The 53421-nt window shown below is 66.8% G+C and carries 45 protein-coding genes and 1 tRNA gene (1 of these 46 running past the window's edge); 13 read left to right on the plus strand and 33 right to left on the minus strand.

All coding sequences use genetic code 11. The features are described 5' to 3' along the window. Positions 1-849: the 5' portion of a cytochrome ubiquinol oxidase subunit I gene (locus tag NQ036_RS01895; RefSeq protein ID WP_257046543.1), read on the minus strand. 726 nt of this gene lie to the left of the window's left edge; the window shows 849 of its 1575 coding nt (coding positions 1-849); it begins with the start codon at positions 847-849; its stop codon lies beyond the left edge, outside the window. A gap of 280 nt (positions 850-1129) precedes the next feature. Here NQ036_RS01895 and NQ036_RS01900 point away from each other — a divergent pair, with 280 nt between their 5' ends. Together NQ036_RS01900 and NQ036_RS01905 are read left to right on the plus strand one after the other, a co-directional pair. Further along, positions 1130-1525, plus strand: a complete 396-nt coding sequence (locus NQ036_RS01900; protein WP_306427798.1) for a BlaI/MecI/CopY family transcriptional regulator — start codon at positions 1130-1132, stop codon at positions 1523-1525. 40 nt (positions 1526-1565) lie between these two features. Beyond that, positions 1566-2378 (plus strand): M56 family metallopeptidase, encoded by an 813-nt coding sequence (locus NQ036_RS01905; protein ID WP_257046545.1) that lies wholly within the window; start codon positions 1566-1568, stop codon positions 2376-2378. A gap of 6 nt (positions 2379-2384) precedes the next feature. On the opposite strand, the gene NQ036_RS01910 is transcribed toward NQ036_RS01905, so the two are convergent. After that, positions 2385-4511, minus strand: a complete 2127-nt coding sequence (locus tag NQ036_RS01910) for a type IIA DNA topoisomerase subunit B (RefSeq protein ID WP_257056882.1) — start codon at positions 4509-4511, stop codon at positions 2385-2387. 70 nt (positions 4512-4581) lie between these two features. Between NQ036_RS01910 and NQ036_RS01915 the strand changes: the two genes are divergently transcribed. Together NQ036_RS01915 and NQ036_RS01920 are read left to right on the plus strand one after the other, a co-directional pair. After that, positions 4582-5430 (plus strand): N-acetylmuramoyl-L-alanine amidase, encoded by an 849-nt coding sequence (locus tag NQ036_RS01915; RefSeq protein WP_257046547.1) that lies wholly within the window; start codon positions 4582-4584, stop codon positions 5428-5430. 70 nt (positions 5431-5500) lie between these two features. Then, entirely contained in the window at positions 5501-6256 is a 756-nt protein-coding gene (locus NQ036_RS01920; RefSeq protein WP_257046548.1) for a VOC family protein, read from the plus strand. 74 nt (positions 6257-6330) lie between these two features. Here the strand turns inward: NQ036_RS01920 and NQ036_RS01925 are convergent, their stop codons facing one another. Further along, the gene (locus NQ036_RS01925; RefSeq protein WP_373456789.1) at positions 6331-7752 is read right to left on the minus strand and encodes an RNA polymerase sigma factor; all 1422 of its coding nucleotides are present in this window, start codon (positions 7750-7752) and stop codon (positions 6331-6333) included. A 206-nt stretch (positions 7753-7958) separates the two neighbouring features. Then, positions 7959-9125: a DUF4192 domain-containing protein gene (locus NQ036_RS01930; RefSeq protein ID WP_257046550.1), complete on the minus strand. Its 1167-nt coding sequence runs from the start codon at positions 9123-9125 to the stop codon at positions 7959-7961. A 132-nt stretch (positions 9126-9257) separates the two neighbouring features. Here NQ036_RS01930 and NQ036_RS01935 point away from each other — a divergent pair, with 132 nt between their 5' ends. Together NQ036_RS01935 and NQ036_RS01940 are read left to right on the plus strand one after the other, a co-directional pair. After that, positions 9258-10049, plus strand: coding sequence for a spermidine synthase (locus tag NQ036_RS01935; protein WP_257046551.1), 792 nt, complete (start codon positions 9258-9260; stop codon positions 10047-10049). An 82-nt stretch (positions 10050-10131) separates the two neighbouring features. Continuing rightward, positions 10132-12369: a UvrD-helicase domain-containing protein gene (locus NQ036_RS01940; RefSeq protein ID WP_257056883.1), complete on the plus strand. Its 2238-nt coding sequence runs from the start codon at positions 10132-10134 to the stop codon at positions 12367-12369. Positions 12370-12453: 84 nt separating this feature from the next. On the opposite strand, the gene nrdR is transcribed toward NQ036_RS01940, so the two are convergent. From nrdR to mraZ, 22 genes are all read right to left on the minus strand, one after another. Further along, entirely contained in the window at positions 12454-12948 is a 495-nt protein-coding gene (gene nrdR, locus NQ036_RS01945; RefSeq protein WP_257046553.1) for a transcriptional regulator NrdR, read from the minus strand. 50 nt (positions 12949-12998) lie between these two features. Further along, positions 12999-14309: a histidinol dehydrogenase gene (hisD, locus tag NQ036_RS01950; protein ID WP_257046554.1), complete on the minus strand. Its 1311-nt coding sequence runs from the start codon at positions 14307-14309 to the stop codon at positions 12999-13001. Between the two features lie 11 nt (positions 14310-14320). After that, entirely contained in the window at positions 14321-17902 is a 3582-nt protein-coding gene (gene dnaE, locus NQ036_RS01955; RefSeq protein ID WP_257046555.1) for a DNA polymerase III subunit alpha, read from the minus strand. Between the two features lie 16 nt (positions 17903-17918). Next, positions 17919-18848, minus strand: coding sequence for an RluA family pseudouridine synthase (locus tag NQ036_RS01960; RefSeq protein WP_257046556.1), 930 nt, complete (start codon positions 18846-18848; stop codon positions 17919-17921). Then, positions 18845-19384: a signal peptidase II gene (locus NQ036_RS01965; protein WP_257046557.1), complete on the minus strand. Its 540-nt coding sequence runs from the start codon at positions 19382-19384 to the stop codon at positions 18845-18847. The genes NQ036_RS01960 and NQ036_RS01965 overlap by 4 nt, the downstream gene beginning before the upstream one ends. A gap of 100 nt (positions 19385-19484) precedes the next feature. After that, positions 19485-20309: a DivIVA domain-containing protein gene (locus NQ036_RS01970; RefSeq protein WP_257046558.1), complete on the minus strand. Its 825-nt coding sequence runs from the start codon at positions 20307-20309 to the stop codon at positions 19485-19487. A gap of 173 nt (positions 20310-20482) precedes the next feature. Beyond that, positions 20483-20791 carry a YggT family protein gene (locus NQ036_RS01975; RefSeq protein WP_257046559.1) on the minus strand — a complete coding sequence of 103 codons (309 nt, stop codon included), beginning with the start codon at positions 20789-20791 and terminating at the stop codon, positions 20483-20485. A gap of 103 nt (positions 20792-20894) precedes the next feature. Beyond that, positions 20895-21389 (minus strand): cell division protein SepF, encoded by a 495-nt coding sequence (locus NQ036_RS01980; protein WP_257046560.1) that lies wholly within the window; start codon positions 21387-21389, stop codon positions 20895-20897. 121 nt (positions 21390-21510) lie between these two features. After that, the gene (gene pgeF / locus NQ036_RS01985) at positions 21511-22269 is read right to left on the minus strand and encodes a peptidoglycan editing factor PgeF (protein ID WP_257046561.1); all 759 of its coding nucleotides are present in this window, start codon (positions 22267-22269) and stop codon (positions 21511-21513) included. A gap of 9 nt (positions 22270-22278) precedes the next feature. After that, positions 22279-23433, minus strand: a complete 1155-nt coding sequence (ftsZ, locus tag NQ036_RS01990; protein ID WP_257046562.1) for a cell division protein FtsZ — start codon at positions 23431-23433, stop codon at positions 22279-22281. A 208-nt stretch (positions 23434-23641) separates the two neighbouring features. After that, positions 23642-24451, minus strand: a complete 810-nt coding sequence (locus NQ036_RS01995; protein ID WP_257046563.1) for a hypothetical protein — start codon at positions 24449-24451, stop codon at positions 23642-23644. 5 nt (positions 24452-24456) lie between these two features. Then, entirely contained in the window at positions 24457-25923 is a 1467-nt protein-coding gene (gene murC / locus NQ036_RS02000; protein WP_257046564.1) for a UDP-N-acetylmuramate--L-alanine ligase, read from the minus strand. Beyond that, positions 25920-27035, minus strand: coding sequence for a glycosyltransferase (locus NQ036_RS02005; protein ID WP_257046565.1), 1116 nt, complete (start codon positions 27033-27035; stop codon positions 25920-25922). The genes murC and NQ036_RS02005 overlap by 4 nt, the downstream gene beginning before the upstream one ends. Positions 27036-27045: 10 nt before the next feature. After that, positions 27046-28326 (minus strand): putative peptidoglycan glycosyltransferase FtsW, encoded by a 1281-nt coding sequence (locus tag NQ036_RS02010; protein WP_257046566.1) that lies wholly within the window; start codon positions 28324-28326, stop codon positions 27046-27048. A 3-nt stretch (positions 28327-28329) separates the two neighbouring features. Beyond that, on the minus strand, positions 28330-29892 hold the full coding sequence (murD, locus tag NQ036_RS02015) for a UDP-N-acetylmuramoyl-L-alanine--D-glutamate ligase (protein WP_257056884.1): 1563 nt from the start codon (positions 29890-29892) through the stop codon (positions 28330-28332). Continuing rightward, positions 29882-30976 carry a phospho-N-acetylmuramoyl-pentapeptide-transferase gene (gene mraY, locus NQ036_RS02020; RefSeq protein WP_257056885.1) on the minus strand — a complete coding sequence of 365 codons (1095 nt, stop codon included), beginning with the start codon at positions 30974-30976 and terminating at the stop codon, positions 29882-29884. The genes murD and mraY overlap by 11 nt, the downstream gene beginning before the upstream one ends. Further along, positions 30973-32421: a UDP-N-acetylmuramoyl-tripeptide--D-alanyl-D-alanine ligase gene (gene murF / locus NQ036_RS02025; RefSeq protein WP_257056889.1), complete on the minus strand. Its 1449-nt coding sequence runs from the start codon at positions 32419-32421 to the stop codon at positions 30973-30975. Before murF ends, mraY begins: the two co-directional genes overlap by 4 nt. Position 32422: 1 nt before the next feature. Beyond that, complete coding sequence (locus tag NQ036_RS02030) at positions 32423-33964, minus strand: UDP-N-acetylmuramoyl-L-alanyl-D-glutamate--2,6-diaminopimelate ligase (protein WP_257056890.1); 1542 nt, start codon at positions 33962-33964, stop codon at positions 32423-32425. A gap of 3 nt (positions 33965-33967) precedes the next feature. Further along, complete coding sequence (locus tag NQ036_RS02035; RefSeq protein WP_257056891.1) at positions 33968-36034, minus strand: penicillin-binding protein 2; 2067 nt, start codon at positions 36032-36034, stop codon at positions 33968-33970. A 30-nt stretch (positions 36035-36064) separates the two neighbouring features. Next, positions 36065-36586, minus strand: coding sequence for a hypothetical protein (locus tag NQ036_RS02040; protein WP_257046572.1), 522 nt, complete (start codon positions 36584-36586; stop codon positions 36065-36067). Next, a complete protein-coding gene (gene rsmH, locus NQ036_RS02045; RefSeq protein ID WP_257046573.1) occupies positions 36583-37566 on the minus strand; it encodes a 16S rRNA (cytosine(1402)-N(4))-methyltransferase RsmH in 984 nt (327 codons plus the stop codon). Before rsmH ends, NQ036_RS02040 begins: the two co-directional genes overlap by 4 nt. Positions 37567-37753: 187 nt before the next feature. Continuing rightward, a complete protein-coding gene (gene mraZ / locus NQ036_RS02050; protein WP_257046574.1) occupies positions 37754-38185 on the minus strand; it encodes a division/cell wall cluster transcriptional repressor MraZ in 432 nt (143 codons plus the stop codon). A 317-nt stretch (positions 38186-38502) separates the two neighbouring features. Between mraZ and NQ036_RS02055 the strand changes: the two genes are divergently transcribed. From NQ036_RS02055 to NQ036_RS02065, 3 genes are read left to right on the plus strand one after another with little or no spacing between them, the layout of a single operon-like run. Further along, the gene (locus tag NQ036_RS02055; RefSeq protein ID WP_257056892.1) at positions 38503-39459 is read left to right on the plus strand and encodes a MoxR family ATPase; all 957 of its coding nucleotides are present in this window, start codon (positions 38503-38505) and stop codon (positions 39457-39459) included. Positions 39460-39466: 7 nt separating this feature from the next. Further along, positions 39467-40612, plus strand: coding sequence for a DUF58 domain-containing protein (locus NQ036_RS02060; RefSeq protein ID WP_257056893.1), 1146 nt, complete (start codon positions 39467-39469; stop codon positions 40610-40612). Then, complete coding sequence (locus NQ036_RS02065; protein ID WP_257056894.1) at positions 40609-42789, plus strand: DUF3488 and transglutaminase-like domain-containing protein; 2181 nt, start codon at positions 40609-40611, stop codon at positions 42787-42789. The genes NQ036_RS02060 and NQ036_RS02065 overlap by 4 nt, the downstream gene beginning before the upstream one ends. Before the next feature lie 149 nt (positions 42790-42938). On the opposite strand, the gene NQ036_RS02070 is transcribed toward NQ036_RS02065, so the two are convergent. After that, a complete protein-coding gene (locus NQ036_RS02070) occupies positions 42939-43337 on the minus strand; it encodes a DUF3040 domain-containing protein (RefSeq protein WP_257046578.1) in 399 nt (132 codons plus the stop codon). 138 nt (positions 43338-43475) lie between these two features. Then, positions 43476-44807 (minus strand): DNA polymerase IV, encoded by a 1332-nt coding sequence (dinB, locus tag NQ036_RS02075; RefSeq protein WP_257056896.1) that lies wholly within the window; start codon positions 44805-44807, stop codon positions 43476-43478. 84 nt (positions 44808-44891) lie between these two features. Between dinB and NQ036_RS02080 the strand changes: the two genes are divergently transcribed. Then, positions 44892-45965, plus strand: coding sequence for a polyprenyl synthetase family protein (locus NQ036_RS02080; protein ID WP_257056898.1), 1074 nt, complete (start codon positions 44892-44894; stop codon positions 45963-45965). Positions 45966-45995: 30 nt separating this feature from the next. Here the strand turns inward: NQ036_RS02080 and NQ036_RS02085 are convergent, their stop codons facing one another. Then, positions 45996-46349, minus strand: coding sequence for an Rv2175c family DNA-binding protein (locus tag NQ036_RS02085; RefSeq protein ID WP_373566574.1), 354 nt, complete (start codon positions 46347-46349; stop codon positions 45996-45998). A gap of 128 nt (positions 46350-46477) precedes the next feature. Here NQ036_RS02085 and NQ036_RS02090 point away from each other — a divergent pair, with 128 nt between their 5' ends. Together NQ036_RS02090 and NQ036_RS02095 are read left to right on the plus strand one after the other, a co-directional pair. Beyond that, entirely contained in the window at positions 46478-47689 is a 1212-nt protein-coding gene (locus NQ036_RS02090) for a LysM peptidoglycan-binding domain-containing protein (protein WP_257056899.1), read from the plus strand. Further along, entirely contained in the window at positions 47686-49842 is a 2157-nt protein-coding gene (locus NQ036_RS02095; protein ID WP_257056901.1) for a PASTA domain-containing protein, read from the plus strand. The genes NQ036_RS02090 and NQ036_RS02095 overlap by 4 nt, the downstream gene beginning before the upstream one ends. A 92-nt stretch (positions 49843-49934) precedes the next feature. Here NQ036_RS02095 and NQ036_RS02100 read toward each other — a convergent pair whose 3' ends face one another. The 4 genes from NQ036_RS02100 to gcvH form a co-directional block, all read right to left on the minus strand. After that, a complete protein-coding gene (locus NQ036_RS02100) occupies positions 49935-51329 on the minus strand; it encodes a class II 3-deoxy-7-phosphoheptulonate synthase (RefSeq protein ID WP_257046655.1) in 1395 nt (464 codons plus the stop codon). 165 nt (positions 51330-51494) lie between these two features. Then, a complete protein-coding gene (locus tag NQ036_RS02105) occupies positions 51495-51974 on the minus strand; it encodes a bifunctional nuclease family protein (RefSeq protein WP_257056902.1) in 480 nt (159 codons plus the stop codon). Positions 51975-52027: 53 nt separating this feature from the next. After that, positions 52028-52492 carry an FHA domain-containing protein gene (locus tag NQ036_RS02110; RefSeq protein ID WP_257046584.1) on the minus strand — a complete coding sequence of 155 codons (465 nt, stop codon included), beginning with the start codon at positions 52490-52492 and terminating at the stop codon, positions 52028-52030. Then, the gene (gene gcvH / locus NQ036_RS02115) at positions 52489-52893 is read right to left on the minus strand and encodes a glycine cleavage system protein GcvH (RefSeq protein WP_257056903.1); all 405 of its coding nucleotides are present in this window, start codon (positions 52891-52893) and stop codon (positions 52489-52491) included. Before gcvH ends, NQ036_RS02110 begins: the two co-directional genes overlap by 4 nt. A gap of 265 nt (positions 52894-53158) precedes the next feature. Between gcvH and NQ036_RS02120 the strand changes: the two genes are divergently transcribed. Then, a tRNA-Pro gene (locus tag NQ036_RS02120) sits at positions 53159-53232 on the plus strand. The last annotated feature ends 189 nt before the right edge of the window (positions 53233-53421 follow it).

Below are 53421 nucleotides of genomic sequence, written 5' to 3' on the forward strand. Positions count from 1 at the left end.
GGCGGCCTCGGCCGAGGCCATCTTCATCGGCTGTTGATGGTACATCAGTTTGCCCTGGATATCACCGGTCAATGCGACCCCGGCGAAGGCGATGATGGCCGCCCAGGCACCGATGCGCAAGGAGGTGATCCAGACCCGGTAGTCCGTCTTGTCCCGGCCGGGAACGTCGGTAGCGGCTCCCACGACCACATGCCCAGAGGCGTCGACGGTGTCGATCCCATCGTGGCGGCGGCGCCACAGGTGGTACCAGGAGATGCCCAGCAGGAAGGCCGCACCCACTGCCACGGCGCCGCACAGGGTGTGGGCGTAGGCCGCCAGCGCCGTGTTGTTGGTCAGCACGGCCCAGACATCGGTCATCTTGGGCCGTCCGTCGACGACCTCGACGCCCACCGGGTGCTGCATCCACGAATTGGCGACGATGATGAAGTAGGCGGAGAGCCAGGAGCCGATGACCGCGGCCCAGAGCACGCCCAGGTGGAGTTTGCGGCCCAGCCGGTTCCACCCGAAGATCCACAGGCCCAGCATGGTCGATTCCAGGAAGAAGGCGACGAGTGCTTCCATCGCCAGTGGCGCACCGAAGACGTCGCCCACATAGCGGGAGTACTCACTCCAGGCCATGCCGAACTGGAATTCCTGCACGATGCCGGTGGCCACGCCCATGATGAAGTTGATCAGGTAGAGCTTGCCCCAGAACTTGGTGGCGCGCAGCCACGCCTCGTTCCCGGTGCGGTGGTACATGGTCTGCAGGATCGCGACGAGCAAGCCCAGACCGAGTGTCAGGGGAACCATCCAGAAGTGGTAGACGGTCGTGATGCCGAACTGCCATCTGCCTACGAGTACAGGGTCCACGATAAGCCGTTCCTTTCGGCGCCGCGACGGTGATGCCCTGACGACGGCAATGCGGCGCACGTATTTCTACACTCCGTAGAATAGTCGCTGCCCCGACGTCGGGCACATCGGGAGCGCTCGCTTCAGGGTAACTTTCCTCACATTGTGCGCGCCAGGACACTTCCACAGCCCCCTGCCGGCACCTCCGAGGTTCTACCGCACGTAGTGAAACTTGACAGGCGTAGCATTGTGCGCTTGGAAACCGGACACCGCCCGACTACAATGGGTAGATGCTTAGCGGATGTCTCCGCGGCACCGTGGGGAAAGGACGGCATCGCAAGTGGCAAGTCTCGGTGAATTGGAACGTAGCGTGATGGACTGTCTATGGGACAGTCCGGCCGGCATGTCAGCGGCGGATCTGCGGTCCGCACTGTCCGATCGTGGTCTCGCGCTTACCACCGTGCACACAGTGCTGACCCGCCTGGAGAAGAAGGGTTTTGTGCAGCGCACCACCAATTCGCGCCCGCACCTGTACTCCTCCACCTCGACGCCCGAAGAGCACATGGCCGACCTGATGAACGAAGTCCTCGAGCAGGCCCCGAACCGCCAGGCGGTCCTCGCCCGCTTCCTGGGTACCGTGTCCCCCTCGGACACCAAGTTCCTCACACAGCTGTTGGCCAACAGCGCGGCTTCCTGAACACCCGCATTCCGCACCGGTCGAAGGCCAGGCACATCCCATGATGACCTTTACCATCATCGGCATCTGCCTGGCCGTTCTGGCCATTGCCCTGGCATGGCCGTTTCCCAGTGCCATGGCGCGCGCCACGCTGGCCCATCGGCCAGCCGTGCTTATGGCCCTCTGGCAGTTGTTGGGGCTCTCCGGTGGCATCTCGCTCATCGCGGCCGTTTCCATGCTCGCCCTGGCCCCCTCGCTGCACACACTGCGCCAGGCCACCTCGGACGGGCTGACCGACAGCCACATCATCGCCTCCCTGTCCTGGTGGCAGTGGCTGCTCCTCCTGCTGGCCCTGGGCATCCTGACCCGACTCCTGTACTGTCTTGCGACCCAGTACGTCAACGGCAGGCGGGCCCGCCGCAAACACGCCGACCTCGTCGGACTGTTGACCAGTCCCTCCACCCGGGACCCCGGAACCCGAGTGTTGCGCTCGGACGTCCCCATGGCGTACTGCGTGCCGGGCGAGGGCACCACGGTCCTGTCCACCGGGCTGATCGAACGGCTCGACGATGCACAACGCCACGCCGTGGTCGCCCACGAGATGTCACATCTGCGCTACCACCACGATCTGTTCGTCATGCCCTTTGCGGCCTGGCACCGCGCCCTGCCCCTGCTGCCCGCCACGGCTACCGCGCTGTCGGCGGTCTCCACTCTCATCGAGTTGATGGCAGACGACAGAGCCAGGGCATTGGTCGGCGACGAGGTCCTGGCCGAAGCGATCGACCTGACCGCGGGAGTCCACCCCGGTGAGACCAGCGATGCCCTGACCCTGATCAGGGTGCGCAGGCTGCGCGCTTCCACCGCCGGGGTCTGAGTCGGATCAGGCGTCGATGCGCTCGGCGTCGAGCACTGCGGCACCGGAGACGATGAACTGCTTGCGCGGTGCGACCTCGGAGCCCATCAGCAGTCCGAAGGTCTTCTCCGCGGCTTCCGCATCGGCCATCGTCACCCGGCGCAGCAGCCGATGCTGGGGCTCCATCGTGGTCTCCGCCAGTTGGTCGGCGTCCATTTCCCCCAGGCCCTTATAGCGCTGCGGTGTCTTATAGGACTTGCCCCGCTTGTCGAGCTTCTTGATCAGCGAATGTAGTTCGGCCTCCGAATACGTGTACTCCACATCGTTGGCCTTGCCCCGGTTGACGATCTCGACCCGGTGCAGCGGAGGTACCGCCGCAAACACCCGTCCGGCTTCGACCAACGGCCGCATATAGCGGAAGAACAGCGTCAGCAGCAGAGTTCGGATGTGCGCGCCGTCGACGTCCGCATCCGTCATGATGATGACCTTGCCGTAGCGTGCCTGCGCAAGTTCGAAGGTGCGCCCCGAACCGGCTCCCACCACCTGGATGAGCGCCGCGCATTCGGCATTGCCGAGCATATCGGCCACGCTGGCCTTCTGGACGTTGAGTATCTTGCCGCGGATCGGGAACAGGGCCTGGTTCTCCGAATTGCGGGCAGCCCTGGCCGTTCCCATGGCGGAATCGCCCTCGACGATGAACAGTTCCGAGGCCTTCACATCGGTGGCCCGGCAATCGTAGAGCTTGGCCGGCAGGGATGAGGATTCCAGGGCCGTCTTCCGGCGTTGGTTCTCCTTGTGGGTGCGCGCGGAGATCCGCGCCTTCATCTCTGCGACCACCTTCTCCAGCAGAGTCCCCGCCTGCTTGCGTTCAGGACCCTTTGTGGAATCCAAGAGCGCACTCAGTTCGCGTTCGACGGTCTTCGCGACGATCTGCCTGACCGCGGCGGTGCCCAGCACCTCCTTGGTCTGGCCCTCGAACTGGGGCTCGGCCAGAGCTACCGTGACGACCGCGGTCAGTCCGGCCAGCACGTCGTCCTTCTCCACCTTGTCCTTGCCGACCTTGAGCTTGCGGGCATTGGCCTCGACGGCTTTCCGCACGGTCTTCAGCAGGGCCGACTCGAACCCCGCCACATGCGTACCGCCCTTCGGCGTCGCGATGATGTTGACGAAGCTCTTGACCCTGGTGTCGTAGTCGTTCGACCAGCGCAACGCCACGTCCACACGCACATCCCTTTCGACGTCGGTGGACACCATATCGCCGTCGGGACCCAGCACCGGCACGGTTTCGGTGAACGTCGATTCGCCCTGCAGCCGCCACACATCGGTCAGTGCGGCACCGTGAGACAGATAGTCCACGAATGCCGAAATGCCCCCGTCGAAGCGGAAATCCTCTGTGCGTTCGGCGATCGGAACACCCTCGGCATCCACTCCGCGGCCCGACCGGTCCACGATCCGCAGGCGGAGCCCGGGGACCAGGAATGCCGTTTGCCTGGCACGATCTATCAGGCCGGTGTAGTCGAAGGCCGCATCGGCGAGGAAGATCTGCCGGTCCGCCCAGTAGCGGATCTCCGTTCCCGTGACACCGCGCTTGGCCTTGCCCACCACAGCGAGTTCGGCAACTCCGGTGAACGGGGTGAACGGGTTCTCCGGCGAGACTCCGGCGGAATCCTCGAAGCGGCCGGGGTGGCCGCGTTTGAAGGACAACTGGTACACCTTCGAACCACGAGTCACACGGACGTCCAGCCGTGCGGACAGGGCATTGACGACCGAAGCCCCCACGCCGTGCAGTCCGCCGACCGCGGCGTACGAACCGCCGCCGAACTTACCGCCGGCATGCAGCTTCGTCATCACGAGTTCCACGCCGCTCAGGCCCGTCTTCGGCTCGACGTCGACCGGGATGCCCCTACCGTGGTCGGCCACCGTGACCGAGGAATCCGGATGCAGCGTGATGTCGATATCGGTTCCGTATCCGGCCAGTGCCTCGTCAACGGAGTTGTCGATGATTTCCCACAGGCAGTGCATCAGACCCCGTGAGTCCGTTGAGCCGATGTACATGCCAGGACGCTTGCGCACCGCATCCAGGCCTTCAAGCACCTGGAGCTGCCTGGCCCCGTAGGACTCCCCCGCTTTGGTCGCCACAGTCTTCCCTCTCATTGACAGCAGTGCCCCCATTTTATACGTATACGTGTTCGATAGCCCGTAGCGGGCCCGCTAGTATGACACCATGCGCCGACTCATCACCTCCGCCGCCCTTATGGCCCTGGTCCTCACGGCCTCAGCCTGCAGCCCGACGGGTACCTCGTCCGAGCCCACCGCCTCCCCGAGCAGCTCCGGCACGGGCCTCATCGGACCGAGTGCGCGCACGGGCTCCGCCCCGACGGCCGTGCCGGGTCCGAACGACTCCGAGCTCACCGCGGCCCAGCGGGAGGCGCTGAACCAGGCTACGGTGGCGCTGGACCCCGGCCACAACGGCGGTAACGCCAAACACCCGGCGCGGGCCAACGCCCCCGTCCCCGACGGACGCGGGGGAACGAAACCGTGCAATACCACCGGCACCGCGACCGACGCCGGCTATTCCGAGCATCGATTCAACTGGCAGGTCGCGCAGCTCGTACGCACCCAGTTGCGCGATGCGGGTGCGACCGTGAAGCTCTCACGCAAGAACGACACCGGTGTGGGACCCTGCGTGGACCGCCGCGGCCGTTTCGCCGATGGAGCCGATGTGCTGGTCAGCGTGCACGCCAACGGCAGCGACTCCACCAGGACGAAGGGCTTCCACGTCATCGCCAGTCCGTCGGGGAAGAATGCGAAGGCCAACCGACGGCTGGCGACGTCCATGGTGAAGGCACTCAAGGCCCAGGGATTCACACCCAACCGGGCATATGGCAAGGACGCCGTATCGATCCGCACGGATCTGGCCGGGCTGGAGAACGCCCGAGTTCCCGCCGTCATCGTCGAGTGCGCGGAGATGCGCAACCCACAGGAGGCCAAGACAATGACCACCGCGGCCGGGCGCCTGCGCTATGCACACGCCCTGACCGCCGGCACAGCGGAATTCCTGGCCGACCGGTAGCGCGGGTAGAGTTGGCCCGGAAAGTTGAATTGGACGCCGCCAGAGTGTCCACACCGTTGGAGGATGACCCATGCCGGCACTGCTACCCAATCAACCATGCTGGATCGAGCTGAGTGCGCCCGACCCGCAGGCCGCAATCGACTTCTACGGCACGGTGTTCGGCTGGGAATTCTCCATCCCGGGGATCATGGGCATGGGCCACCGGGCCGAGGTGGCGGGCCATCCGGTCGCCGGCATCAGCCCGCAACCGAGTGAGGCCCCGGAGGGGCAGCCCGCCTTCTGGTCCGTGTACTTCAGGGTCGCGGACACCGCCGATTTCCTCGAACGGACGACGACTGCCAAGGGCCAGGTCTTCGCGGCCATGCCCCTACCTACCGACGGCGCCACCATCGCACTGCTGGCAGATCCCACCGGAACCGGCTTCGGGGTGCTGGAGTACCCCGATGATCTGGGCTTCGACGGCTATCACGGACCGGGCGCGGCAGCGCTCTTCCAGCTTCAGACCCAGGATGCCTCCGTCGCCCCGTTCTATTCCTCGGTCTTTGGCTGGACGTTCACGCCCTCATCGGATCCGAACAGTTCGAAGTATCAGGAGATCTCGTTGCCGGACCCGGGGGCCCAGGCCGGGATGCTCGACATCGCCGGTGCCCGTATCCCCTCCCATTGGCGCAGCTACATCGCAGTCGACGACGTCGACCACACAGCTCGCCTAGTGGAGTCGGCCGGCGGTGCACTGTTGGCCCGGCCGGCGGATACCGCCTTTGGACGGATCGGACAGTTCATCGACAATCAGAACGCGGCGTTCTCCGTCATCCAGACTCGTTGAATTCGACTCCGAACAGCAGACGGCCCCGGAACTCCTGAAAGTTCCGGGGCCGCATCGCCGGTGCGCCGGCTCACTCAGTCCAGGTAGTCCCGCAGCACCTGCGAGCGGGATGGGTGGCGCAGCTTGGCCATGGTCTTCGACTCGATCTGGCGGATCCGCTCACGGGTCACCCCGTAGACCTTGCCGATCTCGTCGAGGGTCTTGGGCTGCCCGTCGTTGAGTCCGAAGCGCATCGAAACGACACCGGCCTCGCGCTCGGAAAGCGTGTCCAGGACCGAGTGCAGCTGCTCCTGCAACAGGGTGAAGCTGACCGAGTCAGCGGGGACCACTGCCTCCGAGTCCTCGATCAGATCGCCGAACTCCGAATCGCCGTCCTCACCCAGCGGGGTGTGTAATGAGATCGGCTCACGTCCGTACTTCTGCACCTCGACGACGCGTTCTGGCGTCATATCGAGTTCCTTGGCCAGCTCTTCGGGAGTGGGTTCGCGCCCCAGGTCCTGCAGCATCTGACGCTGCACGCGGGCGAGCTTGTTGATGACCTCGACCATGTGCACGGGGATGCGGATCGTCCTGGCCTGATCGGCCATCGCACGGGTGATCGCCTGGCGGATCCACCAGGTGGCGTAGGTGGAGAACTTGAAGCCCTTGGTGTAGTCGAACTTCTCCACTGCGCGGATCAGGCCCAGATTGCCCTCCTGGATCAGATCCAGGAACAGCATGCCGCGACCCGTATAGCGTTTGGCCAGCGAAACGACCAGTCGCAGATTGGCCTCCAGCAGGTGGTTCTTGGCGATCCGGCCGTCGTGGATGATCCACTTGTAGTCGCGCTGATCGCGGGCCTCGGTGACCTTGCCCTCGCCCAGCAGATGCTCGGCGTACATTCCCGCTTCGATCCGCTTGGCCAGGTCGACCTCTTCCGCCGCATTGAGCAGCGCAACCTTGCCGATCTGCTTGAGGTAGTCCTTGACAGGGTCCGCCGTGGCCCCTGCCGTGGCAACCTGCTGGGCCGGCTGATCGTCGTCGTCGGCGTCGGAGACGACGAATCCGCCCTTGTCCTTCACCGACTGATTGCGTCGTGCTTCGACGGCGTTCTTCGTCTCGGTCTTCTCGTCGGGCACACCTTCCGGCTCCGCCTCGACAGTGGGAGCGAGCTCGACCAAGTCCAGATCGTCCTTCTTACGCCGCCCCCTGCCGCCCTTCGCGGTCGTGGACTTCCCCGCTGCGGTCTTGGTGGTCTTGCGTGTGGTCGACTTCGCCTTGGTCGTCGTCTTAGTCGACTTGGCCGCGGTCTTGCCCGCAGTCGACTTGGCCGTGGTCTTGCCCGCAGTCGACTTCGTCGTGGTCCTGCGCGTTGTCGTCTTCTTCGCTGCGGGTGCCTTCTCTGCGGTACCCGCCGCCTTGGTCGTGGTGGACTTCTTTGCGGGCGCCTTCACGGTGGCGGTGGTTTCGGCTGCAGCGCTCGAATCCTTCTTGGTCGGCAAGAGTGCACCTTTCAACTTTTCTGCGGACGGTCCCTGTGCGTTCGGGAAACACGAAGACCCTGGTCGAGTTCCGCGGGGCTTCTGGACATAGGCCTGCCTGTCGCGGGACGCAACCGGGTCAACACCGCATTCTGCCACGATATTCCCACGCCCGCGAATCGGCTCCGCCCGGATTTCCGGGACTCCTGCCACACTCCTCCCCAGTCAGCATGTGAGGAGTCTCATATACGACGGTTCCACTTCCCCGGACTCATCCAACACGGACTCAGGCCGGCCTGGACCGCAGTGGACACCAACCGGGCCAGGGATTCCCCCGGGTCCGCCCGCAACGCCAGGGCCGCATAGTGGTCTGCGAAGGACCCTGCTCCCCTGGCCCATTCGAACCAGGCGATGACACCCAGGACCCGCGGGACGGCGGATTCACGACAGTGCACCAGCACCGTCCGCAAGATTTCGACCGCAGCTGACAGCCGTACCGCGTCGGGCTTTCGGGCTGAGAGCCCTGGCAGGTGCGCAGCGGCCGTGTGAGAGGCGAACACGGGTAGGCCGCGGGCCAGCAGTTCGACCCCGTCCAGGCCCGCCAGCTCCTGCACCGGCAGATCGGGGTGGTCCAGGCACAGCAACATCTCCAGTCCGTCACGGGTGACCTTGGTAGAAACCATCCATTCGACCGCCAACACCACCTGTGCGGACACGAACCCGGTCGGCTCCCGGACTTCTCCCCCTTTCGCCAGGGCGGTGGCCAGCCGTCCCAATTGTGCCACCAGCGCCTCCAACAGCTCCGGTGGTTCCGGCCGCACCGCGCGCCAGTGTGCGAGGTCCTCCAGCAGATCCGAATCCGGCGGCGGCAGGGCCACGACATCATCGAAGGTCCGCCCCGCCTGGGAACCGCGTACGATCATCTCGGTTGCCGCCGTACTGCTGCGGGCCGCCTGCCGGGTCTGCAGGATACCCGGCGGGAGCAGCGAGCCGATGTGCTCCGCCCCGACCCACAGGGGTGAGTAGACCTCATAACCGGAGCGCACGAGCTCATCGCACAGCCCCTGAATGGGACGGGCGAAATGGGCGAACAGCCTCGGAGACTCCAAGGGCCCATCGTCGCCGCCATACGCCCGGGCCACGTCCTCGCTGAACAGAACGGGAATCACCTCGACGATGTCCGGGCCCGATTCCAACAGTTCGACGATCCGGCCGTAGTCCCGCCCGCGGATCCGGTCGGCCTGGACGAAGTCCATATCCAGGCGCATCACGGGTCCCAGTCGGGAGCGCCCCGTCGTGCCGACGACGGCGGCCAGAACCAGGCTGTCCTCCGGCTCGTAGCCCAGGATGTGGGGGATGGCGCCGACGATATCGGCCTGGCTGCGGATGACTGCATCATGGGTTTCCATACCCATACCGTCCCCCGTCGGCCACCGCCTGGCCATAGCCCTCCCAGGGCCTGTGGATTCCCGGCCCGGTGTCCACAGGTGCTGATGCGCCGGTCGACCAACCTGTGCCACACGGTCGGTAGGCTTTCACCCATGGGACGCAAGCGCACACGGACACAGGACATCAGAGAATTCGACATCGACACCGGTACCGCGCGACTTGAGCCGGTCGCGGGCGAGCCCAACAGCTGGGTACTCTGGGTCAACGGCGTCCCCTCCTCACCCGTGACCATCGGGGAGCCGACCCGACTCGACTTCGAATACCTCGACTGGATGTCGCGCATTCTGGAGGTCCAACTGGGCACAGACCACCCCAGGATGGTCCATATCGGCGCGGCCGCATGCGCCCTGCCGCGTTGGGCCGCCGCCCGTTATCCACAGGCCAGGCAGACGGCGGTCGACATCGATGCGAAACTACTGACTCTGGTCCGCGAATGGTTCGACCTGCCCCGGGCACCCCGCCTGGCGCTGCGCCCGGGCGACGGGGCCGCGGAGATCGCGACGTTCGCCCCCGGCAGCCTCGATGTGGTCGTCCGAGACGCCTTCGCAGGGGACACCACACCCCCTGCCCTGGCCGACGACGCCTTCTTCTCCGCATGCGCCCGCGCACTCAAGCCGACCGGCGTCTACCTGGCGAACATCGCGGACCGGCCCCCACACGATGCCCTGCGCTCCGAGGTCCTGCGAATGCGCTCCCGCTTCGCCCACGTCGCACTGGCAGCCGATCCCGGACAGATCAGGGGCCGCAGGTGGGGCAACGTAGTGGCGCTGGCCACCATGGAGGAACCCGATCTGATCGCGATTGCCAAGGCCCTGCGCAGGGGGCCGGCCCAGGCCGCCGTTCTCACCGGAGGGGACCTGGACCGATACTGCGGCGCGAACTGAAACAGGGCGAACTGAAACAGTTGGAACGCTCCACCGCCCCCTTGACCCACAGGATAGACTTGTAGGCCGATTGGAAAGGGCAATGGTGGGCGAAAACAACGAACGTGAGCTCGAACAGCACAATCTGGACAAGCTGTACTCCCGGGTCGACGAACTGCGGGCCGAGGCCACGCGCGAACTGGCCAAGGTACGCATCACAGAGGTCGGGGGCAATAGGCAGAACCGCAGTGAGCGCGACGCCTTCGCCACCCTGTACGAAGACCAGCTGCTGCGGTTGCGCGGAGCCGAGGAGGGTCTGTGCTTCGGCCGGATCGACACCCTCGATTCCACGACGACCTATATCGGACGCATCGGTATCTCCGATGCCCAGCATCGACAGTTGCTGATGGACTGGCGGGCACCCGCCAGCGAGCCGTTCTATCGGGCCACCGCGGTGGACCCGGGAGACATCGTGTTGCGCCGCCACCTGGGCACGCGCTCACGACGGGTGGTCAGCATCGAGGACGATGTCCTCAACGCCCAAGCGCTGGCCGCCACCGGTGGCACCCACCTGCAGGGCGAGGGTGCGCTGATCGCCGCGCTCGAAGCCGGCCGGACCGGGCGCATGTCCGATATCGTCGCGACGATCCAGGCCGAACAGGATGCGATCATCCGCAAGCCGCTGGACCGCGTCGTGGTCGTGCAGGGCGGCCCCGGTACGGGAAAGACGGCCGTCGCCCTGCACCGCGCCGCTTATCTGCTCTACCAGCACCGCAAGCGGATCGAGAACTCCGGCGTGCTCATCGTGGGCCCCTCCCCCACGTTCCTCCGTTACATCGAGCAGGTCCTGCCCAGCCTGGGCGAGACCGGCGCCGTCCTCCTGACCCCGGGCCAGCTCTACCCCGGAGTGGACACGACACTACTGGACGCGCCCAGGGCCTCGCGCGTCAAAGGCGATCTGCGCATGGTCGAGGTCATCGAGCGCGCCGTCGCGGGATATGAGCGCGTCCCGCGCGAACCACAGCGTCTGGCTGTCGGGCGCAAGTCGGTGTCGCTGACGCCGAAGATCGTCCGCTCGGCAATGCGCGCCGCCCGCTTCCACTCGATCCACCACAACGAGTCCCGTGACGTCTTCGCCTCCGCCGTCGTCGACGCCCTGGCCGGTCAGCTGGCCGCGCCGAAGTCCCTGGGCGAGTTGAGCGCGGAGAAGCGCCAGGAGATTTACGACGATCTGCGCATGTCGCAGGCGGTCAAGATCGCCATCAACCTGTGCTGGCTGCCCCTGACGCCCCGTGGGGTGCTCGATGCGCTGCTGAGCAAACCGGCGAAGCTCGTCGCTGCCGCCGACGGCATCCTCGAACTCACGGAAATGGCTCTGATCCGTCGGGAATCGGGAGCACCCATTACCGTCGAAGACGTACCGCTGCTCGACGAGATCGCGGAACTCATCGGCACTTATACCCCTCCGCGGCGGACCGGTGGCGGGGACGAGGACGAATACGCCGCCGCGGTGCTGGAGAACACCGGCACCGGCGCCTGGCTGTCCGCGTCCCAGCTGGCAGCCAGGCAGCGCGAGTCCACCGACCGCGGCACCGTAGCCGAACGCGCGCTCGAGGACCGCGAATGGGCCTTCGGACATCTGGTGGCCGATGAGGCCCAGGAGCTCTCCCCCATGCAACTGCGGTTGTTGTTCCGCCGTGTGCCGTCGAAATCGGCGACTCTGGTGGGCGACCTGGCCCAGGCCAGACACGTCGACGTCGACCGGACCTGGAGCAGTGTCCTCTCGCCCCATGTGGGAAAGCGCTTCGAGCTCGTCGAGCTCACGGTCTCCTACCGCACCCCGGGCCGGATCCTCGAACCCGCAAACGCGCTACTGCGGCACTTCTTCCCGCAGCTGAGCCTGCCCACCCCGGTTCGCCGGGGTGAGTCCGATCCATGGCGGCTGCGGTTGCCCGACATCGCGGCGATCGCCCATCGTCTGCCCGAACTCATCGCCGCCGAGACAGCGGCCGTATCCGGCGGCAAGGTGGCTCTTATCGTCCCTGCCGTCCATCTGCGGCGGGTCGAGGAGGCGCTCACCGGCAGCGGACTCGACTACGGGATGGGCACCAGCGGCCTGGACCATACGGTGGCGGTCCTCGACCCCACCGCGGCCAAGGGACTGGAGTTCGATTCCGTCGTCATCGTCGAACCGGGACTCATCGCCCCGTCAGGAGACGTCTCCGGGGTCGGCGAACTCTATGTCGCGCTGAGCCGCTCGACTGCCCGACTGGGCATCCTCGACACCGCTGAGTCGGTACTCGACGAAGTCGGCTTCACCAGCGCAGCGCTCGCGGCGTGAAAAACCGCGGGCGGCGTCGGCTTCCCCTCCGATGCCGCCCGCGGCGGGTGCACGTCACGTGCACAGCACCATCATACATACATTTCAGGATGTTTCCGCATTCGCGCTCTGTTCACCCTCGGCCGAGCGCAGCTCATGATCGTGGCGCAGCCCTGCGATCTCCGCTTCGAAGTCCTCCAGTGAGTCGAAGCCCTTATAAACACTTGCGAAGCGCAGATAGGCGACATTGTCCAGTTCCCTCAGGGGCTCCAGGATCGCCAGGCCCACCTCATCGGCTTCGATCTCCGCGATTCCACGGGAGCGGATCTTCTCCTCGACGCGCTGTGCGAGCTTCGCCAGGTCGTCTTCGCTCACGGGCCGCCCTTGGCATGCCTTGCGGACTCCTGCGACGACCTTCTGACGGGAGAACTCCTCGGTCACGCCCGAGCGCTTGATGACCGATAGGCTGGTCGCCTCGATCGTGGTGAACCGTCGCCCGCATTTCGGACACTGCCGGCGCCTGCGGATCGACCCGCCGTCATCGGTCGTGCGGGAATCGACGACACGGGAATCGGGGTGGCGGCAGAATGGGCAGCGCATGGTCCCTCACTTGGGTAGGTTGCTTGACTCGTTGCTGGCGGTTCGCCCTCTCAGGCGAACCGGATTGACACGGCCCTGCCGTGTGCGGGTAGGTTCTCCGCCTCCGCCAGGGCCTCGATGCCGGCCGCGACCTGCTCCAGACCGGCCCGGGAGTAATCGATGATCTGGCTGCCCTTGAGGAACGACTGCACTCCCAGTGCCGAGGAGAACGCCGCCGTGCCCATGGTGGGCAGAACGTGGTTCGACCCGGAGCAGTAATCGCCCAGGGCCACGGGGGAATACGGGCCGATGAAGACCGAACCGCCGTTGCGCAGCGCCACGGCGGCCGCAGCCGCATCGGCGACCTGTAGCTCGACGTGCTCGCCGGCGTAGGCATTGAGAACCGTCAGGGCGGCTTCCCTGTCGTCGGTCAGGACGATCGCAGACTGGCTGCCGGCCAGCGCCTGGGCGATCCGGTCGGCGTGCCGAGCCGCCGGTGCCTGCTCCGCGATATGCGCGGAGACGGCCGCTGCCACGGATTCCTCCGCGGTGACCAGCACGGCCGCGGCATTCGGATCGTGTTCGGCCTGGCTGATCATGTCGGCCGCCACATAACGCGGATCGGCGGTGGAATCGGCGAACACGATGATCTCCGTGGGACCGGCCACCGCATCGATGCCGACAGTCCCCTGGACCTGGGCCTTGGCCGCGGCGACATAGGCGTTGCCCGGCCCCGTGATCAGGTCTACGGGTTCGAGTTCCTCACCGTCGGAGAACCCGTAGGTCAGCGCTGCGATGGCCTGGGCGCCGCCGATCGCCCAGACCTCGTCCACCCCGAGCAGCCCTGCGGCTGCGAGCACCGTCGGGTGTGGCAACCCGGTATCGGCCTGCGGTGGCGAGGCGATGGCCAGCGATCCGACACCGGCGGCCTGGGCCGGCACCACGTTCATCACAACCGTCGAGGGGTAGACGGCCAGACCGCCGGGCACATAGAGACCCACACGATCCACCGGCAGCCACCGGGTCGTCACCGTCGAGTCCGGCCCCAGCTCGCTCGTCACGGCTGTCCGCCTATCGGCCTCCGCCACGATCCGCGCGCGTCGAATCGACTCGCGCAGGGCGGAACGGATCGCCGGGTCGAGCCCGGCGACTGCCGCCTCGATGTGCTGCCCGGCGACTCGCAGGGCGCTGGGTCGGACCCCGTCGAACCGCTCCGTGAAGTCGAGTACGGCCGCCCGGCCCTCGGCTGCGACCCGGTCCAGAGTCCCCCGCACCGCCTGTGCGGCCGCTTGCCCGGTCTCCTGGGCGCGCGGCAGATGCCGGCGCAGGGTGGCCCGGTCCAGGCGCATACCGCGCAGATCGATTCGTCTCAGCTCGTACATCGTCTACCTTTCTATGCGGCGCCCTGGCCGCCGTGGGTGCTCAAACAGCGGGGGCCGAGCAGTGCTTTGAGGTCCCCGAACAGGCTGGGGCCGGGGGTCACCCTGACCGATCGGTCCAGCCTCATCACGGTGCGCCGCCCCGGCTGGGTCAGGTTCAACAGCACCTCGGTGGGACCGGAGTTGGCGCGCAGCACATCGCCCAGGCGCTCCACCAGTTGCGGGGTGCAGCGTTCCAAGGGCAGTGACACGTACAGGGGCCGATCGGCCGGATCGGTGACATCGGGAATCGTCATGGAGCGCGCCATGAGCTCCGTTGGGCGCTCATCCGATTTCCTGATGACGCCGGTGACGGTGATGACCAGGTCGTTTTGCAGCAGGCTGGCAACCGGCTCGTAGACATCGCCGAAGAACATGATGTCGATCGAGGCCTCGAGGTCTTCGACGGTGACGATCGCATAGGGCTTGCCCGAGTTCTTCGAAACGCGGCGTTGCAGGGTCGTGATCATCCCGCAGACCTTGACGGTGGAGCCGTCGGGCCGGTGGTTCTCCGGGTTCATCAGATCGACGATCGGCAGATCCGCCTCCTGGCTCAGCACGCCCTCGAGCCCATTGAGCGGGTGGTCGGAGACGTAGAGGCCGATCATCTCGCGTTCGAACGCCAGCTTCTCCTTCTTGTCCCACTCCGGACGGTCGGGCACCGGAACGCTGAAGGCGTTGGCCTCGTCCTCGTCATCGTCACCGAGGCCGGCGAACAGATCGAACTGTCCGGCGGCCTCCTGCCGTTTGACTCCGATGACGGAATCGACGGCCTCTTCGTGGATCTCCACGAGCGAACGGCGGGTATGACCCAGCGAGTCGAACCCACCTGCTTTGATGAGCGATTCGATGGTGCGCTTATTGCACACGTTCTGCGGCACCTTGTCCAGGAAGTCCGAGAAGCTGGTGAACGCGCCCTTCTCCTCACGTGCCTGGCGGATTCCCTCGACGACGTGGGAGCCGACATTGCGCACCGCGCCCATCCCGAAGCGGATGTCCTCGCCGACTGCGGCGAAGTTCTGCTGGGATTCGTTGACATCGGGCTGGAGCACCGTGATGTGCATCTTGCGGCACTCGTTGAGATACAGCGCCAGCTTGTCCTTGTTGTCTCCCACACTCGTCAACAGGGCCGCCATGTACTCGGCCGGATAGTGGCACTTGAGGTAGGCGGTCCAGTACGAGACCAGCCCATAGGCTGCAGAATGGGCCTTGTTGAAGGCGTACTGGCTGAACGGCACCAGAATGTCCCACAGGGCCTGGACCGCCTCCATCGAGTAGCCGTGTTCCTTCATCCCCTCGGAGAAGGGGCCGAATTCCTTGTCCAGAATCGACTTCTTCTTCTTACCCATGGCGCGGCGCAACAGATCGGCCTGGCCCAGGGAATAGCCGGCCACCCTCTGCGCAATCTGCATCACCTGCTCCTGGTAGATGATCAGACCGTGCGACTCCGCCAGAATGTCCTTGAGCGCTTCCTCCAGTTCCGGATGGATCGGAGTGATCTCCTGGCGCCCGTTCTTGCGCAGGGCGAAGTTCGTATGCGAATCCGCACCCATCGGGCCGGGCCGGTACAGGGCGATGGTCGCCGAGATGTCGTCGAAGTTGTCCGGCTTCATCAGCCGCAGCAGGGCCTGCAGCCCGCCGCCGTCGAGCTGGAAGACCCCGATCGTATCGCCACGGCCCAGCAGCTCGTAAGAGGGCCGGTCGTCCAGCGGCAGATGTTCCAGATCGAGGTCGAAATCCCTGTTGAGCTTGATGTTGGACAGGGCGTCGGAGATGATCGTGAGGTTGCGCAACCCCAGGAAGTCCATCTTGATCAGGCCCAGGCCCTCGGCGATCGGGTATTCGAACTGGGTGATCACCTGGCCGTCCTGGAAGCGGCGCATGATCGGGATGACACTGTCGACGGGCGCCGAGGACATGATGACCCCCGCTGCGTGCACACCCCACTGCCGCTTCAGGCCCTCCAGGCCCAGCGCCGTATCGAAGACCTCGCGGGCCTCCGGTTCGGTCTCCAACAGCTCCCGGAATTCCCCCGCCTCGTTGTAGCGCGGCGCGTCCGGGGTGATGATGTTCTTCAGCGGGATGTCTTTGGCCTGGTCCGCCGGGGGCAGGGCCTTCGTCAGGCGTTCGCCCAGGCTGAAGGGCTTGCCCAACACCCGGGCCGAGTCCTTGAGGGCCTGTTTCGTCTTGATCGTACCGAAGGTCACGATCTGGGCGACGTAATCCGCGCCGTAGCGCCGGGTCACATAATCGATCGCCTCGGTGCGCCGCCGATCGTCGAAGTCCACGTCGAAGTCGGGCATCGAAATGCGATCGGGGTTGAGGAACCGTTCGAAGAACAGGCCGTGCTCGAGCGGGTTGAGCTCCGTAATGCGCATCGCATAGGCGACCATGGATCCGGCACCGGAACCGCGGCCGGGTCCCACCCTGATCCCGTTGTCCTTCGACCAGTTGATGAAGTCCGCGACTACCAGGAAGTAACCGGGGAATCCCATCTGGATGATGACGTCGAGTTCGTAGTCGGCCTGTTTCCTGGCGTCCTCGGGCACACCGTCCGGGAATCGGTAGTGCATGCCCTTATCGACCTCTTTGATCAACCATGAGGTCTCGTCCTCACCCGGTGGGCAGGGGAACTTCGGCATGTAGTTGGCGGTGGTGTCGAAGGACACCTCGCACATCTCAGCGATTCGCAGGGTATTGTCGCAGGCTTCGGGGAAATCCTTGAACAGCGCGCGCATCTCCGCCGGAGACTTCAGATAGTAGCCCGACCCGTTGAAGGCGAAGCGCGAACCGCCCTGGTCATAGGTCGGCTCGATCAGCTTGGAGCCCGACTGGATCGCCAGCAGGGCCTCGTGCGCCTTGGCGTCGGATTCGTGGGTGTAGTGCAGATCGTTCGTGGCCACCAGGGGCAGGTCCAGCTCACGGGCCAGGCGGATCAGATCGCCCATCACGCGGCGTTCAATCGAGATCCCGTGGTCCATGATCTCGCAGAAGTAGTTCTCCGCCCCGAAGATCTCCCTGTACGTCCCGGCCGCCTTGCGCGCCTCCTCGTACTGGCCCAGGCGCAGGCGGGTCTGCACCTCACCCGAGGGGCAGCCTGTCGTGGCGATCAGCCCCTCACTGTAGGTGTCGAGCAGTTCGCGGTCGATCCTGGGCCATTTGGCGAACACCGAATCCAAGGAGGCCAGGGATGAGGCCTTGAACAGATTGTGCATACCCGTGTTGTTCTTCGACAGCAGCGTCATATGGGTGTACGCGCCGCCGCCGGAGACGTCATCGCCGCGCTGGGACTCATCGGTCCGCCATTTCACACGGGTCTTGTCCCCGCGCGCGGTACCGGGGGTGACATAGGCCTCAACCCCGATGATCGGTTTGATCCCGGCGGCCGTCGCCTGTTTCCAGAAGTCGAAGGCACCGAACAGATAACCGTGGTCGGTGGTCGCCATGGCCTTCATGCCCATTTCATTGGCGGCCTTCATCAGGTCGCCCAGGCGGGCGGCCCCGTCCAGCATGGAGTATTCCGTATGGACGTGCAGGTGGACGAAATCGTCTGCCATTTTCCCCTCGCAGAAATCAGGCCCGCGGATCGCGCAGCACGTCGAGGGCGTGTCGCAGGTCCGCGGGATATTCGCTTTCGAATTCGACCCACTCCCCGGTCTCCGGGTGGGTGAAACCGAGCCGGACGGCGTGTAGCCACTGGCGGTTCAATCCCAGGCGGGCGGCCAACACCGGATCGGCCCCATAGGGCAGATCGCCACAGCACGGGTGCTTGGTCGCCGACATGTGCACACGGATCTGGTGGGTCCGACCGGTTTCCAGGTGCACTTCGAGCAGGCTCGCAGAGCGAAAGGCCTCCAACAGTTCATAGTGGGTCACCGCATGCTTGCCGTCAGTGCGCACCGCATAGAGCCCGTCGCGCCGCGGATTGCGCCCGATCGGGGCCTCGATCGTGCCGATCACCGGATCGGGCAGCCCCTGGACCAGCGCATGGTAGGTCTTCGAGACCGTGCGCTCCTTGAAGGCGTGTTTGAGCACGGAATAGGCGTGTTCGCCCTTGGCCACGACCATCACACCCGAGGTCCCGACGTCGAGTCGGTGCACGATCCCCTGTCGTTCGGGCGCACCCGAGGTGGCGATGTGGTATCCCGCGGCGGCCAAGCCGCCGATCACGGTGGGACCGTGCCAACCGGCTGCAGCATGTGCCGCGACGCCCACCGGTTTGTCGACGACGACGAAGGCGTCATCGTCGTAGATCACCCGCATGCCCGGAACCGGCTCGGCCACAATGCGCGGGGCCGGCTTCGGTTCTGGCAGTTCCACGTCGATGCGCACCCCGGAGCTCAGCCGGTCCGACTTGCCCGCAGGGCGGCCATCGACGACGATCCCCCCGGCCTGTGCGATCTGGGCGACCGCGGTCCGGGACAACCCCAACAGGCGGCTCAGAGCCGCATCGACGCGCTCCCCCTCGAGTCCGTCGGGGACCAGAAAAGAACGTTCCGTCATACCGGATCTACCTCCTGCTGCGCGTGATCGGAGTGCGTGGCGACCCCGAACGGGATCCCCTTGAGACTCGCGATGATGATGAGGACCGCTGCCCCCGTGATGGCGATATCGGCGACATTGCACACGAAGAAGTACAGATCGATGAAATCCACGACGGCCCCGTGGAAGACACCGGGTGCGCGGAACAGCCGATCGATCAGATTACCGACCAGTCCGCCCAACAACAGGCCCAGGCCCGCGCCCCACGTGACCGAGCGCAGGCGGCGGACCGAGATGAGGATGGCCGCGAACACGATGATCGCAATGACCGCGAACAGCCAGGTCGTGTTCGAACCCAGCCCCAGTGCCGCACCCGGGTTGCGCAGGAACGTCAGCCCGGCCAGATCGCCGAGCACCGGCACTCTGGGTCGCCCCGCCAGGAATGCGACGGCCAGGGCCTTCGTCGCCTGGTCGGCCAGCACCACCAGCAGGGCCACCGCGAACAGCCAGATCCGTGGACGCCCGATCCGGGCGCCGTCTTGTTTGTCTACCACCACTCACCCAAGTCTACCGGTGCGCTCCCCGTGAACCATACAGGCGGGGCCGCCCCTCCCTCGGGAAGGACGGCCCCGCCTGCGAACCAGAACCTGGAACAGGTCAGAGCGAGTGCTTTGCGTTACCCGCCTGGCCCAGGGTCTCCGGGGCCAGGGAGCTGGAGTTCTCCAGTTCGCGTAGCTGATCGCTCAGGTAGCTCTTCAAACGCGTCCGGTACTGGCGCTCGAAGTTCTGCAGCACGTCGAGCTCACGTTCGAGGTTCGACTTCTGGGTCTCCAGCTGGTTGAGCGTATCGTCGCGCTTCTTCTCCGCGGCCGTGACGATGCCGGAGGCCTCCGTCTTAGCATCCGCGATGAGCTTGTCACGGGTCTTCTTACCCTCTGCCACATGCTCGTCGTGGACCTTCTGCGCCAGTGCGATGAGCCCGGCTGCATCGCCGCCGGCGTTCGCCGCCGGTGCAGGAGCCTCTGCCTGCTTCGGTTCTGCCGCCTTGGCAGGCTGCGACTTGGCCTCTTCCTTCGGCTCCTCCTTGGCCTCCTTGGCCGGTTCCGGAGCCGGCTTGGCCGGGGCCGTGGCCGCTGGAGCCGCCGCCGGGGCCTGCGGGGCCACGACCGGCGAAGCCGGTGCGGCTTCCTTCTTCGGCTCTTCGACGGGCTTGGCCGCGGGCATCGCCTGTGTCGCCTGCGGATCCTCAACCTTGGGCGCAGCAGGCGCCGCTGCGGCCTTTCCGCCGTCCTTCTGGAGCTCGGCTGCCTTGGCCTCGGCTTCCGAGAGCTTCTGCCGCAGCGAGTCGTTCTCCTGATAGAGCCGACGCAGTTCGACGACGACCTCGTCGAGGAAATCGTCGACCTCGTCCTGGTCGTATCCTTCGCGGAACTTGACGTGCTGGAACCGCTTGTTCACTACGTCTTCAGGCGTAAGCGCCATGAGGCCACCTTCGGTTGAGTAATAGTCCACTGCCCTGCACGTCAGTGCAGATGCCTAACAATTTCATCACTGTACAGCACGACCGTTGTTCTTGTCTTGCAGCCAATCACATTAAACGACGTGAAGCAGCGGTCCTGCAACGAGTCCATCATAGGCACAGAACGCTGAGAACTTCAGCCCAGGGCGATCATGGCCCGGCCCGCATTGAGCAGCAGCGCGGAGAGGAATTGCACAACCATATACAGGACGATGAAGCCCAGGTCAAGGGCGACGGTGCCCAACCGCAGCGGGGGGATGATCCTGCGCAGCAGATTGATGGGCGGATCAGTCAGGGAATAGACGAGTTCGCAGACCACCAGCAGGAAGCCCCTCGGCCGCCAATCACGGGCGAAGACCTGGATCAGGTCGATGACGACACGGGCCAGCAGAACGAACCCGTAGAGATTGAGTGCGAAACCCAGGATGTAGAGGACGATGCCCACGTGTTATGACGCCTTCCGTCGTAGTTCTCGCCACCGGTCATACAGCGACCGGCAGACCACCCCATGGTAGCCTGCCGGTCGGTCAGCGGTGGAGACGAAACTCTCAGCTCTGGTTGAAGAAACCCTTCTGCTCCCGTTCGGGCTCCGTACCGTTGGCCACCTCGTAGTCCTCGGGCGTGAGAAGGAACACTGAGGTCGTCACCTTCTCGAGATTACCGTGCAGGCCGAAGGTCAGTCCGGCCGCGAAGTCGACAAGGCGCTTGGAGTTCACATCGTCCATGGCGCTGAGGTTGATGATCACGGGGATCCCCGCGCGGAAGGCCTCGCCGATGGCAACGGCGTCGTTGTAGCTGCGGGGATGAATGGTCTGAATCCGGTGTACGGGTTCCACGGGTGTCGTCTCCACGGGTCGCATCGAGGCGCGAATCGGGGTGACCGCCGCATCGATCTGGGGTTCGTCCATCAGTTCGTCCTCCGGCGGTCCCGATTCGTAGGCCGGCTCATCGTAGTCGCGGTCGCGTGGAGTGTAGGCGTCATCCTGCTCATACCCCTCTTCACCGAATCCGAAGTAGTTGCCGATCTTCTTGAAGGCAGACATAGCTTTCTCCTGATCTCCACCGGGCCCTTCGGCCCCCTGCTGTCACCTACGAAACTATCCCAATGCAAACGACACGCCCCGGTAATCCGTAGGCGTGTCGCAAGGTGTGCCAACCGCGGACTCAATCCGGGTGGGGTGCCAGCCAGCCGATTCCGGCGAATCGGCCGGTGGCGCCATCCCTGCGATACGAGAACAGATCCGGGTCCTCGAAGGTGCAGCTGCGGTCCCAATGGACGATGCGCACCCCGCGGTCCGCCAGCTGGGAGACCACTCCTGCGGAGACATCGAGTGCGGGGGTGCCCGACCAGGTGATGGCCCCTGCCACGGGATGGAGCGCGGCGACCTCATGACGCAGCTCGTCGGGCACCTCGTAGCAGCGCCCACAAATCGACGGACCGACGATGGCCGAGACCCGGGTGGCGCCACGGCGCTCCATGGCCTCGAGGACCGCTCCGACCACTCCGTCCGCCATGCCCCGCCGTCCCGCATGTGCTACGGCCACCAGGCCCGCGTCGGGATCGGCCAGGACCACCGGGGTGCAGTCGGCGACCATCACGACCAGGCCCACCCGTTCCTCACCGGTGACCTGGGCGTCGGCCTCGACCACCGTGGCCGGCACCGAGGCACTTGACGAGTCGAGGTCCACCATGTGGACCCGGGTGCCGTGAACCTGTGAGGTAAAGCTCAGCCGATCCGCCTGCAGCCCCAGCACGGACCCCAGAGCCGCCCGATTGGCCGTCACAGCCGAATCGACGTCTCCGACGTGCCGGGCCAGATTGAAGCTGCTAAAGGGGCCCTCGCTGAAACCGCCGCGGCGGTCGGTGAACGCCACATGTGCGTCCACCGACCGCCCCGGAATCACGAACCTGCCACCGAGCATCGCGCGCTCCTACTTGAGGAAGTCGGGCACGTCGATGTCGTCGCGCCCGTTGTAGGTACGCTGTTCCTCCGGCAATTCGACCGGCACATCGGCAGGCTGGCGCTGCGGCAACGGAGTCACAGGGGCGATCTGTTCGGCCCCGGTGTCGGCGGACTGCTTGGGCTCGGGCGCCGGTGTCGAAACCGCGGGTTCGGCCGGGACCGATTTGATGGTGTTGTCGTTGTTGTCGAAGCCGGCTGCGATCACCGTGATCCGGCATTCGTCGCCGAGGTTCGGGTCGATGACCGTACCGAAGATGATATTGGCCTCCGGGTGGGCTGCCTCCTGCACCAGGCGAGCGGCCTCGTTGACCTCGAACAGACCCAGATCCGGTCCACCCTGGATCGACAACAGCACCCCGTGCGCACCCTCGATGCTGGCCTCCAGCAGAGGCGATGCGATCGCGGACTCCGCGGCCTGCACCGCCCGGTCGTCGCCGACTGCGGAACCGATGCCCATCAACGCGGTACCGGCGCCCTGCATCACGGACTTCACATCGGCGAAGTCCAGGTTGATCATCCCGGGGGTGGAGATCAGATCGGTGATGCCCTGGACACCGGAGCGTAGGACCTCGTCGGCGGACTGGAACGCCTCCATTACCGTGACATTGCGATCCGAGATCGACAACAGACGGTCGTTGGGGATGACGATGAGGGTATCGACTTCTTCGCGCAGCGCGGCGATACCCGATTCCGCCTGCGCCGACCGGCGCCGGCCCTCGAAGGTGAACGGTCGCGTCACCACGCCGATCGTCAGCGCGCCCAGGGACTTCGCGATCCTGGCGACCACCGGGGCCGCACCGGTCCCGGTACCACCGCCCTCACCGGCGGTGACGAAGACCATATCCGCACCGTCGAGCGCTTCCTTGATCGCGTCTTCGGAGTCCTCGGCGGCCTTCCGGCCGATCTCCGGGTCGGCACCGGCGCCCAGACCGCGGGTCAGATCGCGGCCGATCTCCAGTTTGGTGTCAGCTTCCGATAGCAGCAACGCCTGGGCATCGGTGTTGATGGCGATGAACTCGACTCCACGCAGACCGACCTCGATCATGCGCTGGACCGCGTTCACACCACCGCCGCCGGTACCGGCGACCTTGATGTCGGCTCCGGATTGCGGGAATTCAGCCAAGTCGGTTCCTCTTTCGATGCTCTAGTGTCCGGCAGACCTGTTCAACGGGCGGGACGTCCGGGATACGGCCTTTGCCATGACGTTATTGTGTCCGACGCACCGGTGCAAGAACCTGCCCGGAGTGTCGCGGCGCTTTAATCGTTTCCGCCCCAGGTTATAACGTCGCGCCCGCCGCCGCCGACGCGCCCGGAGGCTGGATGCCGCGGGTTCAGCCGGTCACTGGTCTCTCGGGCAGGCTCACGTCGATCCGCTGCGCCCCCGTTGGCAGGAGGGCGCGGGCGATGCGGAACTTCCGCTGCACATCCGCGGAGGTCCCGAATACGATCGTGACATCTCGCCCGGGCTGGGCCCGCTGGGTCTGTGTGGCCGAAGGCGCGGCGGACGCGGTGGCCGAGGTGCTGCGGTCTGCCAGTTCCTCCCCCGTCGCGGCGTAGACGATCGATAGAGTGCCCGAGCGATCCGTACGGATCGTGCGCACCCGCTGCGCCGCTGCGTCGTCCAGGCCGGTGATGAGTTCGACGGCCGAGCGCACGCTCTCCGCCGGCGCCGTGCCCTCGGCCTGCAGGAGCGGCAGTTCCGGTTTCCGGTTCACCGTGTCGATGGCGTTGCCGGACTCGTCGAAGCGCTGCCACCGTTTGCCCTGGGCCACTGCCAGCGCGGGCTGCCGGTCGACGATGACGACCGTCAGACTGCGCGGGCCCGACCAGCGCAGGCGCACTTCGGACGTTTTGGGAAACCGCTCGTGCAGCTGCGCGGATATTGCACCCAGGCGCAGGCGCGGCAACGGCGTTCCCCGATGGTCCTGGAGTACCGCCTGCTCGACCGCCCCCGCGTCCGTCAGACTGGCGCCCGTGACCGTGACCGACTGCAGCGCCAGCGCCGGGGTGAACCAGCCCAGCAGACCGCAGCCGAGCACGACGACGAGCACTGTGCCCGTAATCCACCACGGACGGGACCGCCTGGCCCTGCGGGTGGCGATGACCTCGGTGAGATCGGCAGTCTCATTGCCCTGGCCCATCGGGGTCAGGACTCCGTCGCGGCCCGGCTCGGTACCGACTCGCCCGTGCCCAGTGCCACCAACAGCTCGGGCCCCAGCATGGTGACATCACCGGCCCCGGCGGTGATGACGATGTCCCCGGGACGGACCCTGCCGGCCATATAGGGAACGGCGTCGCGGAAAGCCGGCAGAAAGGCCACCTTGTCCTCCGGCAGGGGGACCTCGGCGGCGATGAGGTCACCGGTCACCCCGGGGATCGGATCCTCACGTGCGGGATAGACGTCGAGTACCGCCACATCGTCGGCCAGGCCCAGGGCCTGGCCGAACTCGTGTTTGAAGGCCCGTGTCCGGCTGAACAGGTGGGGCTGGAAGATCACGTGCACTTGCCGGTCCTCGGCGACGATCTCCCTGGCCGCCCGCAATACCGCGGTCAGTTCGGTCGGGTGGTGGGCGTAGTCGTCGAAAACCCGTACGCCGTTCGCGGTTCCCCGCAGATCGAATCGCCGTCGGGTCCCCGAGAAGCCCATCAGGCCGGCTTCTGCGCGTTCGTCATCGAGCCCCAGTTCGACTGCCACGAGGAGCGCCGCCGTCGCGTTGAGCACATTGTGCAGACCCGGCTGGCCCAGGGAGACGGGCCCGAGAACCCGCCCGCCGTAGGCCACCGAGAAAGTAGCGCCCTGCGCATCGTGACTCAGCTCGACCACCCGGGCCGAGGCGTGCTCGGACTGTCCGTAGGTGACGACCCGGCCGCCGGCCGCGGCCGCGGCCTCTGCGATCCCGGCCGCGCCGGGATCGTCGGCGCAGGCGATGAGCACCCCGGAATCGGCCGTGACGTTGGCGGAGAACTCCACGAACGCCGCCCGTACCCTCTCCCAACTGCCGTAGAAGTCCAGGTGATCTGGTTCGGCGTTCGTGATCACCCCGATCACCGGGTCGTAGAGCAGGAACGAGCCGTCGGATTCGTCGGCTTCTGCCACGAACACATCGCCCGAGCCGGCGTGCGCGTTCGTCCCGGTCGCGCTGAGCACACCGCCGATGACGAAGGACGGGTCCGCCCCTGCCGACTGCAGGGCCACCGTGGTCATCGAGGTCGTGGTGGTCTTGCCGTGCGTCCCTGCGATCGCGACGGCCCGCCTGCCCACCATCAGACCGGCCAGGGCCCGGGACCGGTGGACGACCCGGATACCCGCGGCACGGGCTGCCGCCAGCTCCGGGTTCGACTCGCGGATGGCCGTGGACACGACGACTGTGTCCGCGCCGGCGATGTGCTCGGCGGCATGGCCGATGTAGACGGTCGCCCCCTGCGCGCGCAGAGCGGCGACAACGGATGAGTCCTTAGCGTCAGAGCCGGAGACGGTGATGCCGCGGTCGAGCATGACCCGGGCGATGCCGGACATGCCGGCCCCGCCGATTCCGATGAAGTGCACCCGGCCCAGGTCTTCGGCCGGAATCACCGGCCCCTGATTCTGATCGACGTCGAGTGCATGGTTCATGCGTCTCCTTCGAGTGTCAGGCCCGCGGTACGGGCGATGGTCGCGACCATGGCACGGTCCGCGTGCCGTGGGAAGTCCATGGCCGCCAGTGCGGCCTCCATCCCTGCCAGGGCGGCGGAATCGGCTGCCAGGGGCACCACTGCGTCACGGACGAAATCCTCGTTGAAGGCACTGTTGTCGATCAGCCTCGCCCCGCCCGCTGCCACCGGTCCGGCGGCGTTCTTCGCCTGCTCGCCGTTGCCGATTGGCAGCGGTACGTAGACGGCGGGCAGTCCGACGGTGGTGACCTCGGCCACTGTTCCCGCGCCGGATCTACACACGATCAATGAGGCCGCCAAGTAGGCGTTCTCCATTCCATCGACATAGTCCACGACATGGTAGGCGGGGTCGCCGGCGGCCGCGGCGCGCACCGCTTCGCCCTTGCCGGCTCCCGTCACGTGCAGGACCTGCAGCCCGGCTGCGGTGAAGGACGCGTGGGCCGCAGCGCATGCCTCGTTGATGGCCGCCGCTCCCAGGGACCCGCCCGTGATGACGACGGTGGGCAGGTCGGGACGCAGGCCCAGGCGGGTACGGGCCTCTGCCACGGCCGCCGACTCATGCCTGTCGGCGGCCTCGATCTCCGGGCGCATCGGCATGCCGACGGCGTGCCCGGCCAGGGGTGTGCCGGGGAAGGTGAAGCCGATATTGGCCGAATCCGTCAACTTCGCCCCCAGTTTGTTGGCCATTCCGGGAACCGCGTTGGCCTCGTGGATGACGATCGGCAGGTGACGTTTGCGGGCGGCCAGATAGGCGGGTGTGGCGACGTAGCCGCCCACACCGACGACCACGTCGACATCGTTCGCATCGATGATGCCGATGACCGATTTCACAGCGTGGCTGAAGCGCTTCGGGAAGCGCAGCGCAGCACCGCCGAGCTTGCGCGGCGCGGGCACCTTCTCGATGGTCTCCAGCGGGAATCCGGCCTGCGGGACCAGGCGGGTCTCCAAACCCTCCGGGGTGCCGAGCATGGTCACGGAGGCGTTGGGCACACGCCGCACCAGCTCCCTGGCTATTGCGAGCATGGGCGAGATATGGCCGGTGGTGCCGCCACCGGCGAACAGGACTGAGACCACGATTGTCAGATCACTTCTTTCTGGCTGGGGTACGGGCGAAGAACGACAGGGAGGCACGCAGGCGCGTGCCCTGGGCGCGCAGCGCATCGGCTGCGCCGGGTTCCGCGCGGGCGAAGGACAGCAGGATACCGCTGGCCAACAGGGTGGAGATGAGGGAGGACCCGCCATATGACACGAAGGGCAGTGGCACGCCGATGACGGGCAGTACACCGGTGACGACCAGCAGGTTGACCGCCGCCTGTCCCAGGAACCACATGAAGATGCCACCGGTGGCGGCCTGGACGAAGCGATCGGTTGAGCGCAGGATCAGTCTCACGCAGCCATAGGCCAGCAGGGCGAACAGCAGGAGCACGATGAGGGAGCCGAAGAAACCCAGCTCCTCGCCGATGATCGCGAAGATGAAGTCGTTGTGCGCCTCTGGCAGCCACGACCACTTCTCCCTGCTGCCGCCCAGACCCGTGCCGAACCAGCCACCGGAGGCCAGGGCGTAGAGACCGTGGTCGGTCTGCCAGTGCTGGCTGAACTGCGAATCGGCGTCGGTGGCGCCCGAACCCCGCGCGAACAGGGCTTCGATCCGGCCCAGCCGGTTGTCGTTGGCGACGACGTACACGGCGACCAGGACCCCTGCGATGCTCACCAGCGAGGTCAGCCAGCGCCAGGGCAGACCGCCGACGAACAGGGTCGCCAGGATCACCGCGAGCAGGATCATGCAGGACCCAAGGTCCTTTCCGGCCAAGACGATGGCCACCATCGCAGCCAGCGCGGCAAATCCCGGGAGCACATGGCCGAAGCGGTAGAAATCGCGTTTGGGATCGGCCATGAAGTGTCCGAGGAACAGGGCCATGGCGAGTTTCGAGATCTCGACGGGCTGCGCCTGCAGCGGGCCGATCCGGATCCAACCGGTGTTTCCGCCCACGCTGGCTCCCAGCGCTGGGATCAGCGGTAGGGCCTGGAAGGCCAGTGCGGCCACCAGCAGAATGGGCGCTGCGGCGGAGAAGAAGCGGCTGGGCAGGCGGGAGGCGAGGAAGAGCAGCGCGAAGCCGCCTGCTGCGAATCCCGCCTGTTTGAAGAACAGGGAGAACGAGGAGATCTCCCGGCCATCGTAGAAGCTGATCGACGAAGCCGAGAGCACCATCACCAGGCCCAAGCCGGTCAGCGTCACCACGGAGAGCAACAGGATGTAATACGTGGCCAGGGGCAGGTCGAGGACGACCCGGGCCCGGTTCATAAAACGGCGCAGGGCCGAATCCGAACCGGTGCCCCGGGCCGTAGTACGGGTGCCGGAGGCCACCGCTCAGTCCTCCAGGTCCCGCACGGCTGCGGCGAACAGGTCGCCGCGGGTCGCATAGTTCAGGAACTGGTCCATACTCGCCGCCGCCGGCGCCAGCACGACGGGTATTCCGGGCCCTGCCAGTTGTGCGCCCGCGCGCACGGCGGCGCGCATCACCTCTGTTCCCCTGGCGGCCGGATCCGCGGGATCCGCCGGCAGGGACGCCGGATCGATGCGCACGACCGGGACCCGGGGTGCGTTCTCGGCCAGGGCCGAGGCGAAGGGCGCCGGATCGCGGCCGATCAGCACCACGCCGGCCAGCCTGGCCGCGTGCTCGGCCACCAGGTCGTGCATGTCCGCGCCCTTGGCCAGTCCCCCGGCGACCCACACCAGACGCTCGCGCGCAGCGAGGTCGGCGGCCGCCGCGTGCGGATTGGTCGCCTTCGAGTCATCGATGAATGCCACACCGTCGACGGTACCCACAACGGTGCCACGGTGGTCCCCCGGATGGTGGGCCAGCAGGCCGGCGCGTACGGCCGCGGGCTCGACGCCGAACGAGCGGGCCAATGCGGCGGCGGCCGCTACATTGGCCACATGGTGCGGTGCCAGATGGTCGGCCGGGACCCCGAGGGCCACCGACACGTCGTCGAGCGTTGCCAGCTCGGCTGCGGCCGAATAGCGGTGCGGGGTGAATGCCCGGTCGACGAGGATGTCCTCGATCAGACCTATCTGGCCGACCAGGGGTGCCCCGACGGTGAAGCCCACCGCCCTGGCACCGGGCAGCACCTCGGCCTGCTCGACCATGTGCAGGGTGGCCGGATCGGCGGTGTTGTAGACGGCGGTGTGGCCCACATTGGCATAGACCTTGGCCTTATCGGCGCCGTAGGCGGCCAGGCCACCGTGCCAGTCGAGGTGGTCCTCGGCAAGATTGAGCACCACCGCCGAATGCGCGCACATGGAGTGTTCCCAGTGCAGTTGGAAGCTCGAGAGTTCGATCGCCAGGACCTCGGCGGTCGGGTCGAGGACCGCTTCGAGCAGGGGCGCCCCGATATTGCCACAGGCCCGGGCCTCGCAGCCCCCGGCGGTCAGCATCGCGGCCAGCAGGCTCGTGGTCGTGGTCTTGCCGTTGGTGCCGGTGACGACCAGCCACGGCGCCTGGTTCGCACCGCGCACCCGCCAGGCCAGCTCGACCTCGCCGATCACGGGGACACCGGCGGCGCGCGCCGCCAGCAACAGCGGCTGATCGGGCCGCCACCCCGGGGAGGTGCAGACCAGCTGGGGCGCGAGCCCGTCGAAGTCCGGCAGAGTCCGCGTGTGCTCGACACCGCGCCGGATATCGACGTCGAAGACCTCCAGGATCCGGATGTGCTCACTCAGATCGCGTTGGGTGTCGCCGTCGACGACGATCACGCGGGCGCCGCGTTCCGCCAGGTGAACGGCCATCGGATACCCCGACACGCCAAGCCCCGTGACGACGACGCGCAGACCGTCGAGATCGGAATCCGGGCCCACCAGGATCTCCGGGATCCGCTCGGCCAGGGGGTAGGGCACCGGAGTCGCCCCCGCGGGTACCAGCTCAACGGCCATAACGAGCCAGCCAATCCGCGTAGAACAGCCCGACGGCCAGCACCACGAAGCAGGCGGCGATGATCCAGAAGCGGATCACGATCGTCACCTCGGCCCAGCCCTTGAGCTCGAAATGGTGCTGCAGGGGTGCCATCCGGAAGATCCGTTTGCCCGTGAGCTTGTATGATCCAACCTGGAGCATGACCGACAGGGTGATGATGACGAACAGGCCGCCCATCACGACAAGCAGGATCTCGGTGCGGCTCATGACCGCCAGCCCCGCAATCGCACCGCCGATGGCCAGGGAACCGGTATCGCCCATGAAGATCTTCGCAGGGGCGGCATTCCACCACAGGAAGCCGATGCACGAGGCGGCCATGACCGCACCGACCATCGCCAGGTCGCGAGGATCGCGCACGATGTAGCAGCCGGCCTCGGCGTGGCTCATCAGGTCGCAGTTCTTCACCGACTGCCACAGACTGATCACGACATACCCCAAGAAGACGACGACGGCCGAACCGGCTGCCAGGCCGTCGAGCCCATCGGTCAGGTTCACGGCATTGGACACCGCCGTGACGATGAGGTTGGCCCACAGGATGAACAGGATGAAGGTCACGATCGCCGCACCGGTGAAGGCCAGGTCGATCGGTAGATCGCGAACGAAGGAGATGGCCGACGAGGCGGGGGTGCGGCCGTATTCGTTCGGGAACAGCAGCGCACCGATGGCGAAGGTGATGCCGACGAAGCCCTGCCCCGCGATCTTCGCCTTCGGACTCAGGCCCAGGGAGTTCTTCTTCGCGATCTTCTTGTAGTCGTCGAGGAAGCCGACGCCGGCCAGGCCGACTGCCAGCCACAGCACCAACATGCCCGAGGGCGTGGGCGCGGCCATGGTGACGAGGTGCGCCAGGAAGTAGGCGACCACGGCCGAGGCGATGATCACCACCCCGCCCATGGTCGGGGTGCCGCGCTTGACCAGGTGGGTCTTGGGACCGTCATCGCGGACGAACTGACCGTAGCCGCGTTTGACGAGCACCCGGATGAACGCCGGGGTCCCGAAGATCGTGAAGAGGAAGGCCAGAACGCTGGCCACGACTACGGCGATCATGCGCCGGACACCCCCGAGATCTCATCGCCGAGGAAGCGCAGGCCGGCGTCACGCGATGATTTGAACAAGACGATGTCCCCCGCCTTGAGTTCGTGCTGGAGCATTTCCCTGGCCTCCGTGACGGTGGGAACCCATGCTGCCTCCGAGCCCCAGGAGCCCTCGAGGTTGGCCGACTGGTAGATCGGCTTGGCCCCATCGCCGACGGCGATGGTCTTCGAGATATTGAGCCGGACGACGAGCTCGCCGATGTCCGAGTGCGCTTGACGCGACTCGTCACCGAGCTCGAGCATTTCGCCGAGCACCGCGATGGTGCGCCGCGGTGGGTTGTCCTCATCCCCCCTGCCCATCGCAGCCAGCGTCTTCAACGCCGCACGCATGGATTCGGGGTTCGCGTTGTAGGCGTCGTTGAGGACCGTGACACCGTTGGGGTTGTCGACGAGCTCCATCCGCCAGCGGCTGGCGGCGCCCGAGGTGGACAGAGTGGACACGATGGTCCGCGCGCCAACGCCGCACAGCCACGCCACACTCGCGGCGGCCAGGGCATTGGCGACGTGGTGGGAGCCCAACAGTGCCAATTCGACCGCGGCGGGCTCCTCCTGCGGTAGGTGCAGGGTGAAGCTGGTGCGCCCCGAAGCGTGGGTGGTGACGTCCTCCGCCCAGATCAACGGGGTCTTATCCGTCACCCCCGAGGTGGAGAACCAGGCGGTCTCCACCCCTTCGGCCAGCACCGAGGTCATGGCGGCGACCCGCTGGTCGTCGGCATTGAGCACGGCCGTTCCACCCGCGATCAGCGAGGCGACGAGTTCACTCTTGGCCCGCGCCGTGTTCTCGATCGAGCCGAAGACCCCGGCATGGGCCGAACCCACATTGAGTTCCACGGCGATATCGGGCCGGATCAACGAGGTCAGATAGGCGAGGTTGCCGATCGACCGGGCACCCATCTCGAGGACCAGGAAGCGCGTATCGGGCGTGGCGCGCAGCGCGGTCAGCGGCACCCCGACCTCGTTGTTGAAGGAGTTCGGCGGCCAGATCGTCTCACCCTGTGCGCTGAGCAGGTCACCGACCAAGTCCTTGACCGTCGTCTTGCCGGCGCTGCCGGTGATCGCCACGACGGTCAGCTCCCCGGCCTCCCGCAGCGCCGTGACGTTGTACCGGGCCAGCCGGCCCAACGCCTCGGTGGCGTCGGATACGACGATGCTGGGCAGGATCTCGCCGTCGACGCTGGGGATCGCCTCGGCGATGATGAGCGCCGCCCCGGCGGTCCGGGCCGCGGGCGCGAATTCGATCCCGTCGACGTTCTCCCCCTTGCGGGCCACGTAGATGTCTCCGGGGGTCACCTCGCGCGAGTCGGTCACGACGCCGCCCGACAGCGGGGTCGAGCCGGCGATCGCGTGCAGTTGGCCGCCGATGGCGGTTGCTATTTCGAGCGCAGAAAATTCCTTCATATCACTTCAAAACAATACTCGGTTCGGTACCCAAGTTCGCCTTGGGCAGCGCCTTGCGGGTCTCTTCACGGTCGTCGAAGTGATGTTTCACTCCGTTGACCTCTTGGCCGGTCTCATGCCCCTTGCCCGCCACCAGCAGTGCTCCGGCGGTTCCGGCTGCCTCCACCCCGGCTAGGATGGCGGCCCGGCGGTCCGCGATCTCGCGGATTTCAACGGTGCGCGCCGGGTGGCACGCCACGTAGTCCTCGGCACCGGCGCGAACCGCGCCACGGATCTCGGAGGGGTCCTCCGTGCGGGGATTGTCATCGGTGATGATCACCACATCCGCATATTGTGCGGCTGCGGCACCCATTTTGGGCCGCTTGCCCTGGTCGCGCGCTCCGCCCGCACCGCACACGATGACCAGGGGGCCCTCCGGATGATCCGCCCGCAGACCCGAGAGCGCCTTGACCAGGGCATCGGGGGTATGGGAGTAGTCGACGACGGCCAACGGGCCGCGCTGCCGGATGACCTCCATCCGGCCGGGGACCGTTGCGGTGAACGTGGGAGCGACCCGGGCCAACTCCTCCACCGGCCATCCGCCGGCGGCCAGCATCGTCAGGGCAAGCGCGGTGTTCGCGGTGTTGAAGTCCCCCGGCAGCGGGCTGTGTGCCGCCAGGACCCCGCCGATTGGCTCGAACGGCGCACCGTGGAGTTCGAACCGGCCCGCCGTCCCGGCCACCAGCAGTACATCGGGGGCGTCGTCCGGGTCCGCCGAGACCGTGAGCAGCGGGATCGGCGCGGTGTCCGCCAGACGCTGAGCCCAGGCGTCGGCCAGGTAGATCACTCCGCGGTCGGCGAATTCCGGGGTGAACAGCTGCGCCTTTGCCTCGAAGTAGGCTTCCATCGTCTTGTGGAAGTCGAGGTGGTCCTGAGTCAGATTGGTGAATCCTGCTACTGCGAAGTGCGCCCCGTCGACCCGGTGCTGCACCAGGGCGTGGGAGGAGACCTCCATCGCACAGGTGCGCACACCGGCGCTGCGCATGTCGGCGAACAGCCGGTGCAGATCGGGAGCTTCCGGAGTGGTCCGCACAGCGGGCACCGAATCCCCTGCGATACGGGTGGCGACGGTCCCGATGACCCCGGTGGTGCGCGGTCCGTCGATGGCGGCGAGCAGGGCCTCGAGCAGGAACGTCGTCGTGGTCTTGCCATTGGTCCCGGTGACGCCCAGCAGGGTCGGTCGTCCTGGTTCGGTGCCGTAGACCGCCGCGGCGATCGCCCCCAGGCGTGCCCGGGGATCCCCCACGCACACGATGGTGGCATCGGCGGGGACCTCCCCGGCCGCCTCGATGATGTCCAGCCCGGCGGAATCGGTGAGGATGCAGCGCACCCCCGCGGTGAAGAGATCGGCGACGAAGACCGCACCGTGGACGTTCGCGCCGGGCAGGGCCGCGTACATCCACCCCGGGGCCACACTGCGCGAGTCCAGGGACACCCCGGTGACATCGACCGTGTCCGGCCCGCGCACCTCGGCCGGGCCGAGCGGCAGTTCGCTTAAGCGCATGTGCTATTTCCACTTCCTCTTGGGCAGTTCGGGTTTGCTCGTCGACGGGGGTACCCCCAGCTGACGCAGGGCATAGCCCGCGACGTCCGAGAATACCGGAGCGGCGGCGGTTCCGCCGTAGTAGCCCTTCTTGGGCCGCTGCAGTGTCACCGATACCGCCAGTTGCGGGTCCTCCGCCGGCACGGCTCCGGCGAAGCTGGCCGTATAGCCCTTGTAGCCGGAACCGTCCTCGGTCGGCGCCTGGGCCGTACCCGTCTTCCCGGCCACCCGGTAGCCCGGAATCTTGCCGGCCTCGCCGGTGCCGTCGGCAACCACCGACTCGAGGATCCGCATGAGCGAGTCGGCGGACTTCTCGCTGATCACCTGGGATTCCACCTTCGGTGCGATCTCGGTGACCTTGCCGTCGTCGTCGACCGTGCCGCTGACCAGCTGCGGAACCATTTTCTTGCCCCCATTGGCGATCGTCGCGATCACCTCGGCGTTCTGCAGCGAGGTACTCGCCACGCCCTGACCGAACAGCACAGTGTACTTGGTGCGGCCGTCCCAGGCGGACGGCTTGTGCAGAATACCCGAGGCCTGACCCGGGAAGGCCAGCGCGCTCTTCGTTCCGAACCCGAAGCGGTGTAAATAGTCGTAGCGCTGCTGCTCGCTCAGCTGTTGGCCGGCCATCACGGTTCCGGTGTTCGAAGAGTCCATCATGATGCCCGCGAACGTCAGCTTCTCGGTCTTGTGCTCATGCGAATCCTTGAACTCCTCGTCGTTGGGGGCCTTCCACTTGTACGGCACGGTGAACCGGGTCTCCGGAGTGACCTTGCCCTCTTCGAGCAGAGCCGCCGCGGTAACCATCTTGGCGGTGGAACCCGGTTCGAACGAGGCGTTGAAGATCCGCGAGCCACGATCGTCGGACCCTACCCTGCCCGGATTGTTCGGATCCACGCTCGGCGCCTCCGCCGCGGCTATGATCCGGCCCGTCTTCGCCTCGAACATCGTCACGGTGCCCCATTCGGCCTGGCGTTCCTTGACCGCCTGGGCGATCGCCTTCTGCGCGTAGTACTGGATGGGCAGGTTGAGGGTGGTCCGCACCCCGGTGCCGTCGACGGCCGGGACGTTCTGGTTCTCCCCCAGTGGGATCTCGTCGCCGGAGCGGCCGCGCTCATAGCGCTGCTCGCCGTCCACGCCGGCGAGCATATCGCGGTACTGCAGCTCCAGCCCGGCCAGGGGCGCGCCATCGGAGCCGACGAATCCCACGATGTTGCCCGCCAGAGCGCCATCGGGATAGGTCCGCACCGAGTACTGTTCGACCGTCAACCCGGGGATGTGCAGCGCGTCGATCCTGTTCCACACCTCGGAGGTCAGCCCGTCGGCGATAGGCGACCAGCGCCTGTCACCGTCGAGCCGCTTGTACAGAATGCCGGCATCGGTCTGGAGGGGGCCCGCCAACGCCTTGGCAGCACCCCAGGCGCCCAGGGGCTCGGTCGAGACGACCTTGCCCTTGGCATCGCGGTTCTTCTTCTCGTACCCCTTGACGTTGACCTGGTCGGCCACCAGCCGGTACCGGTCGGCGTTGTCGGCCAGCACCCGCCCGTCGGATCCCAGAATCACGCCGCGATGGGCCGGGATGGGTTTGACGGACAGCCGGCTGGCCAGTGCCTTCTGTGCCAGGGCGGCCGTGTCCATCCCCTGGATGGTGAAGAGCTTCCACGTCAGCAGCGCCAGAATGCACAGCACCGCGATCAGGATCCACAGCACGCGGCGCCGCGGATCCGCGGGCGCGCGTACCGGGGCGGGACGCCGCGGGCCCGCAGGACGTTTGGGGGCCTGCTGCGCCGGTGCTTTGCGTCCGGCGGCCTTCGAACCCGAGGACCGCTGTTTGGATGGTGCACCCCGGCCGCGGGAAGTCGCACGCGATGGTGTGCCCGCGGCGCCGGTCGACGTCTGCCGAGCACTCCGTGCATCACCGGCCTGGCCGGTCCGCTGTCGATCGGATCCGGCCTTTGGCCGCTGAGCGCCCGCGCGCCCACCGCGCGACCTATCGGACCGGTTGCCCGGGTTCCGGGACTGTGGAGCCATCCCTTGGGTCCCCCTCGTTACCGTCGTCGTTCATCGTGGATTCCGGATCGCCGGAGCCGGCAGATCCGAATCGTCTGTGCCGACCGCGGGAAGCCGGTCATTCGATCGCAGATTGGGTCTGACGTCCTCGCGGGTGTCAGCTCTGGGACCCGGGACTTTGGTGGTCCTGTCCGCCACCGGCGGGACGACCGGGTTCTGTTCGACTTCACCGGTGGACAGGTACAGATAGCGTGGATTGACATCGCGGACCAGGCCCTGTGCTTTGGCCGCGCGTTCGATGTTCTGCGGGCTCGACCGATACGAGATGTCCTCCGAGAGCCGGTTGCGATCTTCCACCAGACGGGTGTTCGTCTTCTGCAGTTCCTCGGCCTTGAAACTCGTATGGGCGATGTAGATATTGGCCACAAGGGAGCCGAACAGGCCCAGCAGCAGAATCGCCACCACGATGAATGGGGTGGGCACCCGGCGCCGGGCGATCTGCGGGACTATCAGCCGCAGCCGTGGCGCATGGGGTCCCTCGGTTCGTCTCCGGGTCTGCGTCGCCTGGCTCATGAACGACGCTCCGCGGTCTTGGCCACTGCGCGCAGCCGCACGCTCGCTGCTCGAGGATTGGCTTCGATTTCGGCGGTATCGGCCTTCTGCGCACCGCGCACGATCTCCTCAAGCCACGGTTTCATCGATTCCGGGACGACCGGCAGGTCCGGAGGCGCCTGTGTCGTGGTCCCGGCGCGGAAGACCCGTTTGACGATCGTGTCCTCGAGTGACTGATAGGACTCCACCACCGCGACTCCGCCGATCGCCAACGCATCGAGGGCCGCGGGCAGAGCGCGCTCGAGGATGCCCAGCTCATCGTTGACCTCGATGCGCAGGGCCTGGAAGGTCCGCTTCGCGGGATGAGAGCGCTTGCGCTTGCCAGCCGGTTCGGGGATGACCCGGGTGAGCATCTCCGCCAGTTGCGCAGTCGACGTCCAGGGCCGCTGGACCCGGTCCGCGACGACCACCCGAGCGATGCGCGCCGCCTGGCGCTCCTCGCCGTATTCGCGCAGGATCCGCCGCAGCTCGGCCTCGGGGTAGGTGTTGAGGACCTCCGCCGCGGTCAGCGGGTTGGTCCTGTCCATTCGCATGTCCAGTGCGGTATCGCGGGCATAGGAGAACCCGCGTTCGTCGTCGTCGAGCTGCAGAGAGGACACACCCAGATCGAACAGGGCGCCGGCCAGGGCGCCGACCCCCAGGGATTCCAGGACCGCGGGCAGTTCATCGTCATCGGCGTGGACGGCCGTGAAGCGGTCTTCGAACCCGGCCAGGCGGCGGGACGCGATGGCGATCGCGTGTTCGTCACGGTCGATGCCGATGACCCGGACGTCCGGGGCTGAGGCGAGGATTCCCTCGCTGTGTCCCCCCATGCCCAGGGTCAGGTCGAGCACGCAGGGCACCGAGCCGGTCGCGCGGACCGCATCGATGCCCACCGTGAGAAGTTCCACACAGCGGTCCAGGAGGACGGGGACATGCGGGTAGGCGGCGTCATCGGTCATTCCGTTCCCTTCCATAACCTCGTATCGTCTTCCAACCGGCGTACACCGGTGCTGCTGCGTCCAGAACCTTGACCGCCCGTTCGGTCGGGCCTGCCACCGGGGAAGTGAGTCAGGACCACCGTGGGCTTTGGGACCGGGGAAGTACCCCAAAACCCTGCGGGCGGGCAAGGATCTGGATCCAGCAACCTCAGAAGACGCCGGGTATCACCTCGTCTGTTCTGTCCGCGAAGCCGTCCTCCGAAGAGGCCAGGTAGGCCTCCCAGGTGGGCGCATCCCAGATCTCGGCGTGATCGCCCACCCCGATCACCGCGATATCGCGGCCGAGCGACGCATACCTGCGCAGGATCTGCGGAACCGTGAACCGGCCCTGCTTGTCCAGCTGTTCTGCCGCTGCACCGGATAGAAACACACGCAGGTAATCACGTGCCTCCTTACTGGTCATCGGAGCCTGCCGCATTCTCTGGTGGACGGACTCGAACTCCCCCGCGGAGAACAGTGTGAGACAGCGTTCCTGCCCACGGGTGATGACCAGCCCGTCCGCCAGCTCCCTGCGGAACTTGGCGGGCAGAATGAGCCGGCCCTTGTCGTCGAGCCGCTGCATATGCGTACCCAAGAACATGCCGTCTCACCCCTCTCGGAACTCCCTGTCGCTCCGATCGGCTCCACTCTACTCCACTTTCCACCACGATCCCCCCGATTCACCCTCAGGCGGGCGTGTTATGCATCATCTCCCCAGGTCAGACGAGGTGGTGGCCGGTGGACCGCCCGCGCGCCGCGCACTGCAGATCGTGTATTCTCAGGGCTCTTCCGGCCCTCTTGCGCGGCAGGACCGAGCCGGTGGGGCACCACTTTGGTGGAAAGTGGAGGAGGGCCGTGGGATCGGGCCTCCGGCAGCGTCCAGGCACTTCCCCAGGCCGATATGGGAGGATCGGGCTCATGAGCGCTGATCCCAACACCACCGTCGACACCGCGGGGCTGACAGACCTGGCCCGCGGTATCCGGACCAGAATGGCCCAAGTCGTCACCGGCAAGGACAGGGCGGTGACACTGAGCGTCGTCGCCCTGTTCGCGGGAGGACACCTGCTCCTGGAGGATGTGCCCGGCGTGGGCAAGACCCTGGTCGCCAAGGCCCTGGGCCGATCGGTCGGTGGAACCGTCAGGCGGATCCAGTTCACCCCCGACCTGCTGCCCTCGGACGTCCTGGGCGTCAATCTTTTCAATCAGGAGACCCGGCACTTCGAGTTCCGACCAGGAGCGGTGTTCTCCAATATCGTCATCGCCGACGAGATCAACCGGGCCTCACCCAAGACGCAGTCCGCAATGCTCGAGTGCATGGCGGAGGGCCAGGCCTCGATCGACGGCACGACCTACCTGATGCCCGACCCCTTCATGGTCGTCGCCACCCAGAATCCGATCGATATGGAGGGCACCTACGCCCTGCCGGAGGCACAGCGCGACCGTTTCATGATCCGCACCTCGATGGGATATCCGGATGCCCAGGAGGAAGTCGAGATGTTGGGCGGGGGCAGCGCCCACCGCGCGCTCGACTCACTGGCTCCAGTGGCAGCGCTCGACGACCTGGTCGCCGCCCGTGAGGCGGTGCGTCTGCTCCACACCTCCCCGGCACTGCGCGGCTACGTCGTTTCCCTGCTGGCGGCCACTCGGCGCGGCGGGGACGTCCTGCTGGGCGCATCACCGCGGGCCGGCCAACAGCTCCTCCATGCGGCCCAGGCCCATGCGGTGTTGGCCGGCCGCGACTTCGTCACCCCCGACGATGTACAGTCCCTGGCCGAGCCGGTGTTGGCGCACCGCCTGGTGATGCGCAGTCGAGACGCCAGGGCCGCCTCGGAATTCGTCTCGCACCTGGTCGCGACCGTTCCCGTCGAGGGCTGAGGCTACGATGCGCCTGAGCACATCCGGAATCGTCTTCACCGCGCTGGGTATCGCCTGCATCATCGCAGCCTATCGATTCGGTCTACCGGGCCTGTTGCCCCTGGGCATCCTGCTGCTGGGACTCGTCGTCTGCTCTGGACTCGGCGTCTGGCTGTTGGCCGGACGCGTCACCGCCGAAGCCGAACTCGTCGGGTCGGCGTCCTCCCCTCCGGTCGTGCGCGCGGGCTCGACCGCCCACATCCGCGTCCATGTGCACAACCCCCTGCCACTGCCCGCGCCCGCCTTCGTCCTCGCCCTCGAGCCGGTCAAGGGCTTCGGCGCGCAGCTAAGCGCGGGTGTCCCGGGTCTGGCCGGACGGGGGTGGGCGGCCGTCGACGCCGAGTTCCATCCCCTGCACCGTGGAGCCTCGGGATTGCGCAGGATCTCCACGGTGTTCTCCGGCGCCTTCGGCCTGATCACACGATCGGCACGCCTCGCGGGCCCCTTCGAGGTGGCAGTCGCACCCGCAGACCTCGCCGTCCACGCCCCCGCCACCTTCGGTGGTGACCCCGCGGTATCCCACGGCGCCCGGTTGACCCGCGGCACAGGAGGCCGCGACTTCCATACCCGCGAATACGTGCCCGGCGATGATCTGCGCCACGTCCACTGGACCTCGAGCGCCCGGACCGGCGAGCTCATGGTGCGGGTCGAGGCCAGGGAGGAGGACCCCCTGCTGACCGCCGCTTTCGACCTGTCCCATGCCGACCCGGCCACCGAGGCGGTGCTCGCCCAATTCGCCGCACTCGGCAGAACGCTGCTGAATACGGGGGTGGCCGTGACCGCCGTCGCCACGGACTCCGACGGCCCCATCCACCAATTCGCCCCCGGCGAAGAGGCAGCGTTCGACCGGTTCCTGGCCCTCTGGGAGCCGCGCGGGCTCGAGGACTGGCCGGCGGAACTGTGCGGGGGTGCAGGCCGCCCGGCACCCGAACGCATCCTCGTCCTCTCCGACTCCCCCACCGTGCACGATCACTTCGCGCAGTGGTTGCCCAGACAGACCTCCTGTCAGGTGTGGTCCACGGCCGACCTCACCGGACACATCGACGCCACCCGGCTGGGCGAGGTCGATGCTCCGGTCCTGCCGTGGCATCTGGATCGGAGGTGGGGCCGGTGAACCGTGCCGTCGAAACGCTGCTGCGCTGCCTGCTCGTCCTCTGTGCCGCAGGCCTTGCGGTCCTGCCCACCGGCGCGATCTTCTCCGATCCCGGATGGCGCTCCCCCGCACTGATCATGGTGGGGCTCATCGTCGTCAGTGGTGGCCTCGTCCGTCTCATACCCGCTGTGGCCCGACTGCGGCTGGCCCCTCTCGTGCAGCTCGTGGTGGCGCTTGTGGCTCTGCCCTATCTGTGCACACCCCATCTACTGGCCGGCGGGATCCTGCCGGGTCCCGCCGCCTACGGGGCCGTTGTCGACCAGATCTCCGAGGGCCGCGAACAGGTCTTCCACACCGTTGCGCCGACCGCCACGACTGCGGGGTTCACGACCATGGTCGTGCTGGGCTTCGCAGTCCTCGTCATCGTGCTCGACTGGTGTGCCACCGACCTGCGCGTCCCGAAACCCGCCGCCTTCATCGTCCTCCTGGCCTGGCTGGTCCCGGTCTTCCTCGCGGGCGGGCTGGTCTCAACCTGGCACTTCGTCGGCGCGGGCGTCGCCTTCGTCCTCGTGCTGTTGACCGGATATGTGGGGCGCATCCGCGTGCCGCTGACAGCGCTGGGAGCCGGAGCCCTGGCTCTGCTGCTGGGCGTGGGCCTGCCGATTCTACTGCCCGATGTCCCCGATACCCACCGCAACAGGCTGGGCACCGGCGATCTCAAGGTCGCCAACCCCTTCCTCGACCTGCGCAAGGATCTGGCACGACAGGACGACACCCCGCTGCTGAACTATACGACCGACGCCAAGACCCCCGAGCCCGTGCGGATGACCGCTGTGGCCGACTTCGACGGGCGCACCTGGTCGCCCGAGGACTTCACCCTGCGCAACGACAATGCGGTGACAGCAGGGCTGCCCGAACCGGAATCGACACCGGCCGAGCAAACCACGGCATCCCGCACGACGTTCACAGTGCGGGCCCTGACCGGAAACTACCTGCCGACCGTCTACTCCCCCGTGGCTGTGGAGGGCGCAGGGGAGGACTGGATCTACGATCCGAAGACCCTTGCCATCGTGGGACACACCGGGCTGCGCGCCGATCAGACCTATACGGTGGACTCCCGGACCGCCACCCCCGAGCCGCAGGAGCTGGCCGCCGCGGGCACCGCGGACCGCACCCGGTTCGCCAGTGAACTGTCCCTGCCCGATTCACTGCCGGAATCCGTCACCAGAACGGCCACGCGAGTGACCAAGGACGCGGACTCCGCCTGGGAGAAGGCCGCCCGAATCCAGGCGTACCTGCGCTCGGACGACTTCACCTATTCCCTCGATGCTCCGGCCCAGGCCAGCGATTCGGCCATTGCGGACTTCCTGCGCGATAAGCGTGGCTACTGTGTGCAGTTCTCCGCGACGATGGCCGTGTTGGCGCGGGTCGAGGGCATTCCGGCCAGGATCGCCGTGGGTTACACGCCCGGGCAGCCCGACGACGACGGTTCCTACACCATCACCGACCGCAACGCCCACGCTTGGCCGGAACTGTACTTCCCCGGTTCCGGCTGGGTCCGGTTCGAACCGACTCCGGGCACCGGGGAGACTCCCCCACCGTGGACCGGGGCCCAACCCGGGGACACGGGGCAACGGGACGAAGCCACCCCAACACCCACCGCGCAGGCCAGCGAGTCCGCCGGTGGGGATGAGTCCGCCCCCGCAGTGACCGAGGAGGCCGGACCCGCCGACTCCACCGGACCCGCCGAGGCGGCCGAACCGGACACTTCTGCCGGGCTCCCAGCGTGGCTGCTCCCCTGCCTGGCCGCGGTGCTGGTGCTGTTGGTCCTGGTGCTGGCACCGCGGACCATCCGCAGTATCCGGCGGGCGCGCCGCCTGCGCGATCCCGTCGACCCGGAGGCCGTGTGGAGCGAGTTGATGGCCCTCCTCGCCGATTATGGCCGGCCGGCGGACCCTGCGGGTACGGTAGCCGGTGCCACAGGTATCCTGTGCGACCTGACCGGGAGCGACCAAGCTGCAACCCGCGCGGTCGAACGGATCGGTGCCGCAGTGGAGGTCTCCCGCTATGGCAGGGACAGCACTGAGAAGGTCATGGACCGCTCGACTGCTCGTGTTGCGGTGGCAGGAGTCAGGGCGGGCCTGCGCAGTGCCGCCGGTTGGCCCACCCGCTTCCGGGCGGAATGGCTGCGGCTGTGACGGGCCGCAGACGGGGGCGTGGGAAACAGCGGAAAAGCGCGGACCGCCGCAACACCTTTCTGGTGTTGCGGCGGTCCGCGCTTGGAATGAAGCCCCGGTCTTCGCCCGGTTTCAGCGGGTAGGGCCCCAGAACCGGACGAATCCCGTGATCAGCGTTCCTGGCGCTTGTCCCAGCGGTCCTCCATGTTCTTCATGAAGCCCCCGGCGCTGCCGGCCGGCTTGGCCGGCTTGGAGGCACCGGAACCGGTGGTCTGTGCCGGGCCCCGTTTCGTTCCGGTCACCGCCCAATAACCCCCGAACACCATGATCGCGAAGCCCAGCACGCCGACGACGACGTTCCACGGTGCCGGCAAGGAGAACAACGAACCGACCGCGATGGCGACCCCGGCGACCAGGACGAGCACACCGGCGACGAAGTGCTTCGCACTCAGCGAACCGCCCGCCTCCTTCGGCGCTGCGGAGATGTGCTGGACGAACCGAGGGTCCTCGCGGTACAGCTGCTTCTCCAGTTCGTCGAGCAGTTCTTGCTCGTGATCAGAAAGTGGCATCCCGAACCCCCTACAGGCCTGTTTGAAAACTCCTGTCATTCTAGTCGTTGTCGCACCCGGCGACTAGCCGGGGTGACCTTTCTAACGCAGTCACCCAACATTCGCAGGATATTGCGATCCTCCTCTGTGCAAATTCCCTCATTCGCTCCCCTCCCCGCTCCGGGATTCCCCGGTGCTCTCGGACATCTCCGGGTCCCGCCCCAGTAAGGAAGCCGGGGCGATCGCCGCCCTGCCGAAACGCTTGCGCACCAGATCCGCCGCCACCTCGGCCTGCCTGTTGGCCCCAGGCGCCGCCCGACCCGGACGCATGGACGCCGCCTGCCCGGACGCCGGTTCCACCTCGGGGTCGAACAGCGTCTCCTGGCGCCCTGCGATCTGCGCGTCGAGCAGCCCTCCGGCCCGTAACCCCAGCAGGCGCACCCCGTCCCGGTTCGCCGTGTGCAGGGCCTGCAGGCTCGGCAGCAGAGCCCGGTGCAGTTCCGCGGCCACATCGCTGGGCGCGGGCAGGGTGACCTGGCGACTGGAGGTTTTGAACTCGCCCGTGCGGTACTTCAGGCCGACCCCCGATGCGACCTTGCCCTCGGCCCGCAGACGCGAGGCCACCGTATCGGCCAGCCGCAGCAGTTCGCGCACCAGCACCGTGGGATCGTAGACGTCCTGCTCGAAGGTGTGCTCCGCGCTGATCGAATGGTCCTTCGCCCGCATGTGCACGGTGCGCTCATCGTGCCCCCGGGCGTATCCGACCAGGGTCCGACCCGCCGAGCCCAGCACGCGCTGGGCCCATCCGGGATCGCATTCGGCCAGGCGGCCGATCGTCGTGATACCGTAGCCGGCCAGTATCTGCTGGGTCCGCCCGCCCACCCCCGGCAGTGCTTCGACCGGCATGGGTGCGGTGAACGCGGAGACCTGGTCGAGTGGCACGACCAATTGGCCATTGGGCTTCGCACGGGCCGATGCCATCTTCGCCACGACCATGGTCGTGGCGATGCCCACCGATGCATTGAGCCCGGTCACAGCTCTGATCCTGCGGCGCAGTTCCCAGGCGATGCGCGCAGGCGACCCCAGCCGGCGGATTGCCCCTGACACGTCGATATAGGCCTCGTCCACGCTGACCTGGGCGACATCCGGAGTGACTTCGGACACGACGTCGAACACAGCCCTGGAGTACTCCCGGTACTTCCCATGGGATGGCTCTATGACGTGGGCCATGGGACACAGGCGGATCGCCCTGGCCATCGGCATCGCCGCGTGCACACCGTACTCACGCGCCTCGTAACTGGCCGAGGTCACCACCCCGCGGCCGGACCGGCCGCCCACGATGACGGGCAGGCCGACCAGTTCCGGACGGGCCAGCAATTCGACGGAGACGAAGAAGGAATCCATGTCCAAATGCAGGATTACACATCCGGTGTCGTCCGTTCCCAGGGCACGCAGGTCCCCGCCGCTGCGCGCCAACTGCTTCCTGCTCATGCCACCAACCTAAACCGGTAGGCTGGGGAATCGGTGCGCACCCCGCACACCACCCGATACACCCGCCAAGGAGCTGAATACCGCATGCTGAGTCCGGCCGTGAAGATCGTCTCCGCCGTCAACGCGGCCATTGACCAGGTGATGGAGGAGCGTGCGAAGGCGCTGCGGGCCCTGTCCTCGCATGCACCCCGGTTGATGGAGCCGATCGTGCGGATGACTGCCGGGGGCAAACGGACGCGGGCCCTGGCCACCTGGTGGGGTTTCGAAATCGGGCAGGGGTCGAGCGCCACGACGCCCGGCATCGAGCGAATCGCGGCTTCCGTGGAGCTCTTCCATGCTGCCGCTCTCATCCACGACGACATCATCGACGGTTCGGAGACCCGCAGGGGCATGCCCGCCGTGCACGCGGAGTTCCGCTCCGAACACCGTGCGGCCGGGGCCGGCGGCTCCTCCGAACGCTATGGGGTATCCGCCGCCGTGATCGCCGGGGATCTGTGCCTGAGCCTGAGCGAACAGCTCTATGCGGCATCCGGACTGCCCACCCTGGGCAATGCGAGGGTCCTGGCCGCTCACGATGAGTTCCGCCAGGAGGTCATGCTGGGGCAGTACCTTGACCTACGCCTGGAGGCCACGCCGGTGGCCGCTGCCGATATCGAGGCCGCCGCACTGGAGGTGCTCACGCTCAAGTCCGCCAAGTACTCGGTCGAACAGCCCTTCGTCCTAGGCGCGGCGCTGGCGGGCGCCCCGGCGGAACTGCTCGAGGGGCTCAGCGGCTTCGGTCTTCCGCTGGGCCGGGCGTTCCAGATGCGCGACGACGTGCTGGGCATCTTCGGAGACCCTGCCGTGACGGGCAAGCCCGCCGGCGATGATCTGGTGGAGGGTAAGAAGACCGTCTTGGTGGGCCTGGCACTCGAGGCCCTGGACCGGCAGGAGTCCGACTGGTTCCTCGCACGGCTGGGCGGATCGGATCTCACACCGCAGGAGCTGTCCCGGATGACCGCGCTGTTGCGGGACTCCGGTGCGCTGGGGGCGCTCGAGGCTCGGATCGATGCGGAATACGATTCCGCGATGGCCGCACTCGACCTACTGGGACTCGACCCCGCGGACGACCGTCTGCTGCGCACATACGCACGGCAACTGGTCCGCCGCGAGGTCTGAGCCCCTCCCGTGCCCTGTGGGTCGGTCCGGTTAGAAGGCCAGCGCCTGGGCCCTGCGGCGGACCTCGGTCTTTCGGCCGGCGCGCAGCGCATCGATCGGTCGCCCGGGCAGGGACGGATCATCGGTGAACAACCACACGACCGCCTCCTCGTCACTGAAGCCCGAATCACCCAGGGTGATGAGCGTTCCCCGCAACGAGCCCAACGGCGCCGAGCCGTCCATGAACAGCTCCGGCACGTAGTACTCCTTGGGCTTACCGCGCTTGAGCGCGACCAGCGTCCTGTCCTCCACCAGCCGGCGCACACGATTCACGGATTCCCCCATGAGTTCGCCCACCTGGGAGTATGTCAGCCATCCGTCTACTTTTTCCTCTGCACTACTCACCCCTTAAGGGTACTCGGCGGAGCCGCATTGCGACACGCCGAACCGGTGGGCCCGCTCCGTGGGCTGTGGGCTCAGGCAGTAGTCTGAAGGGGCTAAAGGCGTCACTTCCCCTTAGAACTGCAGGTCACATGAGCTTCATTCGCCGTAGGCCGACCAGGACGGCCGGATCCAGCCGCCCCGGTGGTGGCACCGATGCGCACGCGCCGCTCATGATGGCCCATGTCCAGACGACCGGGGAGGTCCCCACCGCGCAGTCGGCCACGGCCGACGAGCAGCCGGACGGGGGCCCGACCGACGAGCCGGCCGCCTCGACTGCGGTACCGGAGATCGATATTCCCCAGCAGCCCGACGATTGCCCCGGTTTCACACGCGGCACTACCACTGCCGCCGTGCCGGTCAGCCACGGTGGCCGGACCTATCGGGTGCGCACCGACGACGATGTCCTGAGCATCGCCGCACGACACGGCGTTTCCGCACCGGCGCTGATCGAACTCAACGACCTGCACGGGCCGGTCTATGTGCGGCCGGGACAGATCCTGTCACTGCCGGAGAAGAACGACGCCCCTGCCGACCCCGCGGGTTACCGGGTCCGGCCGGGCGATACCCTGGCCTCGATCGCAGCTGCCCATCGGATCAGCCGGGAGGTGCTGCGGCGGGCCAATGCGCTGGGCGAGGCAGACCTCCTGGTCACCGGGGAGGTGCTCAGCCTCACGGGCACCGGCGCCAGCTCATCGCGAATCGCCCCACGGGTGCCAGAGCACTTGCCCAGCGTTCCCGAGAGCGTCGGCGGACGGCCCTATCCGGCCAGGGTGCTCCGCGCGGCCCGGATCAACAAGTCCCTGCTGCTGGCCGAACCCCAGCCGGACAAACAGTGGGTCAGGGAGACTATCGCCCGCCTTGCACCCGATTTCGAAGTCCCCGCGGATCTGGCGATTGCGGTGGCCTCTCAGGAATCGGGGCTGCGCCACCACACCGTGGCGCCGGTCAACGCGCTTGGCATCATGCAGGTCACCCCGGCCGCCGGGGATTGGGCCGGCAGTCTGTGCGGGCGGCAGCTGAACATCCTCGACCCCCTCGACAACATCACCGCGGGTCTGGCGATCCTGCACCACGTGCTGGCGGGTGCGCCCGATGAGAAGCTCGCACTGGCCGCCTACTATCAGGGCGCGGCCAGTGTGGCCGAACACGGGATGGCCGATGACACCCGCGCCTTTGTCCGCGGTGTGCAGATCGCCAGGGACCGGCTGAAGCGGCAGAACACCTGGCTGCACGCGGTTCCGTCCGGGCCCGTGATGACCGCGCCCATTCTGAGCACGCCCGCGGACGGTGAGAGTCTGTGAAGCAACTGCGCGATCAGCTGCTCGGCGATATCCTCAACGACCGCTACCGAATCGATGCGGCGGTGGCCCGCGGCGGAATGGCCATGGTCTACCGTGGCACCGATCTGCGCACGGGTTCGACTGTGGGCGTCAAGGTCATGCACGCGCATCTGGCAGCCGATCAGAGCTTCGTCGAGCGCTTCGAGCGGGAGGCCGCCAACGCCTCGCGCCTGCACAGCCCGAATCTGATCCGCGTCACCGACCAGGGCCGCGATGGCGCCGTGGTCTACCTCGTGATGGAGTACTTGGAGTCGGTCACCCTACGCCAAGAGCTCAAGCGCACGGGGACCCTGACCCCACGTCAGGCGATCGTCGTGACCGACTCCATCCTCGCCGCACTCGAAGCCGTGCACGGCGCCGGGATGATCCACCGTGACCTCAAGCCGGACAATGTGCTCCTGGGCACCGACGGGCAGATCAAGCTCACGGACTTCGGCCTGGCCCGTGCGGTGACGACCGAGACGACGACCAAGACGCTGATCGGGACCGTCGGCTATGTGGCCCCGGAGCTCGTCACCCGCACCGGGGCCGATGAGCGCACCGATCTCTACACCGTCGGCATCATGCTCTACGAGATGCTCACGGGCACCCAGCCGTATACCGACGAGGTACCGATCCAGGTCGCCTATCGGCACGTCCACGACCGGGTGCCGGCACCCAGCGTACTGGTCCCAGGTCTGCACTCCGGCCTTGACGAGATCGTCCTCTGGCTGACCGCGCCGGACAGGGCCGACCGCCCGGACTCCGCCACGACGGTCCGGGCGGCCCTGGGAGAGCTGCGCGCCCGGCTGACCGACAGGCAGCTGGACCTGGGCGCAGGACCCGCAGCCGAAGCATCCGGTTCCGTTCATGGCCGAACCCATGCGACGGGGCCCTCCACCCGATCCGTGGCCGCGGAGCGCGCCCGTGCCGCGGCGCAGCGCACCTCGCGTTCCACGGGTCCCCAGACCAGTGCATCCGCCAGGCAGATCGCCCCCGGCGGGCAGGTCCAGGGCAGCCAACCGCGCACCAGCGCACCGGCCGCCGGCGCTCATCCCGCCCGCGAGGTGGTGGAGACGTCAGCGCCCGGCACCGCCGCACAGCCGACACCCGTGCCACCGGCGCCGGTGCGAACGGAGTCGCCCGCACCGACCGAGCGGGCGCAGCGCGCCCCGAGTGCGCCGGTCGGCGAAGCCGAAGTCGGTGCTGCAGCAGCCGGGACCCCCACCGCGCGGTCAGAACCGGCTGCGGCCGGCGAACAGTCAGGCACCGGTGCGGTGCCCAGCGGTCCGATCTACCGGAGGCGACGTAAGGGCCTGGTGGCCCTGGTGGCCGCCGCACTGGTCCTGGTGCTCGGAACCTGGGGCGCGATCGCCAGTGTGGCACACGGTCGCGGCGACGAGCAGGCGCCCACTGCAGAGGCCACCACCACCCCACCCATGACAACCGTGCCGCACATCGCCGCCGGTGCCGAACTGACGGTCGCCCAGCAGTCGTTGCGGCAGGTGGGATTGCGCACCAGCACGCAGAAGCGCTATAACGCCAAGGTCGCCAAGGGCAGGGTGGTCGACAGCGAGCCCGGCGGGGGTAAGTCCGTGGCGCCGGGGTCCGCTGTGCTCCTGGTCGTCTCCGATGGTCCCAAACCCGTCAAGGTCCCCGACGTCACCGGACTGGGACAGTCGGCCGCACAGAAGAAACTGAAGAAGGCCGGACTGGCACTGGGGAAGGTCTCGCGTGCGTACTCCTCCTCCGTGGACAAGGACACGGTGATCTCACAGCGCACCGAAGCCGGGACCACGCTCAAACCGGGGACCAAGATCAGTGTGACGGTGTCCAAGGGCGGGGAGCCCGTCGCAGTGCCCCAGGTGGCCGGGATGTCCTTCAAGGCCGCAATGGGCAAGCTAACACGGCTGGGCTTCCGAGTGGGGCGCGACGATGTCTACAGCGATACCGTGAAAAAGGGCGATGTGGTCAATTCCTACCCCAGGCCGGGCAGCCGCAAGGACAAGGACGATCTGATCCTGCTCCGGGTGTCCAAGGGCAAGAAGGCGGAGAAGTCCAAGGATTCCGCCACGGACAAGAAGCCCGAGAAGAAGAAGCCGGACGCGAAGTCCGGGAAGAAGGACGAAAAGTAACAGGCAGGGGTATGGGCGGATTGCCTCCGCTCATACCCCCTGCCTGTTCTGCGACGATTCCCGCCGCCCGGAATCCTCGCCCGGGGCCGGGCTCATCCCTGGCGGTGGGCGCGCAGGCTCTCGGCGACCTGGAAGGCCATCTCCAAGGACTGATCGTGGTTCAACCGCGGATCGACCAGGGTCTCGTACCTGCGGCGCAGGCCCTCTTCGTCGATCTGTGCCCCGCCGCCGAGCACCTCGGTGACATCGTCACCGGTCAGCTCGATGTGCAGACCCGCCGGGACGGTGCCGGCCTCGCGGTGCGAATCGAAGAATCCGGCGACCTCGTCCATCACGTCCTCGAATCGGCGGGTCTTGTAGCCCGTGTTCGAGGTGATCGTGTTCCCGTGCATCGGATCGGAGACCCAGGCGACCTGCGGCAGGTCACCTGCGACCTGCATCAACAGCTTCGGCAGGCGCTCCCTGATGGCACCGGCACCCATTCGGGTGATGAAGGTCAGGCGGCCCGGTTCGTGTTCGGGATCGAGCTTGTCGGCCAGGAACCGGACCTCGTCGGCGGTTGCGGTGGGACCCAGTTTCACGCCGATCGGGTTCTTCACTCGGGACAGGAAGTCCACGTGCGCCGAATCCGGCTGCCGGGTCCGCTCGCCGATCCACAGGAAATGTCCCGACACATCGTAGGGTTCCCCCGTGCGCGAGTCGATCCGGGTCAGTGCCCGTTCGTACTCCAGCAACAGGGCCTCATGGGAGGCGAAGAACTCGGTGGTGGCCAGGGTGGAGAAGTCCGCCCCGCAGGCCTCCATGAACTTCAGCGCACCGTCGATCTCGCCGGCGATCGCCTCATAGCGCTGGTAGTTGGTGTTCGAGGCCAGGAAGCCCCTGTTCCAGGAGTGGACCCTGCGCAGATCGGCGAAACCGCCAGTGGTGAAGGCCCGGATGAGATTGAGCGTGGCCGCCGAGGTCTGGTAGGCGCGCAGCAGCCGGTGCGGATCGTGCCGCCTGGCTTCGGCGGTGAACGCGTGGTTGTTGACGATATCGCCGCGGTAGCTGGGCAGGGTCACACCGTCGCGGGTCTCGGTGTCGGCCGAGCGGGGCTTGGCGAACTGGCCGGCCATCCGGCCCATCTTGACCACGGGCATCGAACCACCGTAGGTCAGCACCGCTGCCATCTGCAGGACCGTCTGGACGCGACGGCGGATCTTGTCGGCGGTCGCGTCTTCGAAGGCCTCCGCGCAGTCCCCGCCGGCCAGCAGGAAGGCGTTGCCGGCGGCCGCCTGGCCGATTTGCGCCTTGAGGCGGTCGGCCTCGCCCGCGAAGATCAGCGGGGGCAGGGCGCTCAACTGCGTGCGGACTCCGGCGAGTTCCTCTTCGTCGAGATAGGTGGGTTGCTGCAGGGGATTCATCGCGCGCCAGGCGTCGAGCCCTGCGATGGTCTCTTCTGTGGCGGTCGCATCGCCGTCCACTTGCGTGTATTGCCGCGAATCCAGGTTCACGCGCGTGCTCCTCTGTAGATGCGGCCGGCGGATCTCCGTCGACCGGGTTGGTGTACCGCCATTCAATGTAGCGGTCTGCATGACGAGGGGCGGGGGCGGTTCACATTGCGAACCGCCCCCGCCCCTGGGTGTGGCACCGGGTGCCCGGTGCGGACGGCCTCAGCCGTCTCCATTCTCGAAATCCTCCGGAGACACGTGGTCGAGGAAGTCCCTGAACTGGGCGACTTCCTCCTCATCCGGCTGCGGGGCGTCGATGCCGGCGGAGTCCAGGAGGTCGCCCGTGGTATAGACAGGACACTGGGCCAGGAGGGCCAGGGGAACGGCGTCCGAGGGCCGCGCGTCGAGGACCTTGCCCATACTGGTGTGGATGGCGGCGTGGAACACGTGCTGTTCCTGAGCCGTGATCACCACTCGCTCGGGTGCATCGTCGTAGGCCCGGAAGATCTCGAGCATGAGATTGTGGCTCAACGGCCGGGGCGGTTCGAGCCCGCGCAGCACGATGCTGACGGCCTGGGCCTCCGCCGTGCCGATCCAAATCGGCAGGAAGCGCGGGGCATGGGTCGCCTTGAGGAGGAGGATCGGCTGATTGGCCGGCATCTCCACCCGCACACCCACTACTTCGAGCTGGATATCGGACATGATCCCCTGTTCTGCGAAACCTTGGTGCCGGACGCCCCGGGGACGCCCGCTGGTCAGTTCTGGCGCGGTCGCTGCTGGAAGACCATCCGGAACTTGCCGATCTGCACGTCCGCGCCGTTCTGCAGTTCGATCGAATCGATCAACTGCCGACCCACATAGGTGCCGTTGAGCGAGCCGACATCGCGCAGGATGAACCCGGAGGGGGTGCGAACGAATTCCGCATGGTTACGCGAGACCGTCACATCGTCGAGGAAGATGTCGGCGTTGGGGCTGCGACCCACCGTGATGGTATCCGTGTCCAATAGGATCTGGGCGCCGGCGTCGGGGCCGGAGACCACGACCAAAAGGGCGTCTGAGTCCTCAATGTGCTCCAGGTTCGACACGGGATGGATCTCACCCGTCTGCGGGTTCACCACACCAGGTACCGTCTGTCCCTGTGCGCCAGTCGCCTGGACCTGCTGAGCCGAAGTCGCCGGCGCCGGGTTGGGCCGACCATCGGGAGTGTTCTGCGACATCATGCCACCTCATTCGCAACGAAATCCGCATACGCCGCGGAGTCGAGTAGATCGCCCAAGGCCCCGTCTCCTTCGAGCGAGACGGTGAAGATCCATCCCTCACCATACGGGTCGGAGTTGATGACTTCCGGACTGTCGCCTAGGGATTCGTTGACCTCGACGACGGTCCCGGTGACCGGCGAGATCAGATCCGAGACGCTCTTGGTGCTTTCGACCTCACCGCACTGTTCACCGGCCGTGACGGAATCACCCACAGCGGGGGCCTCGACGAAGACCACGTCACCGAGGGAATCCTGTGCGAACGCGGTGATCCCCACGCGCGCGGCTCCGTCACCATCGGTCCCCGCGGCCCATTCGTGATCGCGCGAATACCGGAGTGCGGCCGGATACTCCAAGGTGGCCATTGTGTCTCCTGACATAAGTAGTACGTGCAGCCCGTGAACGGGTTGATAACACAAGCATAACGGCACCGCGGACTCCACGTCGGAACCCGCGATGGTCGTCTGCGTGTCCCACGCCCGCCCGTCCGACTGCCACAAACCTACCACCTTGTGTGGGATGAGTGGGATGCGCCACAAAATCCCCCTACGACCGATTCCGTTTTGCATTCGGCCGCAGAGTCGGTATAGAGTTATCAACGTTGCTCAGCCGATGAGAAACGGCATGCAACGGGTTGTGGCGCAGCTTGGTAGCGCACTTGACTGGGGGTCAAGGGGTCGCAGGTTCAAATCCTGTCAACCCGACAAAATCACCCGACATCGGTTTCCGGTGTCGGGTTTTTTGTGCCCTCTGATCCAGGAATTTCGGGTTAGCGGCAAGAATGTGTGTACAGCGTCGGCGTGTCTAGCGTCTTCTTCCACCCCATCCGTGTTGGATTCCGTTGCCGTCTTCGGGGCTGAAGGCGGTGCCGTAGAGCAGGTTGGTTTCCTCGC

It is taken from the genome of Brevibacterium sp. 91QC2O2 (assembly GCF_024580695.1).
Taxonomy (GTDB): Bacteria; Actinomycetota; Actinomycetes; order Actinomycetales; family Brevibacteriaceae; genus Brevibacterium; species Brevibacterium moorei.

Bases quoted from the DNA above. Each gene is read 5' to 3' on its own strand.
- NQ036_RS01900 (WP_306427798.1), top strand. From the start codon at position 1,130: ATGTCTCCGCGGCACCGTGGGGAAAGGACGGCATCGCAAGTGGCAAGT.
- NQ036_RS01905 (WP_257046545.1), top strand. From the start codon at position 1,566: ATGATGACCTTTACCATCATCGGCATCTGCCTGGCCGTTCTGGCCATT.
- NQ036_RS01910 (WP_257056882.1), bottom strand. From the start codon at position 4,511: ATGAGAGGGAAGACTGTGGCGACCAAAGCGGGGGAGTCCTACGGGGCC.
- NQ036_RS01915 (WP_257046547.1), top strand. From the start codon at position 4,582: ATGCGCCGACTCATCACCTCCGCCGCCCTTATGGCCCTGGTCCTCACG.
- NQ036_RS01920 (WP_257046548.1), top strand. From the start codon at position 5,501: ATGCCGGCACTGCTACCCAATCAACCATGCTGGATCGAGCTGAGTGCG.
- NQ036_RS01930 (WP_257046550.1), bottom strand. From the start codon at position 9,125: ATGGAAACCCATGATGCAGTCATCCGCAGCCAGGCCGATATCGTCGGC.
- NQ036_RS01935 (WP_257046551.1), top strand. From the start codon at position 9,258: ATGGGACGCAAGCGCACACGGACACAGGACATCAGAGAATTCGACATC.
- NQ036_RS01940 (WP_257056883.1), top strand. From the start codon at position 10,132: ATGGTGGGCGAAAACAACGAACGTGAGCTCGAACAGCACAATCTGGAC.
- nrdR (WP_257046553.1), bottom strand. From the start codon at position 12,948: ATGCGCTGCCCATTCTGCCGCCACCCCGATTCCCGTGTCGTCGATTCC.
- hisD (WP_257046554.1), bottom strand. From the start codon at position 14,309: ATGTACGAGCTGAGACGAATCGATCTGCGCGGTATGCGCCTGGACCGG.
- dnaE (WP_257046555.1), bottom strand. From the start codon at position 17,902: ATGGCAGACGATTTCGTCCACCTGCACGTCCATACGGAATACTCCATG.
- NQ036_RS01960 (WP_257046556.1), bottom strand. From the start codon at position 18,848: ATGACGGAACGTTCTTTTCTGGTCCCCGACGGACTCGAGGGGGAGCGC.
- NQ036_RS01970 (WP_257046558.1), bottom strand. From the start codon at position 20,309: ATGGCGCTTACGCCTGAAGACGTAGTGAACAAGCGGTTCCAGCACGTC.
- NQ036_RS01980 (WP_257046560.1), bottom strand. From the start codon at position 21,389: ATGTCTGCCTTCAAGAAGATCGGCAACTACTTCGGATTCGGTGAAGAG.
- pgeF (WP_257046561.1), bottom strand. From the start codon at position 22,269: ATGCTCGGTGGCAGGTTCGTGATTCCGGGGCGGTCGGTGGACGCACAT.
- NQ036_RS01995 (WP_257046563.1), bottom strand. From the start codon at position 24,451: ATGGGCCAGGGCAATGAGACTGCCGATCTCACCGAGGTCATCGCCACC.
- murC (WP_257046564.1), bottom strand. From the start codon at position 25,923: ATGAACCATGCACTCGACGTCGATCAGAATCAGGGGCCGGTGATTCCG.
- murD (WP_257056884.1), bottom strand. From the start codon at position 29,892: ATGGCCGTTGAGCTGGTACCCGCGGGGGCGACTCCGGTGCCCTACCCC.
- mraY (WP_257056885.1), bottom strand. From the start codon at position 30,976: ATGATCGCCGTAGTCGTGGCCAGCGTTCTGGCCTTCCTCTTCACGATC.
- murF (WP_257056889.1), bottom strand. From the start codon at position 32,421: ATGAAGGAATTTTCTGCGCTCGAAATAGCAACCGCCATCGGCGGCCAA.
- NQ036_RS02030 (WP_257056890.1), bottom strand. From the start codon at position 33,964: ATGCGCTTAAGCGAACTGCCGCTCGGCCCGGCCGAGGTGCGCGGGCCG.
- NQ036_RS02035 (WP_257056891.1), bottom strand. From the start codon at position 36,034: ATGGCTCCACAGTCCCGGAACCCGGGCAACCGGTCCGATAGGTCGCGC.
- NQ036_RS02040 (WP_257046572.1), bottom strand. From the start codon at position 36,586: ATGAGCCAGGCGACGCAGACCCGGAGACGAACCGAGGGACCCCATGCG.
- rsmH (WP_257046573.1), bottom strand. From the start codon at position 37,566: ATGACCGATGACGCCGCCTACCCGCATGTCCCCGTCCTCCTGGACCGC.
- mraZ (WP_257046574.1), bottom strand. From the start codon at position 38,185: ATGTTCTTGGGTACGCATATGCAGCGGCTCGACGACAAGGGCCGGCTC.
- NQ036_RS02055 (WP_257056892.1), top strand. From the start codon at position 38,503: ATGAGCGCTGATCCCAACACCACCGTCGACACCGCGGGGCTGACAGAC.
- NQ036_RS02060 (WP_257056893.1), top strand. From the start codon at position 39,467: ATGCGCCTGAGCACATCCGGAATCGTCTTCACCGCGCTGGGTATCGCC.
- NQ036_RS02070 (WP_257046578.1), bottom strand. From the start codon at position 43,337: ATGCCACTTTCTGATCACGAGCAAGAACTGCTCGACGAACTGGAGAAG.
- dinB (WP_257056896.1), bottom strand. From the start codon at position 44,807: ATGAGCAGGAAGCAGTTGGCGCGCAGCGGCGGGGACCTGCGTGCCCTG.
- NQ036_RS02080 (WP_257056898.1), top strand. From the start codon at position 44,892: ATGCTGAGTCCGGCCGTGAAGATCGTCTCCGCCGTCAACGCGGCCATT.
- NQ036_RS02090 (WP_257056899.1), top strand. From the start codon at position 46,478: ATGAGCTTCATTCGCCGTAGGCCGACCAGGACGGCCGGATCCAGCCGC.
- NQ036_RS02105 (WP_257056902.1), bottom strand. From the start codon at position 51,974: ATGTCCGATATCCAGCTCGAAGTAGTGGGTGTGCGGGTGGAGATGCCG.
- NQ036_RS02110 (WP_257046584.1), bottom strand. From the start codon at position 52,492: ATGATGTCGCAGAACACTCCCGATGGTCGGCCCAACCCGGCGCCGGCG.
- gcvH (WP_257056903.1), bottom strand. From the start codon at position 52,893: ATGGCCACCTTGGAGTATCCGGCCGCACTCCGGTATTCGCGCGATCAC.